Source organism: Phreatobacter sp. (assembly GCF_051860605.1).
Lineage (GTDB): Bacteria > Pseudomonadota > Alphaproteobacteria > Rhizobiales > Phreatobacteraceae > Phreatobacter.
Map to the genome: position 1 here is coordinate 384,547 of NZ_JBHYDR010000002.1, position 53,241 is coordinate 437,787.

General features: G+C 69.0%; 56 protein-coding genes and 1 tRNA gene (2 of these 57 cut by a window edge). 29 read left to right on the plus strand and 28 right to left on the minus strand.

The features are described 5' to 3' along the window. The 7 genes from atpA to ACTIFS_RS04690 form a co-directional block, all read left to right on the plus strand. A protein-coding gene (gene atpA / locus ACTIFS_RS04660; RefSeq protein ID WP_439572872.1) for a F0F1 ATP synthase subunit alpha crosses the window boundary here: on the plus strand, nt 1-204 show its final stretch. The gene continues 1,326 nt to the left of window position 1, outside the view; the window shows 204 of its 1,530 coding nt (coding positions 1,327-1,530); its start codon lies beyond the left edge, outside the window; the stop codon is at nt 202-204. 10 nt (nt 205-214) lie between these two features. Beyond that, nucleotides 215-667 (plus strand): PH domain-containing protein, encoded by a 453-nt coding sequence (locus tag ACTIFS_RS04665; RefSeq protein WP_439572873.1) that lies wholly within the window; start codon nt 215-217, stop codon nt 665-667. Beyond that, the gene (locus tag ACTIFS_RS04670; RefSeq protein WP_439572874.1) at nt 667-1,536 is read left to right on the plus strand and encodes a F0F1 ATP synthase subunit gamma; all 870 of its coding nucleotides are present in this window, start codon (nt 667-669) and stop codon (nt 1,534-1,536) included. The genes ACTIFS_RS04665 and ACTIFS_RS04670 overlap by 1 nt, the downstream gene beginning before the upstream one ends. 31 nt (nt 1,537-1,567) lie before the next feature. Next, entirely contained in the window at nt 1,568-3,025 is a 1,458-nt protein-coding gene (gene atpD / locus ACTIFS_RS04675; RefSeq protein WP_439572875.1) for a F0F1 ATP synthase subunit beta, read from the plus strand. A gap of 247 nt (nt 3,026-3,272) precedes the next feature. Continuing rightward, nucleotides 3,273-3,686: a F0F1 ATP synthase subunit epsilon gene (locus ACTIFS_RS04680; protein ID WP_439572876.1), complete on the plus strand. Its 414-nt coding sequence runs from the start codon at nt 3,273-3,275 to the stop codon at nt 3,684-3,686. 143 nt (nt 3,687-3,829) lie between these two features. Beyond that, nucleotides 3,830-5,122, plus strand: coding sequence for a glycerate kinase type-2 family protein (locus tag ACTIFS_RS04685; protein ID WP_439572877.1), 1,293 nt, complete (start codon nt 3,830-3,832; stop codon nt 5,120-5,122). An 83-nt stretch (nt 5,123-5,205) separates the two neighbouring features. Continuing rightward, entirely contained in the window at nt 5,206-6,246 is a 1,041-nt protein-coding gene (locus ACTIFS_RS04690; RefSeq protein WP_439572878.1) for a putative 2-aminoethylphosphonate ABC transporter substrate-binding protein, read from the plus strand. Nucleotides 6,247-6,259: 13 nt separating this feature from the next. Here the strand turns inward: ACTIFS_RS04690 and ACTIFS_RS04695 are convergent, their stop codons facing one another. Beyond that, entirely contained in the window at nt 6,260-6,460 is a 201-nt protein-coding gene (locus ACTIFS_RS04695) for a heavy-metal-associated domain-containing protein (RefSeq protein WP_439572879.1), read from the minus strand. Nucleotides 6,461-6,569: 109 nt separating this feature from the next. Continuing rightward, nucleotides 6,570-7,556 carry a tripartite tricarboxylate transporter substrate-binding protein gene (locus ACTIFS_RS04700; protein ID WP_439572880.1) on the minus strand — a complete coding sequence of 329 codons (987 nt, stop codon included), beginning with the start codon at nt 7,554-7,556 and terminating at the stop codon, nt 6,570-6,572. A 97-nt stretch (nt 7,557-7,653) separates the two neighbouring features. Here ACTIFS_RS04700 and ACTIFS_RS04705 point away from each other — a divergent pair, with 97 nt between their 5' ends. The 3 genes from ACTIFS_RS04705 to ACTIFS_RS04715 all read left to right on the plus strand — a co-directional run bounded on the left by ACTIFS_RS04705 (nt 7,654) and on the right by ACTIFS_RS04715 (nt 10,592). Then, the gene (locus ACTIFS_RS04705; RefSeq protein ID WP_439572881.1) at nt 7,654-8,583 is read left to right on the plus strand and encodes an alpha/beta fold hydrolase; all 930 of its coding nucleotides are present in this window, start codon (nt 7,654-7,656) and stop codon (nt 8,581-8,583) included. An 88-nt stretch (nt 8,584-8,671) separates the two neighbouring features. Continuing rightward, nucleotides 8,672-9,748, plus strand: coding sequence for a tartrate dehydrogenase (locus tag ACTIFS_RS04710; RefSeq protein WP_439572882.1), 1,077 nt, complete (start codon nt 8,672-8,674; stop codon nt 9,746-9,748). Between the two features lie 100 nt (nt 9,749-9,848). Further along, on the plus strand, nt 9,849-10,592 hold the full coding sequence (locus ACTIFS_RS04715; RefSeq protein WP_439572883.1) for a TerC family protein: 744 nt from the start codon (nt 9,849-9,851) through the stop codon (nt 10,590-10,592). Nucleotides 10,593-10,600: 8 nt separating this feature from the next. Here the strand turns inward: ACTIFS_RS04715 and recF are convergent, their stop codons facing one another. Then, nucleotides 10,601-11,782, minus strand: coding sequence for a DNA replication/repair protein RecF (gene recF / locus ACTIFS_RS04720; protein ID WP_439572884.1), 1,182 nt, complete (start codon nt 11,780-11,782; stop codon nt 10,601-10,603). A gap of 90 nt (nt 11,783-11,872) precedes the next feature. On the opposite strand from recF, the gene ACTIFS_RS04725 reads away from it, so the two are divergent. Further along, nucleotides 11,873-12,379 (plus strand): DUF1993 domain-containing protein, encoded by a 507-nt coding sequence (locus tag ACTIFS_RS04725; RefSeq protein ID WP_439572885.1) that lies wholly within the window; start codon nt 11,873-11,875, stop codon nt 12,377-12,379. A 25-nt stretch (nt 12,380-12,404) separates the two neighbouring features. Here the strand turns inward: ACTIFS_RS04725 and ACTIFS_RS04730 are convergent, their stop codons facing one another. The 4 genes from ACTIFS_RS04730 to ACTIFS_RS04745 form a co-directional block, all read right to left on the minus strand. Beyond that, a complete protein-coding gene (locus ACTIFS_RS04730) occupies nt 12,405-12,938 on the minus strand; it encodes an L-2-amino-thiazoline-4-carboxylic acid hydrolase (protein ID WP_439572886.1) in 534 nt (177 codons plus the stop codon). A 94-nt stretch (nt 12,939-13,032) separates the two neighbouring features. Then, nucleotides 13,033-13,557: a response regulator gene (locus tag ACTIFS_RS04735; RefSeq protein WP_439572887.1), complete on the minus strand. Its 525-nt coding sequence runs from the start codon at nt 13,555-13,557 to the stop codon at nt 13,033-13,035. A gap of 81 nt (nt 13,558-13,638) precedes the next feature. Further along, nucleotides 13,639-14,214 carry a nicotinate-nucleotide adenylyltransferase gene (locus tag ACTIFS_RS04740; RefSeq protein WP_439573047.1) on the minus strand — a complete coding sequence of 192 codons (576 nt, stop codon included), beginning with the start codon at nt 14,212-14,214 and terminating at the stop codon, nt 13,639-13,641. Between the two features lie 77 nt (nt 14,215-14,291). Continuing rightward, nucleotides 14,292-15,545 carry a glutamate-5-semialdehyde dehydrogenase gene (locus tag ACTIFS_RS04745; protein ID WP_439573048.1) on the minus strand — a complete coding sequence of 418 codons (1,254 nt, stop codon included), beginning with the start codon at nt 15,543-15,545 and terminating at the stop codon, nt 14,292-14,294. A gap of 215 nt (nt 15,546-15,760) precedes the next feature. On the opposite strand from ACTIFS_RS04745, the gene ACTIFS_RS04750 reads away from it, so the two are divergent. Together ACTIFS_RS04750 and ACTIFS_RS04755 are read left to right on the plus strand one after the other, a co-directional pair. Further along, nucleotides 15,761-16,927: a divergent polysaccharide deacetylase family protein gene (locus ACTIFS_RS04750; protein ID WP_439572888.1), complete on the plus strand. Its 1,167-nt coding sequence runs from the start codon at nt 15,761-15,763 to the stop codon at nt 16,925-16,927. A 24-nt stretch (nt 16,928-16,951) separates the two neighbouring features. Next, nucleotides 16,952-17,464, plus strand: coding sequence for an RNA pyrophosphohydrolase (locus ACTIFS_RS04755; RefSeq protein ID WP_439572889.1), 513 nt, complete (start codon nt 16,952-16,954; stop codon nt 17,462-17,464). Between the two features lie 360 nt (nt 17,465-17,824). Here ACTIFS_RS04755 and ACTIFS_RS04760 read toward each other — a convergent pair whose 3' ends face one another. Then, on the minus strand, nt 17,825-18,559 hold the full coding sequence (locus ACTIFS_RS04760) for an EAL domain-containing protein (protein ID WP_439572890.1): 735 nt from the start codon (nt 18,557-18,559) through the stop codon (nt 17,825-17,827). Nucleotides 18,560-18,705: 146 nt separating this feature from the next. On the opposite strand from ACTIFS_RS04760, the gene ACTIFS_RS04765 reads away from it, so the two are divergent. Together ACTIFS_RS04765 and ACTIFS_RS04770 are read left to right on the plus strand one after the other, a co-directional pair. After that, nucleotides 18,706-19,857, plus strand: coding sequence for an acyl-CoA dehydrogenase family protein (locus tag ACTIFS_RS04765; RefSeq protein ID WP_439572891.1), 1,152 nt, complete (start codon nt 18,706-18,708; stop codon nt 19,855-19,857). Nucleotides 19,858-19,866: 9 nt separating this feature from the next. Beyond that, nucleotides 19,867-20,481 (plus strand): glutathione S-transferase family protein, encoded by a 615-nt coding sequence (locus ACTIFS_RS04770; protein ID WP_439572892.1) that lies wholly within the window; start codon nt 19,867-19,869, stop codon nt 20,479-20,481. 29 nt (nt 20,482-20,510) lie between these two features. On the opposite strand, the gene ACTIFS_RS04775 is transcribed toward ACTIFS_RS04770, so the two are convergent. After that, nucleotides 20,511-21,464, minus strand: coding sequence for an MBL fold metallo-hydrolase (locus tag ACTIFS_RS04775; protein WP_439572893.1), 954 nt, complete (start codon nt 21,462-21,464; stop codon nt 20,511-20,513). A gap of 66 nt (nt 21,465-21,530) precedes the next feature. After that, on the minus strand, nt 21,531-22,544 hold the full coding sequence (locus ACTIFS_RS04780) for a fumarylacetoacetate hydrolase family protein (RefSeq protein WP_439572894.1): 1,014 nt from the start codon (nt 22,542-22,544) through the stop codon (nt 21,531-21,533). 201 nt (nt 22,545-22,745) lie between these two features. Between ACTIFS_RS04780 and ACTIFS_RS04785 the strand changes: the two genes are divergently transcribed. Further along, nucleotides 22,746-23,249, plus strand: a complete 504-nt coding sequence (locus ACTIFS_RS04785) for a MarR family winged helix-turn-helix transcriptional regulator (RefSeq protein ID WP_439572895.1) — start codon at nt 22,746-22,748, stop codon at nt 23,247-23,249. Between the two features lie 55 nt (nt 23,250-23,304). Further along, on the plus strand, nt 23,305-23,964 hold the full coding sequence (gene maiA, locus ACTIFS_RS04790) for a maleylacetoacetate isomerase (protein ID WP_439572896.1): 660 nt from the start codon (nt 23,305-23,307) through the stop codon (nt 23,962-23,964). A gap of 16 nt (nt 23,965-23,980) precedes the next feature. Here the strand turns inward: maiA and ACTIFS_RS04795 are convergent, their stop codons facing one another. Beyond that, entirely contained in the window at nt 23,981-24,352 is a 372-nt protein-coding gene (locus tag ACTIFS_RS04795) for a hypothetical protein (RefSeq protein ID WP_439572897.1), read from the minus strand. A gap of 173 nt (nt 24,353-24,525) precedes the next feature. On the opposite strand from ACTIFS_RS04795, the gene ACTIFS_RS04800 reads away from it, so the two are divergent. Further along, nucleotides 24,526-25,032, plus strand: a complete 507-nt coding sequence (locus ACTIFS_RS04800) for a winged helix-turn-helix transcriptional regulator (RefSeq protein WP_439572898.1) — start codon at nt 24,526-24,528, stop codon at nt 25,030-25,032. Here ACTIFS_RS04800 and ACTIFS_RS04805 read toward each other — a convergent pair. Next, nucleotides 25,025-27,232, minus strand: a complete 2,208-nt coding sequence (locus ACTIFS_RS04805; protein ID WP_439572899.1) for a transglycosylase domain-containing protein — start codon at nt 27,230-27,232, stop codon at nt 25,025-25,027. The two genes, ACTIFS_RS04800 and ACTIFS_RS04805, sit on opposite strands and share 8 nt — an antisense overlap. 186 nt (nt 27,233-27,418) lie before the next feature. Here ACTIFS_RS04805 and ACTIFS_RS04810 point away from each other — a divergent pair, with 186 nt between their 5' ends. After that, nucleotides 27,419-27,697: a hypothetical protein gene (locus ACTIFS_RS04810; protein WP_439572900.1), complete on the plus strand. Its 279-nt coding sequence runs from the start codon at nt 27,419-27,421 to the stop codon at nt 27,695-27,697. Between the two features lie 12 nt (nt 27,698-27,709). Here the strand turns inward: ACTIFS_RS04810 and ACTIFS_RS04815 are convergent, their stop codons facing one another. Further along, complete coding sequence (locus ACTIFS_RS04815) at nt 27,710-30,520, minus strand: [protein-PII] uridylyltransferase (RefSeq protein ID WP_439572901.1); 2,811 nt, start codon at nt 30,518-30,520, stop codon at nt 27,710-27,712. A 170-nt stretch (nt 30,521-30,690) separates the two neighbouring features. Here ACTIFS_RS04815 and ACTIFS_RS04820 point away from each other — a divergent pair, with 170 nt between their 5' ends. Further along, complete coding sequence (locus ACTIFS_RS04820; protein ID WP_439572902.1) at nt 30,691-32,001, plus strand: adenylate/guanylate cyclase domain-containing protein; 1,311 nt, start codon at nt 30,691-30,693, stop codon at nt 31,999-32,001. Here ACTIFS_RS04820 and ACTIFS_RS04825 read toward each other — a convergent pair. The 13 genes from ACTIFS_RS04825 to hisB form a co-directional block, all read right to left on the minus strand. Beyond that, complete coding sequence (locus tag ACTIFS_RS04825) at nt 31,976-32,662, minus strand: Crp/Fnr family transcriptional regulator (RefSeq protein WP_439572903.1); 687 nt, start codon at nt 32,660-32,662, stop codon at nt 31,976-31,978. The genes ACTIFS_RS04820 and ACTIFS_RS04825 overlap by 26 nt on opposite strands. 267 nt (nt 32,663-32,929) lie before the next feature. Further along, a complete protein-coding gene (locus ACTIFS_RS04830; RefSeq protein WP_439572904.1) occupies nt 32,930-33,310 on the minus strand; it encodes a hypothetical protein in 381 nt (126 codons plus the stop codon). Nucleotides 33,311-33,495: 185 nt separating this feature from the next. Beyond that, nucleotides 33,496-33,876, minus strand: a complete 381-nt coding sequence (locus ACTIFS_RS04835) for a hypothetical protein (protein WP_439572905.1) — start codon at nt 33,874-33,876, stop codon at nt 33,496-33,498. 127 nt (nt 33,877-34,003) lie between these two features. Then, a complete protein-coding gene (locus ACTIFS_RS04840; RefSeq protein ID WP_439572906.1) occupies nt 34,004-34,921 on the minus strand; it encodes an ABC transporter permease in 918 nt (305 codons plus the stop codon). Then, the gene (locus tag ACTIFS_RS04845) at nt 34,921-35,997 is read right to left on the minus strand and encodes an ABC transporter permease (RefSeq protein WP_439572907.1); all 1,077 of its coding nucleotides are present in this window, start codon (nt 35,995-35,997) and stop codon (nt 34,921-34,923) included. Before ACTIFS_RS04845 ends, ACTIFS_RS04840 begins: the two co-directional genes overlap by 1 nt. A 229-nt stretch (nt 35,998-36,226) precedes the next feature. Continuing rightward, on the minus strand, nt 36,227-37,744 hold the full coding sequence (locus ACTIFS_RS04850) for an ABC transporter ATP-binding protein (RefSeq protein WP_439572908.1): 1,518 nt from the start codon (nt 37,742-37,744) through the stop codon (nt 36,227-36,229). Further along, the gene (locus tag ACTIFS_RS04855; protein ID WP_439572909.1) at nt 37,744-38,223 is read right to left on the minus strand and encodes a nucleoside deaminase; all 480 of its coding nucleotides are present in this window, start codon (nt 38,221-38,223) and stop codon (nt 37,744-37,746) included. Before ACTIFS_RS04855 ends, ACTIFS_RS04850 begins: the two co-directional genes overlap by 1 nt. A gap of 69 nt (nt 38,224-38,292) precedes the next feature. Beyond that, complete coding sequence (hisF, locus tag ACTIFS_RS04860) at nt 38,293-39,096, minus strand: imidazole glycerol phosphate synthase subunit HisF (RefSeq protein WP_439572910.1); 804 nt, start codon at nt 39,094-39,096, stop codon at nt 38,293-38,295. Then, on the minus strand, nt 39,093-39,701 hold the full coding sequence (locus tag ACTIFS_RS04865) for a Uma2 family endonuclease (RefSeq protein WP_439572911.1): 609 nt from the start codon (nt 39,699-39,701) through the stop codon (nt 39,093-39,095). The genes hisF and ACTIFS_RS04865 overlap by 4 nt, the downstream gene beginning before the upstream one ends. Before the next feature lie 32 nt (nt 39,702-39,733). Beyond that, nucleotides 39,734-40,471 carry a 1-(5-phosphoribosyl)-5-[(5-phosphoribosylamino)methylideneamino]imidazole-4-carboxamide isomerase gene (gene hisA / locus ACTIFS_RS04870; RefSeq protein WP_439572912.1) on the minus strand — a complete coding sequence of 246 codons (738 nt, stop codon included), beginning with the start codon at nt 40,469-40,471 and terminating at the stop codon, nt 39,734-39,736. Between the two features lie 217 nt (nt 40,472-40,688). Further along, the gene (hisH, locus tag ACTIFS_RS04875; protein WP_439572913.1) at nt 40,689-41,339 is read right to left on the minus strand and encodes an imidazole glycerol phosphate synthase subunit HisH; all 651 of its coding nucleotides are present in this window, start codon (nt 41,337-41,339) and stop codon (nt 40,689-40,691) included. Continuing rightward, complete coding sequence (locus ACTIFS_RS04880; RefSeq protein ID WP_439572914.1) at nt 41,336-41,869, minus strand: DUF2628 domain-containing protein; 534 nt, start codon at nt 41,867-41,869, stop codon at nt 41,336-41,338. Before ACTIFS_RS04880 ends, hisH begins: the two co-directional genes overlap by 4 nt. Further along, nucleotides 41,870-42,457, minus strand: a complete 588-nt coding sequence (hisB, locus tag ACTIFS_RS04885) for an imidazoleglycerol-phosphate dehydratase HisB (protein WP_439572915.1) — start codon at nt 42,455-42,457, stop codon at nt 41,870-41,872. Between the two features lie 148 nt (nt 42,458-42,605). On the opposite strand from hisB, the gene ACTIFS_RS04890 reads away from it, so the two are divergent. Next, the gene (locus tag ACTIFS_RS04890) at nt 42,606-42,938 is read left to right on the plus strand and encodes an MmcQ/YjbR family DNA-binding protein (protein WP_439572916.1); all 333 of its coding nucleotides are present in this window, start codon (nt 42,606-42,608) and stop codon (nt 42,936-42,938) included. Between the two features lie 4 nt (nt 42,939-42,942). Here ACTIFS_RS04890 and ACTIFS_RS04895 read toward each other — a convergent pair whose 3' ends face one another. Next, nucleotides 42,943-43,443: a hypothetical protein gene (locus ACTIFS_RS04895; protein ID WP_439572917.1), complete on the minus strand. Its 501-nt coding sequence runs from the start codon at nt 43,441-43,443 to the stop codon at nt 42,943-42,945. Between the two features lie 128 nt (nt 43,444-43,571). On the opposite strand from ACTIFS_RS04895, the gene hslV reads away from it, so the two are divergent. The 3 genes from hslV to hslU all read left to right on the plus strand — a co-directional run bounded on the left by hslV (nt 43,572) and on the right by hslU (nt 46,237). Further along, nucleotides 43,572-44,129, plus strand: a complete 558-nt coding sequence (gene hslV, locus ACTIFS_RS04900) for an ATP-dependent protease subunit HslV (RefSeq protein WP_439572918.1) — start codon at nt 43,572-43,574, stop codon at nt 44,127-44,129. Nucleotides 44,130-44,331: 202 nt separating this feature from the next. Then, complete coding sequence (locus tag ACTIFS_RS04905) at nt 44,332-44,868, plus strand: GNAT family N-acetyltransferase (RefSeq protein ID WP_439572919.1); 537 nt, start codon at nt 44,332-44,334, stop codon at nt 44,866-44,868. Between the two features lie 58 nt (nt 44,869-44,926). Further along, nucleotides 44,927-46,237 (plus strand): ATP-dependent protease ATPase subunit HslU, encoded by a 1,311-nt coding sequence (gene hslU, locus ACTIFS_RS04910; RefSeq protein WP_439572920.1) that lies wholly within the window; start codon nt 44,927-44,929, stop codon nt 46,235-46,237. Between the two features lie 67 nt (nt 46,238-46,304). Here hslU and ACTIFS_RS04915 read toward each other — a convergent pair whose 3' ends face one another. Continuing rightward, nucleotides 46,305-46,628: a hypothetical protein gene (locus ACTIFS_RS04915; protein WP_439572921.1), complete on the minus strand. Its 324-nt coding sequence runs from the start codon at nt 46,626-46,628 to the stop codon at nt 46,305-46,307. A 460-nt stretch (nt 46,629-47,088) separates the two neighbouring features. Here ACTIFS_RS04915 and ACTIFS_RS04920 point away from each other — a divergent pair. The 5 genes from ACTIFS_RS04920 to ACTIFS_RS04940 all read left to right on the plus strand — a co-directional run. Continuing rightward, nucleotides 47,089-47,165 (plus strand) — tRNA-Arg (locus tag ACTIFS_RS04920). A gap of 516 nt (nt 47,166-47,681) precedes the next feature. Continuing rightward, entirely contained in the window at nt 47,682-48,482 is an 801-nt protein-coding gene (locus ACTIFS_RS04925) for an ion transporter (RefSeq protein WP_439572922.1), read from the plus strand. A gap of 240 nt (nt 48,483-48,722) precedes the next feature. Then, nucleotides 48,723-51,080 (plus strand): Orn/Lys/Arg decarboxylase N-terminal domain-containing protein, encoded by a 2,358-nt coding sequence (locus ACTIFS_RS04930; protein ID WP_439572923.1) that lies wholly within the window; start codon nt 48,723-48,725, stop codon nt 51,078-51,080. A gap of 7 nt (nt 51,081-51,087) precedes the next feature. Then, nucleotides 51,088-51,648: a GNAT family N-acetyltransferase gene (locus tag ACTIFS_RS04935; RefSeq protein WP_439572924.1), complete on the plus strand. Its 561-nt coding sequence runs from the start codon at nt 51,088-51,090 to the stop codon at nt 51,646-51,648. A gap of 196 nt (nt 51,649-51,844) precedes the next feature. Continuing rightward, on the plus strand, nt 51,845-53,241 hold the 5' portion of the coding sequence (locus tag ACTIFS_RS04940) for an AMP-binding protein (RefSeq protein WP_439572925.1). Its footprint extends 340 nt past the window's final position; only the first 1,397 of its 1,737 coding nucleotides appear in the window; its start codon is at nt 51,845-51,847; the stop codon falls past the right edge of the window.

Genomic DNA, 53,241 nt, shown 5'->3' on the forward strand with positions numbered 1-53,241 from the left:
GTGGCGGTGATCTGGGCCGGCACCAACGGCTATCTCGACGCCCTGCCGCTCAACCGCGTGAAGGCTTTCGAGGAGGGTCTGCTCGCGCGGCTGCGCGCCGAGGGTTCGATCCTCGAATCGATCCGGACGTCGAAGGACCTCGCCGACGACGTCGCGGCGAAGCTGAAGACGACCGTGCAGGACTTCGCGGCCTCGTTCAGCTGAGCGGGATCGCATGAGCTACGTCAGCGACAGCCTGGGGCCGGGCGAGACCATCGTCCACGAGGCGACCATCCACTGGGTCGTCTATGTCTGGCCCCTTGTTGCGGTGATCGTGGCTCTGCCGGTCGCCTGGGGCTTCTGGCCCTGGGGCGGTCTGGCCCTGGCGGCCGCGGTGCTCTGGCTCGCGGTGGCCTGGTTCCTGAGCCGGACGACGGAGCTGGCAGTCACCTCGCGCAAGGTGGTGGCCAAATGGGGCTTCATCGCCCGCTCCACCATCGAGCAGCGGCTCGAAAAGGTCGACTCGGTTGCGGTCGACCAGACTTTTCTGGGTCGCGTTCTCGACTTCGGGAATGTGACCGTGCATGGGACGGGCATCAACGCCACGCCCATCAAGATGATCGCGGATCCTTTGGCCTTCCGCCGCAAGGTTGAACAGGCCATCGAAGCCAGAAGGGACGTCGGCTGATGCCGAGCTTGAAGGACCTCCGGAACCGCATCGCCTCGGTCAAGGCGACGCAGAAGATCACCAAGGCCATGCAGATGGTGGCCGCGGCGAAGCTGAAGCGTGCGCAGACCGCTGCCGAGGCGGCCCGTCCCTATGCCCTGAAGATGGAGGCGGTGCTCTCCAACCTCGCCGGCTCCGTGTCCGGTTCCGACGCGCCGCGCCTTCTCGCCGGCACGGGCCGGAACGAGGTCCATCTGCTGGTCGTCGCAACCGCCGAGCGCGGCCTGTGCGGCGCCTTCAACACCTCCATCGTGCGCCTCGCGCGCGAGCGCGCCCTGGCCCTGCAGGCCGAGGGCAAGACCGTCAAGTTCCTCTGCGTCGGTCGCAAGGGCTACGATCTGATCCGCCGCCAGTTCGACAGGCAGATCGTCGGCTTCATCGAGTTCCGTGCGATCAAGCAGCTGTCCTATGCCCAGGCCGAGCAGGTCGGCGCCAAGGTGCTCGAACTGTTCGAGGCCGGCGAGTTCGACATCGCCACCCTGTTCTTCTCGCGGTTCCGGTCGGTGATCTCGCAGATCCCGACCGCCCAGCAGATCGTCCCGGCCCAGGTCACGGGCGGGGAGGGCGGCACCACCACCCCTTACGAGTTCGAGCCCGGCGAGGGCGAGATTCTCGCCGACCTGCTGCCCCGCAACGTCACCGTGCAGATCTTCAAGGCCATCCTTGAGAACGCGGCCTCCGAGCAGGGTGCGCGCATGTCCTCCATGGACAACGCCACGCGCAATGCCGGCGAGATGATCAAGAAGCAGACGCTCAAGTACAACCGCGCGCGTCAGGCGATGATCACCAAGGAACTCATCGAAATCATCTCGGGCGCCGAGGCGCTCTGAGCTTCCAAAGATCAAGTCGAGGACCCTCACAATGGCTAAGAAAGCGACGAGCGCGAAGGCGGCCCCGGCAGGCGGCAAGGCTGGCCGGATCACCCAGGTCATCGGCGCCGTGGTCGACGTGCAGTTCGACGAGCACCTGCCGCAGATCCTGAACGCGCTGGAGACCAGCAACAACGGCGCGCGCATGGTCCTCGAGGTTGCCCAGCACCTCGGCGAGAACACCGTGCGCTGCATCGCCATGGACACGTCCGAGGGTCTCGTCCGCGGCCAGCCGGTCACCGATACCGGCCAGCCGATCGCCGTGCCCGTCGGCCCGGAGACGCTTGGCCGCATCCTCAACGTCATCGGTGAGCCGATCGACGAGGCAGGTCCCGTCAAGACCGATCGCAGCCGCGCCATCCACCAGCCGGCTCCCTCGTTCTCCGAGCAGTCGACCGAAGCGGAAATCCTCGTCACCGGCATCAAGGTCGTCGACCTGCTCGCACCCTACGCCAAGGGCGGCAAGATCGGCCTGTTCGGCGGCGCCGGCGTCGGCAAGACCGTGCTGATCCAGGAGCTCATCAACAACGTCGCCAAGGCCCATGGCGGCTATTCGGTGTTCGCCGGCGTCGGCGAGCGCACCCGCGAGGGCAACGACCTCTATCACGAGTTCATCGAATCGGGCGTCAACAAGAAGGGCGGCGGCGAAGGCTCCAAATGCGCCCTGGTGTTCGGCCAGATGAACGAGCCGCCCGGTGCGCGCGCGCGCGTCGCCCTGTCGGGCCTCACCATCGCGGAAGACTTCCGCGACCAGGGCCAGGACGTGCTGTTCTTCGTCGACAACATCTTCCGCTTCACCCAGGCGGGTTCGGAAGTGTCGGCGCTCCTCGGCCGCATCCCCTCGGCGGTGGGCTACCAGCCGACCCTTGCCACCGACATGGGCGCGCTGCAGGAGCGCATCACCACCACCCAGAAGGGCTCGATCACCTCGGTCCAGGCCATCTACGTTCCGGCCGACGACCTCACCGACCCGGCGCCGGCCACCTCCTTCGCCCACCTCGACGCGACGACCGTGCTCAACCGCTCGATCGCCGAGAAGGGCATCTACCCGGCGGTGGACCCGCTCGACTCGACCTCGCGCATGCTCGACCCCCGCGTCATCGGCGACGAGCACTATGCGGTTGCCCGCAAGGTCCAGCAGACCCTCCAGCGCTACAAGTCGCTGCAGGACATCATCGCCATTCTCGGCATGGACGAGCTGTCGGAAGAGGACAAGCTGACGGTGGCCCGCGCCCGCAAGGTCGAGCGCTTCCTGTCCCAGCCCTTCTTCGTCGCCGAAGTTTTCACCGGCGCGCCGGGCAAGTTCGTCGACATCAAGGACACCATCAAGGGGTTCTCCGATCTCGTCGACGGCAAGTATGACCACCTCCCCGAGGCCGCCTTCTACATGGTCGGCACCATCGAGGAAGCCGTCGAGAAGGGCCGCAGGCTCGCCGCCGAGGCGGCGTAAGCGTGACGGACGGACCGGATTTCGCCCCGGGCGAGAAGGTCCGTCTGCTGAGATTGGATACCGCGTTCTTCTCAGGTCTCGACGAGAGGGACGCAATGCGGCTCAAGGGTCTTGTCGGTCGGGTTTGGACCGTCGAGACCCGAACCCCGCACGGCTTGATCGAGTTGGTGTTCCAGCATTCCGCAGGCGAAGTAACGCCGCTGGAATGGGTCTGCGTTCCCTGCTCTTGGATTGAACGGGTGTAGTCATGGCCACCTTCCACTTCGAACTGGTTTCGCCCGAGCGGCAGCTCTTCTCGGGGGACGTCGAGCAGGTTGTCGTGCCGGGCTCAGAGGGCGATTTCGGCGTGCTCGCCGGTCACGCGCCCTTCGTCTCGACGCTGCGGCCGGGCATCCTGACCATCCACGGCGAGGGTCAGGCCAAGCGCCTCTACGTCCGCGGCGGCTTTGCCGAGGTCTCCGAGGCCGGCCTCACCGTGCTGGCCGAGCGGGCCACCCCGGTCGAGGACCTGCACGCCGACCAGATCGACCGCGAGATCAAGGATGCCGAGGACGATCTCGCCGACGCCAGGGACGACATTTCGAAATCGAAGGCCATGGAGAAGCTCGACCAGCTTCGCGGCGTGAAGTCCGTTCTGGCGACCGCCGGCTCGACGCACTGATCGCCGACCGCCGGCCATTCCGGTTTCAGCACAGGCCGCCTCCGGGCGGCCTTTTGCATTTTGGGTCTGACAGCCGTCAGCGCCTTGGACATGACCAAGCTTCCGGACATGACGAAGCCTTCGGCAGCGGCTAATCAGTCGTCATGACCGACCATGCCGATCCCCGCGCCTTTCTCCTCTCGCTCGGCCAGGCCGCGATCAAGGCGGCGCTGCCCGACCGAATCGCCGATCACCTCCCGCCCGTGCCCGAGGGTCGCACGGTCGTGGTGGGCGCCGGCAAGGCGGCGGCCAGCATGGCGGCGGCCTTCGAGAAGCTGTGGCCCGCGCCGCTGGAGGGCACGGTCGTCACCCGTTACGGCCATGCGGTGCCCTCAGCGCGCATCGAGGTTCTGGAGGCCTCCCATCCCGTGCCGGACGAGGCCGGTCTTTCGGCCACGCGGCGCATCCTCTCGCGGCTGGAGGGGCTGACCGGGGACGATCTCGTCGTCGCCCTCATCTCCGGCGGCGGCTCGGCCCTTCTCGCCCTGCCGGGCGGCGACCTGTCGCTGGAGGACCTGAAGGCGGTGAACGCGGCCCTGCTCGCCTCCGGTGCCGACATTACCGCCATGAACTGCGTGAGGAAGCACGTCTCGGCGATCGCCGGCGGGCGGCTGGCGGCGGCCGCCCATCCGGCCAAGGTCGTCACCCTCGCCATCTCCGACGTGCCGGGCGACGACCCCGCCGTCATCGCCTCGGGGCCGACCGTGCCGGACCCGACCACGCGGGAAGAGGCCCTCGCCATCGTCGCTCGCTACCGCATGGACCTGCCGGCCGCGGTCATGCGGCATCTTCAGAGCCCGGCCTCGGAAAGCCCCAAGCCCGGCCATCCGGCCTTCGCGGCCGGCAGCGATGTGCGGCTCATCGCGCGCCCCGTGGAAAGCCTGAGGGCTGCGGCGCGAATCGGCGAGGCGGCAGGTCTCAGGACGCTGGTGCTCGGCGACACGATCGAGGGCGAGGCCCGCGACGTGGCGCAGGTTCACGCAGCGCTTGCCCGCTCCGTGCTTGAGCACGGGCTGCCCTTTTCCGCGCCGCTGCTGATCCTGTCGGGCGGCGAGACCACCGTGACGCTGCCGAAAGACCGTCCCACGGGCCGCGGCGGCCGGAACTCGGAATTCGCACTGGCCTTTGCTGCCGCGATCCAGCCGCTGGCGCCGGCCCTGCGCGACCGCATCCATGCCATGGCGATCGACACGGACGGGATCGACGGCGTGGAGGCCAATGCCGGCGCCGTCGTGACCCCTGCGCTGATGGCGGCGGCCGAGGCAGGGGGGCTGTCGCTGCGTGCCTTTCTCGATCGCCACGACGGCTTCGGCTTCTTCGCAGCGGTGGACGGCCTCATCGTCACCGGACCGACACACACCAATGTCAACGATATCCGCGCCGTACTGATCGTGTGACCACCAGCCGGCACGTGTCCTGCATCGCAAAGTGCGCTAGGATGCGCATCGGTGTCGCAGACCTGACGGGCGGAGGGCCAGGCATGCGGTTGCGGCGAGTGTGGGTCGCGGTTCTGGCAGTGGCGGCAATGGCTGTCGGCATCGGCGCGCCGCTGGCGCAGGACCGCACGCGGGTGACGCTCTACACCTCCATCGAGACCGACCAGCTTTCCGTGTTCAAGCAGGCCATCGAGAAGGACCTGCCGGAGATCGACATCAACTGGGTGCGGGATTCCACCGGGGTCATCACCGCCAGGGTGCTCGCCGAGCGTGCCAGCCCCCGGGCCGACATGATCTTCGGGCTGGCCGCGACCAGCCTGATCCTGTTCGCCGGCGAGAACCTGCTGGAACCCTACAAGCCGAAGGGCGCGGACGAGTTGAAGCCCGCCTTCCGCGATGCCAACGATCCCTATCTGTGGACAGGCATGGATGCCTATGTCGGCGCCCTGTGCTTCAACACCGAGGAGGCGCGAAAGGTCGGCGCCCCGCCGCCGCGCGCCTGGCGCGACCTGCTGCGGCCCGAGTTCCGCAACCGCATCGTCATGCCGCACCCGGCCTCGTCCGGCACCGGCTTCCTGATGGTCGCCGGCTGGCTCCAGAGCATGGGCGAGGAGGCCGGCTGGCGGTTCATGGAGGACCTGCACCAGAACGTCGCGCTTTACACCCATTCGGGCAGCGCGCCCTGCGTGCAGGCGGCCCGCGGCGAACGGGTGGTGGGGCTTTCGTTCGACATGCGCGGTGCCCGCGAGAAGTCGCAAGGGGCGCCGCTGGAAGTCATCCTCCCGCAGGATGGCGTGGGCTGGGAGATGGAGGCCTTCGCCATCGTCCGCGACCGGCCGAGCGCTCAGGCCGCGGCGGTCCGGCGCATCGCCGACTGGGCCACCAGCCGGCGGGCCAACGAGATCTATGCGCAGTTCTATGCCGTCGTCGCGCGCGCGGGCGTCGGGTCTCCACCGGAGAACTATCCGGAAGGTGTCGAGGCGCGCATGGTGACCAACGACTTCTCCTGGATGGCGCAGAACCGCGACCGGATCCTGATGGAATGGTCGATCCGCTTCGACCGGCGGATGCCGGGCCGCAACTGAGCGGGACCGGTCTTCAGGCCGGCCGGGCCTCGTAGCCGGCAGCCGTCACGGCCTGCGCCAGCCTGTCCGCCTCGGCGCTCGTCGATCCGACCTCGACGCGTCCTGTTGCGAGATCGACCGCCACGCTGGCAGCGGGATCGATCCGCCTGATGACCCGTTCGACAGCGGCCGAACAGCCCGAGCAGGTCATGCCGTCAACCTGAAGCGTGATCATGGGAAATGGTCTCCGGAGCGGCGACCGGGGGTTTAGCCCGGCCGCGCGTCTCGTGTGGAAGAGGCCCCTGTCCGGCTGGACCGGAGCCAGGTTCATCGGCCCTGTCTGCTCAGTTGCCGGCGGTCACGCCGGCAGCGCGGATGACCGGGGTCCACTTGGCGATTTCTGCCTCCATAAACGCCCGAAGGCCGTCGGGGGTGGCAAGGTTCTCGGCCGGCAGGTCGGCGCCGAGATCAGCAAGACGGGTGCGGACATTGGCATCGGCCAGCGCGGCCCGCAGCGCCTCGTTCAGGCGCGCGACGATCGGGGCCGGCGTGCCCTTGGGCGCCAGCATCGCATTCCAGACGACGACCTGGTAGTTCGGCAGGCCGGCCTCCGTGGTGGTCGGGACGTCCGGCAGCGCGCCGTTGCGGTTGGCCTGGGCGACGGCGAAGGCCTTGATGGTGCCGGCTCGAACCTGCGGGGCGACGTTCACGACCTGGTCGCACATGTAGTCGACCTGGCCGCCGACGAGGTCGTTCATGGCCGGGCCCGTGCCGCGATAGGGCACGGACTGGGGCTTCACGCCGATGATCGCGTGCAGCAGCAGGCAGGTGGTGTGGCTGACCGAGCCGATGCCGGCATGGGCATTGTTGGCCGAGCGCTCGTTGGCCTTCAGCCAGGCGGCGAACTCGCTGAGATTGCTCGCCGGCAGGTCCTTCTTGGCGACCAGCAGGATGGCATTGGTGTTGACCAGGCCGATCGGCGCGAAATCGGTCAGCGGGTTGTAGCGCAGGTTCGGATAGAGCGCGACGGAGGCGGCATTCGTGCCGGTATGGCCGATCATGATCGTGTGGCCGTCGGGCTGGGCGCCGGTCAGCCGGGTCGAGCCGGTGGTGCCGCCGGCACCCGCCACGTTCTCGATCACGACGGTCTGGCCGAGATTTTTCGACATGGCCTCCGCGACGATGCGCCCGACGACGTCGGTCGGTCCACCCGCCGCGAAGGGGATGATCATGACGACGGGGCGGGCGGGAAAGGTCTGGGCGGTGGCCGGCGCGATCCCGGCGGCAAGCGCGGTGGCGGCAATGGCAGTGACAAGGTGGCGTCGGTTCATTGGCGTCCTCTATGGTGGCTTTGTCCGGGCATGAGACCCAACCGAGCGGGTTCCCGGTCCCCTTCAACACCTAGCACTCCCCCGACACGAGGCAAGGATGACAGGCCAGTCGCACGATCAGAACGACGCGATCACTCCGGTGGCGGTCACCGATGCCCTGTTCCCCGGCTTCCGGATGCTGGACGTGCCGGCAGCAGGCGCCACCATCCGGCTGAGGACCGGCGGGTCGGGGCCGCCGCTGCTCCTTCTCCACGGCTATCCCCAGACCCATGTCCTCTGGCACAGGGTTGCCCCGCGGCTCGCCGAACGGTTCACCGTGGTGGCGGCCGACCTGCGCGGCTATGGCGACAGTTCCAAGCCGCAAACCACCGCGGACCATGCGCCCTATTCCAAGCGCGCCATGGCTCAGGACATGGTCGAGGCCATGGCAGCCCTCGGCCATGCCCGCTACTCGATCGCAGCCCATGACCGCGGCGCGCGCGTCGCCCACCGTCTCGCGCTCGACCACCCGCAGCGCGTGGAGCGCCTCGCCGTGCTCGACATCGCGCCGACGCGGGAAATGTATCGCGACACCACTGATGCCTTCGCCCGTGCCTATTGGCACTGGTTCTTCCTGATCCAGCCGGCGCCCCTCCCCGAGCGCATGATCGGCGCCGACCCGGACGGTTACTGGCTGAAGAAATGCGGCTCGGGCCCGGGAGGGCTCTCGGTGTTCTCGGCCGAGGCGCTGGCCGAATATCTCCGGTGCTTCCGCGATCCGGCGGCGATCCATGCAAGCTGCGAGGACTATCGCGCTGCTGCGACGATCGACATCGCCCATGACGATGCCGATGGCGGGCGCAAGGTCGACTGCCCGCTTCTCGTGCTGTGGGGCCGCGACGGCGTCATCGAGCGCTGCTTCGATGCGCTGGCCCTGTGGCGCGAACGGGCAAGCGACGTGCGCGGCCATGCGCTGCCGGGCGGGCACTATCTGGCCGAGGAGCGTCCCGACGAGGTTGCTGCCGAACTCGAGGCCTTCTTCGGCTGACGGCGCCGGGCAGCCGCGCGGCCGGCCCCATTGCCGGGCCGGGGCGACCCGGCTAATGCCACTTCCGGCACGAGAACCGGAGGAACCCATGGCCCGCTCCAACACCTATACGCTCGCCGTCATTCCCGGCGATGGCATCGGCAAGGAGGTGATGCCGGAGGGCCTGCGCGTTCTGGAGGCTGCCGCGCGCAAGTATCGCTTCTCGGTCGATCTCCAGCACCACGACTTCTCGTCCTTCGACTATTACGAGCAGCACGGCCGCATGATGCCGGAGGACTGGAAGGCGCGGATCGGCGGATCGGACGCCATCTTCTTCGGCGCCGTCGGCATGCCGGACAAGATTCCGGACCACATCTCGCTGTGGGGCTCGCTGCTGATGATGCGCCGCGAGTTCGACCAGTACGTCAACCTGCGGCCGGTCAAGCTGATGCCGGGCGTGCCGGCGCCGCTGGCCAACCGCAAGCCGGGCGAGATCGATTTCTTCGTCGTGCGCGAGAACACCGAGGGGGAATATTCCTCCATCGGTGGGCGCATGTTCCACGGCACCGAGCGCGAGTTCGTCGTCCAGGAGACGGTGATGACGCGGATCGGCGTCGACCGCATCCTGAAATATGCCTTCGAACTGGCCATGAAGCGCCCGCGCCGCAAGCTGACCAGCGCGACCAAGTCCAACGGCATCTCGATCACCATGCCCTATTGGGACGAGCGCGTGGCCGAGATGAAGAAGGCCTATCCCGACGTGGCGGTGGACCAGTATCACATCGACATCCTGACCGCCCATTTCGTGCTGAACCCGGACCGTTTCGACGTGGTCGTGGCGTCCAACCTGTTCGGAGACATCCTCTCCGATCTTGGGCCGGCCTGCACGGGCACCATCGGCATCGCGCCGTCTGGCAACATCAATCCGGACCGCAAGTTCCCCTCGCTGTTCGAGCCGGTCCATGGCTCGGCGCCGGACATTGCCGGGCAGGGCATCGCCAATCCGGTCGGCCAGATCTGGTCGGCGGCGATGATGCTCGACCATCTCGGCGAGCCGGAGGCGGCCGCCGCCATCGTGCGCGCCATCGAGGAGGTGCTTGCCAGGCCCGATTACCGCACGCGCGACCTTGGTGGCGCTGCCGACACGGTGGCCTGCGGCAAGGCCATCGCCGATGCGGTCTCCTGACCGAATTCGCACTGGAAATTGGCGCAGGACACGCTAAGACCCTGCCGGTAACAGATCCGGCCGTGACCGGACGCAACGCGAGCTGCGGGAAGTAGGTTCAATGGACAGCCAGTTCTGGGTCGGTCTCATTCAGATCATCTGGATCGACATCCTCCTCTCGGGCGATAACGCGGTGGTCATCGCGCTCGCCTGCCGCGGGCTGCCCGAAAAACAGCGCAGGATCGGCATCATGCTGGGCGCGGGGGCCGCCGTCGGCCTGCGCATCCTGTTCGCGCTCGTCATCACCTATATGCTCGCGGTTCCCTTCCTGAAGGTGATTGGCGGCCTCCTGCTGTTCTGGATCGCGGTGAAGCTGATCGTCGGGGAGGAGGACCACGGCGGCGGGCATGGCAACATTGCCGAGACGGACAATCTTTGGCGCGCGGTCCGCACCATTGCCATCGCCGATGCCGTGATGAGCCTCGACAACGTCATCGCCATCGCGGCGGCGGCCCACGGCAATGTCTGGCTGTTCGTCTTCGGCCTTGCCCTGACCATTCCGCTGATCGTCTTCGGTTCGACCCTGATCCTCGGCATGATCGAGCGCTACCCGCTCATCGTCTGGGCGGGCGCGGCCCTGCTCGGCTGGATCGCCGGCGAGATGATCCTCTCCGATCCCGTGGTGCTGCGCCAGCTCGTGGCCTGGGGCACCGGCCTCGCGGTCCCGGTCGAGGTCACCCAGACCTATCCCATTGGACTGAAACCAGTCGCCATCGCCCATTACGGATCGGCGGTGGTGGGTGCGGCCATCGTGCTGGCCATCGGCTGGCAGCTGCGGCGGCGGCGGGACGAACGGGCGGCCTGACGGCCGCTTCAACTCCGCCCGGCCGGACCGATCCGGCCGGGCGTGACGGACAGGATGTCGGCGCGGCTCTTCAGGCTCTCGAAGGCGGCCGGATCGGCGCCGGTCATCCAGACCTGTGCCCCGAGGCCTTCGAGGGCGCCATAGAGGGCGGCGCGCCGCTCCGGGTCGAGATGGGCCGCCACCTCGTCGAGCAGCACGACGGGCGTGAAGCCGGCCATGTCGGCCACCAGCCGCGCGTGAGCCAGGACCAGTCCGATCAGCAACGCCTTCTGCTGGCCCGTCGAGCAGCGCTCGGCGGGGGCCGACGACGGGCCATGATGGGCGATGAGGTCGGTCAGGTGAGGGCCCTGCGTGGTCCGGCTGGCCGCGCGGTCGCGGGACCGGTGCGCGCGCAGCACATCCCGGTAGTCATTCTCCACATCCAGCGCCGGGCGGGTCAGAACGGCGGCCTCCACCGCTCCGTCGAGGGCAAGTGCCGCCCAGGGGAAGGGCGAGGCGGGGTCCCGGGTCGCCTCGATCAGCGAGGCGAGGCGCCGAACGGTCTCTGCGCGGGCGGCGGCCACCGCCACCGCAAGCTCGGCCGTCTCGTGCTCGACCGCCTCCAGCCAGGCCGGGTCGGGCGCCATCTCCTCCAGCAGGCGGTTGCGGGCGCGCAACGAGCGCTCCAGCGCATTGACCCGCGCGCCATGCTCGGCATCGACTGCCAGCACCAGTCGGTCGAGAAAGCGCCGGCGCTCGCCTGCCGAACCCATGAACAGGCCGTCCATGGCCGGTGTCAGCCAGACGACACGCACATGCTCGGCAAAGGCGGTGGCCGAGGAGACCGGCACGCGGTCGATCCGGCAAAGCCGCGAGCGGGTCTCGACCTCGCCGGCCTCGATGCCGGTGCCGAGGACCGTCTCGCCCCAGGGGCCCTCGACCGTGGCATTCACCGCCCAGCCGCCGTCACCTTGGTCGAAGGCGGCTTCGTCAAGGGTGGCGCGCCTGAGCCCCCGGCCGGGCGCGAGGAAGGACAGCGCCTCCAGCACATTGGTCTTGCCGGCACCGTTCGGCCCGACCAGCGCGACCAGCGGCGCCTCGGGCGCGAGCGAGGCGGCCGCATAGGTGCGGAAGCGCGACAGTCCGATCCGCGTCACCCGGCAGCGGGCGACCGGCGTCTCGGCGAGGGTTCGCGGAATCGCAATCGTCATGCCCCTTCTTGCCCCATGGCGAAGCCGCGGCGCGACAACTAAATGAGCCTCGCCCGCATCGGGCGACGCCCCCCAGAGGATTCCCTGCTCATGTCCGTCCAGCCCTTCTCCGTCCCCGTCTTCGTCCGGATGCTGACCAACCTGTCCGGCTGGCTCGACAAGGCCGCCGCCTTTGCCGAGGCGAAGAAGGTCGATCCGAAGGTGCTGCTGGACTCGCGGCTGGCCCCCGACATGTTCCCGCTGGTGCGGCAGGTGCAGCTTGCCACCGACTTCGCCAAGGCCGGTGCTGGCCGACTGGCCGGCGTGGAACTGCCGAAATATCCGGACGTGGAGACCACGATCGAGGAGCTGAAGCAGCGCATCCAGACGACGATCAGCTTCGTCACCAGCCAGGATGCGGCGGCACTCGATGCCGGCGCCGACCGCGACATCACCCTGACGATCGCCGGCGCGCCGCTGACGCTGAAGGGGCAGACCTATCTCGCCCACCTCGCCATGCCGAACTTCTATTTCCACGTGACGACCGCCTACGCCATCCTGCGCCACAACGGCGTGGACCTCGGCAAGCGCGATTTCGTCGGCAATCCGGCCGGCTGAGACCGGGATCCGGCAGGCCGGCGGGTCAGGCCGCCGGCTTGCCGTCCTCCTCGTAGCTGAAGCGGAAGTCGCAGTGGCTGGCGCCCTGCATGATGGTCTGCGTGCGCTCCAGCTTCAGCTTCGGGTCATAGCCCTCGCAGAAGGTGCCGTCGCGCTGGCAGGACAGCAGGTGGCCGATCTCGCCGAGGCCCATCGCCTTGTACATTTCCGAATACCGGCAGCGGACGACGTTGAACGCATAGGTGCTGTCGGACCGGCCGACCTCCTTGACCTCCAGCGCGCCGTCGGCGGTCCAGAGCGGCTGCATGGCGATGAAGCCCTGCAGCGAGGTGCCGTCTGGAGACTGTTCGGCGAAGCGGCGGGCCTGCTCGATGGCGGACCGGCGCACCGCCTCCGCCACGGTCTTCTGCGCGGCCTCGGTCCCGATATTGGCCTTCAGCGTGTCGTAGACATGCTTGAGGATCTCGGCCTCGATCCGGCGCTTCTCCAGCATCGACAGGCCGGCCGGATGGGCCGGCGGCTGGCTGGTGCTGGTGCCTGCGGTCGTGCTGGCGCTCATCGGTGCCTCCCTGGAACGATTTCAGGGTGGCAGGCAAGCGCCAATCGCCGGAGCGCGCAAGCCCCGCAGTTGCATGGCGCGAAAGCGTGAAGGGTCAGGCGGAGTTGGCGGCCTGCTCGACCACGCGCGTGCGCATGCGTGGCTCCAGCAGCAGCCTGCGCGGCTCCGGCCCGTAGTAGCCTTCCAGATGCACCATGGGCCGCGGCCGGGCGATGATCGAGACGATCCGCTCCAGCAGCACCTTGCCCGAGACCGGCTTGGCGACGAATTCGTTGACGCCGAGCCGGGTGGCCTCGACCACGCGCCAGCGCTCCAGGTGCGATGTCAGCATGATGATCGGCACATCCGGCACGGGAAAGTTTGCCGGATTGCGCACGATGCGGAGCATCTCGGCGCCGTTCAGCATCGGCATCTCCCAGTCGAGGATGACGATGTCGGGCGCATGCTGGCGGATATGCTCCAGCCCGGCGAGCCCGTCGGCTGCCTCGCGCACGCCCTTGATGCCGATATTGGTGAGAATGTTGCGGATCACCTTGCGCATGAACTGGTTGTCGTCGACGACCAGCACGTCGACGCTCGACAGCAGCTGCTCGACCTTCTTCGAGATCAGACCGTTCATTCCGACCGCCCCCTGCCGCCCCATCGGCTTGCCGGGGGCAACCTAGAGGCCGGCGCTTGAGCCGCCGCTAAGCGATTTGATTCAATTTGAGCGAATACCGTGCTTTTCGCGGATCGCGGTCGAGGACAGCGGCGATTTCAGGCCATGCAGGAACAGCCACGCCGGCGCGGGCGCGCGCGCGAGGCGCCGGGCATCGCCCTCCGCCATCCGCCAGCGGGCGAGCGCTGTGGCCGCAACGCCCGAGGCAGCCTTCAGCCCCTTGCCGGGACGGTCCACCACCGCGATCGGCAGGCTGCCGGCAATGCCGCGCCAGTTCTGCCACAGATGGAACTGGGCGAGGTTGTCGGCGCCCATGATCCAGACGAAGCGCACGCCCGGGCAGCGGGCCTTGAGGGCGGCCACCGTATCGGATGTGAACCGCGTGCCCAGCACCGCCTCGATGCCGGTGACGTGGATACGGGGATGACGTGCAAGCGTCCGGGCGGCGGAAATCCGCTGGTCGAGCGGTGCCAGCCCGCCCTGGGCCTTCAGCGGATTGCCGGGCGAGACCAGCCACCAGACGGCATCGAGCCCGAGGCGCTTCAGCGCCGCCAGGGCAACGAGGCGGTGGGCGTCGTGCGGCGGATTGAACGAGCCGCCGAACAGGCCGATCGCCATGCCCGGCGCATGCGGCGGCAGCACAAGACGCGCGTCGCTCTGCCGGCGGCGCGGCTTGATGCGCGAGCCCTGCGGCCTCACGGGCGGATCTGGCCGGTGCCGCGGATGCGGTACTTGAACGAGGTGAGCTGCTCGACCCCCACCGGACCGCGCGCATGCATTCGCCCCGTCGCGATGCCGATCTCCGCGCCGAAGCCGAACTCGCCGCCATCGGCGAACTGGGTGGAGGCATTGTGCAGCACGATGGCGCTGTCGACCTCGGCCATGAACCGGTCGGCGGCCGCCTGATCGTTGGTGACGATGGCATCGGTGTGGTGCGAGCCATGACGCTCGACATGGGCGATGGCATCGGTCAGCCCGTTGACCACCTTCACCGCGATGATCGCGTCGAGATATTCGGTGGCCCAGTCCTCTTCGCTCGCCGGCGTGACGCGCGGATCGACGATGCGGGTCAGGCTGTCGCCGCGCACCGCGCAGCCGGCATCGAGAAGGGCCGTGACGAGCGGCTTCAGATGGGTGCCGGCGCAGGCCTCGTCGACCAGCAGCGTCTCGGCCGCGCCGCAGATGCCGGTGCGGCGCAGCTTGGCATTCAGCACGATGGCGCGCGCCATGCCGAGATCGGCCGCGCCATGGACGTAGACATGGCAGTTGCCGTCGAGATGGGCGAAGACCGGCACCCGCGCCTCGTCCTGCACGCGGGCCACGAGGCTCTTGCCGCCGCGCGGCACGATCACGTCGACGGTGCCGCCGAGGCCCTGCAGCATGAGGCCGACCGCGGCGCGGTCGCGGGTCGGCACCAGCGACACCGCGGCCGGCGGCAGGCCCGCCTTCTCGAGGCCGGCCACGATGGCCTGATGGATCGCCTGGCTGGAGCGGAAACTGTCGGAACCGCCGCGCAGGATCACGGCATTGCCGGCCTTGAGGCAGAGCGCGGCCGCATCCGCCGTCACGTTCGGCCGGCTCTCGTAGATGACGCCGATGACGCCCAGCGGCACCCGCACCCGCTCGATATGCAGGCCGTTCGGCCGGTCCCATTCGGTGATCAGCGTGCCGACCGGGTCGGCAAGGTCGCGCACTACCTCCACGCCGGCGGCCATGGCCTCGATGCGCTCGGGCGTCAGCGTCAGGCGGTCGACGAAGGCTGCGGCCATTCCGTCGGCGCGGGCGGCGGCGACATCCTCGGCATTGGCCGCGAGGATCGTGTCGCGACGCTGCCGGATGGCGCTCGCGATCGCCTCCAGCGCCGCATCCTTGCGGTCGGTCGGGGCGAGCGCGAGGCGCCGGGCGGCGGCCCTGGCCAGCCGGCCGAGCTCGAGCATCTGCGCCGCCATCGTCCCGGCTTCGTCCGGGCTTTGCGGCAGGGTGGGGGCGGGCACGGACATTCCGGGTCTCCAGAGGGCCGGATGCCTAGCACATTGGCCTGTTTGCGTAAAATCTGCCGTTCCGGCAAGGCCGCATGGTGATTGGACCGGTTTGGTTAACCGGCGCTTAAGAGTTCCGGCCTGATCTAGAGGAGCGGCGACGACGCGCGCGCAGTCAAGGCGCCATGACCGACGATCTCGACACCCCGCTCGGGGTGGAGCCAAGGCCGGAACCGAAGAAGCGGTGGCTGCCGCCGCTGATGCCGGCTGCCGCCGGGCTCGTCGGCGCCCTGGTCCTCGCCTTTGTCGGCGCCGTCGTGGTGGTCGACAATCCGCTCGGCGGCGAACCGCTGGCCATTGCCGCCATCGCCACGGCCGAGGCGCGCACGGTCGAGCCGACCGGCCCGCAGCCCGTGCCGGCCGCCCCGGCGCCCGGCGAGACCACGGGCGAGGACGGCCGCACCATCAACATCATCGACGGCATGTCCGGCAATGCCCGGTCCGTGCGCGTTGCCGTGCCGCAGGGCGAGGAACGCGCCTCCGGGCTCGATCCGCGCATGGTCGAGCGCGGGCCGCATGGACCCCTGCCGCGCATCGCCCCCGACGGCCGCAAGCCCCACGAGGCCTATGCCCGCGCCTTCCGGCTGGCCGCGGCCGACCAGGCCGCCATGCCCCGCATCGCCATTCTGGTCGGCGGCCTCGGCATCAGCCAGCGGACCACCGCCGAGGCCCTGGCCAAGCTGCCGGGCGCGGTCTCGTTTGCCTTCGCGCCCTATGGCGCCGATCTTGAGCGGCTGGCCGCCCGCGCCCGCTCCGATGGCCACGAGGTGTTCCTCCAGGTGCCGATGGAGCCCTTCGACTTTCCCGAGAACGACCCCGGTCCGCAGACGCTGCTGACCACCCTGACCTCCGACCGCAACATCGAGCGGCTGCACTGGTCGATGGGGCGCTTCCAGGGCTATGCCGGCATCGTCAACTACATGGGCGCCAAATTCACCGCGACCGAGAACGCCCTCCTGCCGGTTCTGCGCGAGGCGCATCGGCGCGGGCTGATGGTGGTGGATGACGGCTCCAGCGCCCGCAGCCTCGTCTCCCAGCTCGCCGCCACGCTGCAGCAGCCGGTCGTGCGCGGCGATATCCTGCTCGACCGGGTGCCGACACCGGCCGATGTCGATGCCCAGCTGGCCCGCCTCGAGGAGCGGGCCCGCGAGACCGGCTTTGCCCTCGGCATCGGCTCGGCACTGCCCGTGACCATCGACCGGCTGGCCCGCTGGGCGCGGACGCTGGAGAACCGCGGCATCATCCTCGTTCCGGTGACGGCCGGCGTGGCGCGCCGGCCGCAATCGGGCTAGCAACGGGCGAACCACCGGACCCCCATGCCCCGCTTCGAAGACCTGCCTTACCGCCCCTGCGTCGGCATCGCGCTGTTCAACCGCGAGGGCCTTGTCTTCGTCGGCCGCCGCAAGGGCCCTGCGCCCGAGCATGTCGATGCCGGCCATGCCTGGCAGATGCCGCAGGGTGGCATCGATCCCGGCGAGGACCCGCTGGTGGCGGCACGGCGCGAGCTACACGAGGAGACCAACGTCACCTCGGCCAGCCTGATCGCCGAGGCGCCGGAATGGTTCGCCTACGACCTGCCGCCCGAGGTCGCCGGACAGGCCTGGAAGGGCCGGTATCGCGGCCAGACGCAGAAGTGGTTCGCCTTCCGCTTCACCGGCCCGGACAGCGAGATCGACATCGCCCATCCCGCCGGCGGCCATCACAAGGCCGAGTTCGAGGCCTGGCGCTGGGAGCGGCTGGCCGACACGCCGGGGCTGATCATCCCGTTCAAGCGCGGGGTCTACGAGCGGGTGGCGGAAGCTTTTGCGCCCTTTGCCCATCCGGTGTGAGGGCCGGGTCGGGGTCGCCGGTTCGGGGCGATGGGTTCAGAGGATCAAAATCCTTTTTATGATAGTTATCCTTGACGAGTGCGGCGGCTCCTGCTAGAGTTCCGGCTCTGTCGAGGAGCCGCGACCATGATCCTGACCATGACCTCGCCGACCGCCGTCCGGATGGATCTGCCGCCGCTTGTCGGCCTGCCGGCCGGTTCATCCTGTGCCGCGACGGGCCCGCGGGCACGGGGCGTGCGGCGGCCGCCGCGGGCTGCGGCCCGGCCGGGGGGAGCGCTGAAAAGGGGAGCTTCTGAAAAGGGGAGCGGTCGCCGGAAGGGCCGGGATCAGGCCTTGCCGGACGGCATCCGTCGCCTGGCGTCAGGCTGCGAGCAGGGCGGTCTCGAACTGCTCGAAGGCCGGGCGGGCGAACACATAGCCCTGGATCAGGTCGACGCCGAGATCGCGCAGCGCCGACAGCTCGTCGGTCGTCTCGACGCCCTCGCAGATGGCGGTGATGCCGAAATCGGCGAGCATGGCCAGCGTATGGCGCACCACGATGCGCCTGGCGCGGTCGCTGTCGATGCCGCGGATCAGGTCCATGTCGAGCTTGACGATGTCGGGCTGGAACCGTGCGAGGAGGTTGAGGCCGGCATGGCCGGCGCCGAAATCATCGATGGCCGTGGCGAAGCCGATCGTCCGGTAGGTCTGCAGGATCCTGAGCAGGTGGTCGGTATCGACCACCTCGCTCTCGGTGAATTCGAAGATGATGCGATCGATCGGAAAGCCAATGCGCTCGGCCGTCGCCAGGGTCAGCCGGATGCAGGCCCGCGGTTCATAGACCGCGTTGGGCATGAAATTGATGGACAGACGGGCGTTCTGCGGCGCCCGCCGGGCTGCCAGTTCGATGGCCTTGACCCGGCACTGCTGGTCGAAGGCATAGCGGTTGTCCTCGGTCACGCGCGCGAGAACGCTGGCGGCGCCCTCTCCGCCCGGACCGCGGACCAGCGCCTCATAGGCGAAGACCTCGCCGGTGCTGGTGCGCACGATCGGCTGAAAGGCCATCGAGAAGTCGAACGGCAGGCTCTGGGCGTTCCGGCAGGCTGAACAGGTCATCAGGGCTCCGGCGGGCAGGTTTCCGGAAAAACTAGGACCATGGCCGTTAACAGTCCGTAGTTGCCGCAAGGACAGCCTGTCGCACGGACTGATTGCCGCCAGCGCCAGCCTCTTCTAAGACCTCGGAACCCCTGCCGGAGGCCGCCATGCTGTTTGAACTCACCGAGGAAGAACTGCTGATCCGCGACACGGCGCGAAAGATGGCCGCCGGCATCATCGCCCCGCTCGCGCCGGTGCTTGATCGGGGCGAGGGGCGCACTGCCTTCCTCGCCAACCTGAAGGCGCTTGCCGAGGCCGGCTTCATGGCGGTCAACGTGCGCGCCGAGCATGGCGGCACCGAAGCCGGCACGGTCGCCTTCGCCCTCACCATCGAGGAACTCGGCTATGCCTGCGCCTCCCACGGCGTCACGGCCTCCGTCACCAACATGGTCGCCGAGGTCATCCAGGCGGTGGGCTCGGACGCGCAGCGCCGCAGCTACCTGCCGCGCATCGCCGACGGCACCTATCCGGCCGCCGGCTTCTGCCTGACCGAGGCGGGCGCGGGGTCCGACCCCTCCGCCATGACCACCCGCGCCCGGCGCGACGGCGACCATTTCGTGCTCGACGGCGAGAAGGTCTATATCACGTCGGCCGAATATGCCGGCCTGTTCGTCGTCTGGGCGGTGACCAGCCCGGACGCGCCGAAGGGCAAGGGTATTTCCTGCTTCCTGGTCGAGGCCGGCACGCCGGGCCTCGTCATCGGCAAGGCGGAGAAGAAGCTCGGCCAGCACGGCTCGGCCACCAACACCGTGCATTTCGACGGCTGCCGCGTGCCGGATTCCGCCCTGATGGGCCGGCTCGACGACGGCTTCCGCATCGCGGTGGGCGAGCTTGCCGGCGGGCGCATCGGCATTGCCGCGCTCTCCCTCGGCATTGCCCGCGCGGCCATGGACGCGGCCAAGGCCTATGTGCGGGAGCGCCGCCAGTTCGGCCAGGCGATCGCCGACTTCCAGGGCATCCAGTGGATGGTCGCCGACCGCGAGACCGAACTGGAGGCCGCGCGCCTGCTGATCCTCTCGGCCGCGGCGAGGAAGGACCGCGGCGAGCCCTTCGGCCGCGAGGCCTCCATGGCCAAGCTGTTCGCCTCCGAGGCTGCCGGCCGCGCGACCGACACCGCCCTCCAGCTCCATGGCGGCGCCGGCTATTGCGCCGATTTCCCCGTCGAGCGGCATGTGAGGGATGCGCGCATCACACGCATCTACGAGGGGACGAGCGAGGTGCAGCGGCTTATCATCGCGCGCGATACCTTCCGCCAATAGGATACCGGCATGACCATCACCCTCTACGGCATCGCAAAATCGCGTGCGATCCGCAATCTCTGGGCCGCCGAGGAGCTCGGCCTCGCCTACAGGCATGTGCCGGTGGTCTATGGCGCTGACGGCTCGCGCAAGGCCGACTTCCTCGCCCTCAACCCGAACGGGCGCGTGCCGGCCGCCGAGATCGACGGCGTGGTGATGTGGGAATCGCTCGCCATCAACCTGCACCTCGCCAAGAAGGCCGGCGGTCCGCTGGCGCCCGAATCGGTGAACGAGGACGGGCTGATGACCATGTGGTCGTTCTGGGCCGTGACCGAGATGGAAGCCCCGGCGCTTGCCCTGCTGATGCAGCAGGCAAAGCCCGAGGCCGAGCGCGATCAGGCCGTGGTCGCGGCCAGCACCGCGGCGCTGCAGGCCCCGCTCGCCGTGCTCGAGGGCCATCTGGCGAGCCATGGCGGCCATCTGGTCGGCAACCGCTTCACCATCGCCGACCTGAACGTCGCCTCCTGCGCCTTCTACCTGCGCCTGTCGAACCTGATGGACGACCGGCCGGCCATGCGCGACTGGTATCAGGCGGCGCTCGCCCGTCCGGGCGCCAGGCGGGCCTTCGCCCTGCGCGGCGACTGACGCTGCGGGCCGGATCGCTGCGGGGCGCCTCAGCCCTGCAGCTTCGCCCACATCTCGCGGTCGCGGACATCGGTCCAGATCACCGGCCAGTCGATGCCGCTCGCCTCGTCATAGGCGCGCGAGACGTTGAACGGCAGGCAATGCTCGTAGATGGCGAAGGATCCGAACTTCGGGTCCATCGCCACGCGGCAGGCATCGAAGGCCTCCTTCAGGCTGCGGCCCCGGGCCACGCTGTCGGCCACCGAGCCATAGAGCGTCGACAGGAAATCGCGCGTCAGGCGGATGCCGTCGGCGACCATGGCGGGCGTCGACAGCGCGTCGCCCCGGCCAGGCACCACCGCCTGCGGCTCAAGGGCCGCGATGGCGTCCAGCGTCTTCGGCCAGTCCCTGAAATGTGCATCGCCGCAATAGCAGGCGGAGTGATACTCGACGAGGTCGCCGGTAAAGGCGGTCCTGGCATCCGGCACCCAGGCGATGGTGTCGCCGGCCGTGTGGCCGCGGCCGGGATGGATGATCCTCACCTCGCGCCGGCCGAGCCAGACGGTGATCTCCTTCTGGAAGGTCACATGCGGCCAGGTCAGCCCGTCCGGGATGGATTCGGCGCCCGGAAACAGCCGCGGGAAGCGGCCGATCTCGCTCGCCTTGTCCTGTTCGCCGCGCTCGACGATCAGGCCGCGCGTGGCATCGGAGGCCAGCACGGTGGCGCCCTCATAGGCCGAGGCGCCGAGCACCCGGACGGCATGGTAATGCGACAGGAGGACGTAGCGGATCGGCTTGTCGGTCACCTGCCGCACGCGCGCGATCACGTCGGCGGCCATGGCGGGCGTCGCCTGGGCATCCACCACCATGCAGCCGTCGTCGCCGACGATGATGCCCGAATTGGGGTCGCCCTCGGCCGTATAGGCATAGAGGCCGGGTCCGATCTCGCCGAAGGAAATGGTCTTCGGGCCGAGGTCGGAGGTGGAGGCGAAGGCTTTCGACATGGTCAGTCACTCCGGAAGGGCAGGCGGCGCCGGCCGCCGCAAGGGCGGCGCGCCGGGCACCGGACATCAGGCGTGGTGCCGGCGCACGATCTGGTCGATGGCGCCGAAGATCGAATGGCCCCTGGCGTCCCGCATCTCCAGCCGCACGGCATCGCCGAAGCGCATGAAGGGGGTCGATGCCTTGCCGGCCCGGATGGTCTCCACCGTGCGCTGCTCGGCGATGCAGACATAGCCGAGCCCGCCCTCCGACACCGGCAGGCCGGGGCCGCCGTCGCTGTCGCGGTTCGACACCGTCCCCGAGCCGATGATCGTGCCGGCGACCAGCGGCCGGGTCCGCGCGGCATGGGCGATCAGCGTTCCGAAGTCGAAGGTCATGTCGATGCCGGCATTGGGCTTGCCGAAGGGCTCGCCGTTGAACCAGGCGGTGAGCGGCAGGCTGAGCCGGCCCTCGGTCCAGGCCGGGCCGAGTTCGTCCGGCGTCACCGCCACCGGCGAGAAGGCGGAGGCGGGCTTGGACTGGAAGAAGCCGAAGCCCTTGGCCAGTTCCGCCGGAATGAGGTTCCGGAGCGAGACATCGTTGCACAGCATGACCAGGCGGATGAGGCCGCGCGCCTCCTCCGGCGTCACCCCCATCGGCACGTCGTCGGTGATCACCGCCACCTCGCCCTCGAAGTCGATGCCGTGGGCCTCGTCGGGCAGCACGATCGGATCGCGCGGACCGAGGAACGAATCCGAGCCGCCCTGGTACATCAGCGGATCGGTCCAGAACGAGGGCGGCATCTCGACGCCGCGCGCCTGCCGGACCAGCGCGACGTGGTTCACATAGGCCGAGCCATCGGCCCACTGATAGGCGCGGGGCAGAGGGCTCATGCAGTCGTGCTCGTGGAACCGGAAGGAGGGTACCGAGCCATGGTCCAGCTGCTCTGCCAGATCGGCGAGGCGCGGGCCCGCGCGCGACCAGTCGTCGAGCGCCTGCTGCAGCGTGGCAACCACCGGGAAGGCGTCGGTCGCCCGCGTCAGGTCGCGCGACACGACCACCAGGCGGCCGTCGCGGCCGTGCTTGAGGGATGCTAGCTTCATGATCGGCGGGCCTCGGCAGCTGCGTGTCGGTCTGTTCCCGGCTCTGGCGGCCGGGTCACCATCAAAGCCATTCGCGGTGCGATTGGCCAGAGACAGTTGAGAGTGCGACCATAGCGTGCATATTTTCGCGGATCGCGTTGAAACGGGACGGGACAGGTCCTAGCCTCGCGGAGGGCGACAGGCATGCAGCAGGGGCGGAACATGGACGGTCGAAGTGTGGACGACCGCGGGGAGGGCGTCCGCAAGCTGGAACTGGAGGGCTTCCTGCCCTATCGGCTGAACGTGCTGGCCTCCACCGTCAGCCAGGCCCTGTCCGGCCTCTATGCCCGGCGCTACGGCTTCGGCATTCCCGAATGGCGAATCATCGCGACGCTCGGCCAGTTCGGCACCATGACGGCCAAGGACATCGGCGGGCACAGCCACATGCACAAGACCAAGGTCTCGCGTGCCGTCGCCTCCCTGACGCGGCGCAAGCTGGTGACGCGGCGCGCCAACCGGCAGGACCTGCGCGAATCCTTCCTCGCGCTGAGCCCGGACGGCCGGGCGGTCTATGACGACCTCGTGCCCGTGGCGCTGGATTTCGAGCAGAGCCTGCTCCGCGGCATCGCAACCGGCGACCGGGGGGACATCGACGCGCTCATCGGCCGGCTGATCGCCCGTGCCGAGGCCCTTTTGGCGGAAACCGGCGGCGGCGAACCGGAATAGCCTTTCCAGCCGCGCCACACCGCACGAGACTGGCCGTGCCAGCCAGGGGATGCACATGCCGATCGAGACCGTCCGGCTCTACACCTATTTCCGCTCGTCGGCCGCCTTTCGCGTCCGCATCGCCCTGAATCTCAAGGGCATCGTCTATGACAGCGTGCCGATCCATCTGGTGCGCGACGGCGGCGAGCAGAAGAAGCCGAGCTACCGGGCGGTGAACCCGCAGGGGCGGGTGCCCTCGCTGGAGATCGTCTCCGGCGGCGAGACGGTGGTTCTCACCCAGTCGCTCGCCATCATCGACTGGCTCGACGAGACCGTGCCCGAACCGCCGCTTCTGCCGGCCGACCCGCTGATGCGGGCGCGGGTGCGGGCGGCGGCGCAGGTGATCGCCTGCGACATCCATCCGGTCAACAACAGCGGCACGCTGGCCTGGCTGAAGTCCGAGATCGGCGTGCCGCAGGAGGGGATCGACCGCTGGTATGCCCATTTCGTCCGCGACGGACTGGCGGCGCTCGAGCGGATGATCGCGCCCGGCCCCTACGCCTTCGGGGCGCAGGTCACGCTCGCCGACCTCTGCATCGTGCCGCAGATGTTCAACGCCTGGCGGTTCAAGGTGGCGGTCGACGATTTTCCGCGGCTGGCGGCCGTCACCGAGGCCTGCCTGAAGCTCGATGCCTTCGCCCGCGCCCGCCCGGAGGCCCAGCCCGACGCCGAATGACCGGAGCCGGACGGGCTCAGCGCCGCGCGCTGCCGCCGGCGGGCGGCCCGCCGGGCCCCGGAAAGGTCGAGGGATAGGATGCGCCCTGGCCGCGCGGGCGCACATTGAGGCGCGGATCGCGCCGTCCCGCGATGCGGCTCACCAGCAGGGCGGTTCCGAGCATCAGGGCGACGCCGACCAGCCAACCGCCGAGGATGGCAAGCCCGCCGAGCGTCTGCACCTTGCCGGCGAACCAGGCGAAGGTCATGGGCTCGGGCGTGAATCCCGGCGCTGTGCCGCTGGCCGCCACCTCGCCCAGCAGGAAGGAGACGATGGCCCAGCCGACCAGCGCCACCAGCGACCAGACGGCGGTGCCGGTGATGGCGGCAATCCAGACAAACTTGCGCATCGGCCCTTCTTCCCGTGTGAGCCAACTCCGGCCCGTGTCGGCCCAACGCATATGGGCGGCCGCCGTTGCATCGCAAGGTCGTGATTGCCGCGTCGCGCGGCCTCGTCGGGCCCGGCGCACCGACGCCCCCTCGCTGCATTGCATTCAATCAGAATACCGACAAGGATGATGCCATGGACCGAATCAGTTTCGCTGACATGCGATGCACGCTCGGCCGCAGCCTCGAGGTCATCGGGGACTGGTGGACGCCGCTGATCCTGCGCGACCTGTTCATCGGGGTCAGCCGGTTCGACGACCTGGTCACGGATCTCGGAATTTCCCGCAACCTGCTCGCCCGCCGCCTCAAATGGCTGGTCGACAGCGGCGTGGTCGACAAGCGCGCCTACAGCCAGAGGCCGCTGCGCCACGATTACGTGCTGACCCGCGCGGGCGAGGAACTGGTGCCGGTGCTGCTGGCGCTCTCGGCCTGGGGTGATCGCTGGGTGCGGCCGCGCGAGGGCGTGCCGATGCGCTTCGTCCACAGGACCTGCGGCGGCGATCTCCATGCGCGGGTGACCTGCGGCCATTGCGGCGGCGCGGTCGAGGCGGCCGATGTCCTGGCCCTGCCGGGACCGGGCAATGCCGAGTTGCCGGGAACGGCGGTCGTCGCCCGCCGCCTGAAGGCCAACGCCGCTACCTGAACAGACGGTCGAACAGGCCCGCGCCGGGCTGCGGCCGCACCACGGCGCTGCGGTCCTCGGGCTCGGCCGGCCGGCGGGCCGCGCGGCGCGCATCGGTCGGCGTCATCGCCATGGGCTGGTCGAGGGTCTCTCCGGGCAGGATCCGGTCGGACCCGCCATAGGAGCGCCAGTTGCCGGGCAGGTCGGTCATCGGCTGGCCGCGATGGGCTTCCGCCATGACCCGGTTCCACACATCGACGGGCAGCCCGCCGCCAGTCAGCCGGCGCGTCGGCGTGCCGTCGTCATTGCCGAACCAGACCCCGCCGACGAAGCGGCCCGTATAGCCGACGAACCACGCGTCACGGAAATCCTGGCTGGTGCCGGTCTTGCCGGCGACGATCCAGCCGGGCAGGCGCACGGTGCGGCCGGTGCCCGAGACGGTCGTCTGGTTCATCATGGCGTTCATCATGGCCGCGTGGCGCGGCTCCACCACCTGCCCGAGGCTGAGGCGCGGGCGCTGGAATAGCACCCGCCCCGAGGCCGTGCGGATGCGCGTGATGACATGCGGCACGACGCCGGTCCCGCCATTGGCGAAGGGCGCGTAGGCACCCGTCAGCTCAAGCAGGTTCACCTCCGACGTGCCGAGCGCGATCGACGGATTGGCATTGAGCGCCGAACCGATGCCCAGCCGCTGGGCGGTGCGCACGACGGCCCGCGGGCCGGCCTCCTGGCCAAGCCGGACGGCCACCGTGTTCAGCGAGGCGGCGAGCGCCTGCGACAGCGTCACGTCGCCGCGATAGTCGCGGGTATAGTTCTCCGGCCGCCAGCCCTGCACCTGCACCGGCGCGTCCGGGCGCACCGTGTCGGGGGTCAGGCCGCGTTCGAGGGCGGCGAGATAGACGAAGGCCTTGAAGGCCGAGCCCGGCTGGCGGCGCGCCGCCACCGCCCGGTTGAACTGGCTCTGCGCATAGTCGCGCCCGCCGACGAGGGCGCGCACCGCGCCGGCCGTGTCGATCACCACCACTGCGCCCTGCTCGACCCCGTGGCGCTGGCCGCCGCGCGCCAGCGCCTCGCGCAGCGCCGCCTCGGCCGCCTGCTGGACGGGCGCCATGATCGTGGTCTCCACCACGATGTCGGTCTCCACCTTGCCGACATAGTCGTCGATCAGGTCCATGACCCAGTCGGCGACATAGTTGATCGAGCCGGACTGGGCCGCCCGGTTGGTACGGGCCGGGTCCGCATTCGCCACGCGCAGCTGCTGGTCGGTGATCAGGCCCTGCTCGGCCATGGCGGTCAGCACCAGCTGCGCCCGCGCCTGTGCCGCTTCCGGGTTGCGCGTCGGCGCCAGCCGCGAGGGGGCCTTGACCAGGCCGGCGATGACGGCCGCCTCCTGAAGCGTGAGGGCGGTGGCGGGCTTGTCGTAATAGCGGCGCGCGGCGGCCTCGATGCCATAGGCGCCGGCGCCGAAATAGACGCGGTTCAGGTAGAGTTCGAGGATCTGGTCCTTGGAATAATTGCTCTCCAGCCAGAGCGCCAGAACCGCCTCCTGGATCTTGCGTCCCATGGTCCGGTCGGGCGTCAGGAACAGGTTCTTGGCAAGCTGCTGGGTCAGGGTCGAGCCGCCCTGATGGACCCCGCGATTGGTGAAATTGGTCACGGCTGCGCGCATGAGGCCGATCGGATCGATGCCGAAATGGGAGCGGAACCGCCGGTCCTCGATGGCGATCAGAGCATCCGGCACATGGCGCGGCAGGCTGCGAACCGGCACGGCGGCCCCGCCCGTATCGCCCCGGTTGGCCAGTTCCGCCCCGTCGGCCGCGACGATGGCGACATTGGGCGGGCGCGGCGGCACTTCCAGCGCATGGGTCGGCGGCAGGTGGGCCGCGTACCAGGCGATCACGCCCGCCGCCAGGATCACCAGCCAGACCGAGGCGGTCAGGCCCCAGACCATCAGCGTGCCGAAAAGGCCGCGCCGCTTGCGGCGCTTGCGCGAACGGTCCTCGGGCGCCCGGTTGTCGGTCTCGCGCCCGGCCGGACGCTTGCGCTCGGGCTTCGCCGGCTTCCGTTCGGGCTCGCCGCGCACCTTCGGGCTCGGCCGTTCGGGGGCAGCAACCGCCACCCAGGGACGGTCCTCGGAATGGGCGCGCAGGTCCATGCCGCCGCGCGCGGTGCCGAAGCGCGGTTCGATCCGCTCGTCCCTGCCCTTGCGGCTGCGTCCCATCGCTCCCGTCGCCGTTCGGCCTGCCTGTTCCGGACCCCTCCCTGCGAGCTAAAGCGGGCGCAATGAAGGGGCGGTTAAGGCGGGCGCGTGACCGGGCTTCAGCCTTCATCAAGGTAAACGGACTGTCAGGGCGCTTCCGCCCGGCCGTTTCCCTTCCGTAAAGGCATTTCTGCTAGCCGTGGTGGCATGACGCAGTCCTATGCCTCGCCCATCGCCGAGACACTGTCGCCGGAAACCCTGCCAGAGGGTGAAGCCCTGGGGCTGGTGGCCGATGCCCTCGTCGCCGCCCTGCTGGCGCGGGTCAGGACCATGCGTATCCTGCTGGAAGCGGAAACATCGGACCCTGATCCGGACAGCCCCGAGGGCCGCCTCCATGCCCGTCTCACCGATACCGAGCAGCGCCTGCGCGACCGGCTCTCCGCCATGGATGCCCGCACCGGCGGCGAACGCGTCTTCCTTGACTGACCGGACGCCGCCTCAGCGGTCGGCATCCTCCTCGAGCACCGAAGTCAGCACCTTGCGGATCGCCGCCTGACGCTGGGCCGACTGGATCTTCGCGCCCATCAGGTCGGTGACATAGAACACGTCCACCGCCTTCTCGCCGAAGGTGGCGACATAGGCCGAGGCGATGTTGAGGCTGTGCCGCGACAGGGCGGAGGTCAGGTCGTGCAGCAGGCCCGGCCGGTCGAGGCCGGCCACCTCGATGACCGTGTAGCGTGTCGACCATGTGTTGTTGATCGACACCTCCGGCGCGATCCTGAACGTGCGCGAGCGGTTCCGGCTGGGCGATTTCCTGGCCGCCGCCGCCACCGCCTCGCCGAGCCTGATCTCGCCGCGCAGGGCCTTCTCGATACCCTCCGCGATGCGCCGCGCCCGCCGCTCCTCGTCCTCGTCGCGGTCGAACCCGCGGGTGATCGAGATCGTGTCCAGGGCCAGCCCGTCGGTGGTCGTGTAAATCTGCGCGCCGATGATGTTGGCACCCGCCGCCGCGCAGGCACCCGCGATGATCGAGAGCAGCCGGGGATGGTCTGGCGCCAGCACGGTCAGGTGCGTGACGCCCTGGCCGGGAACCAGATCGACGCGGCTCGCCAGGGTCTTGCGCGTCGCCTCGGCGTCCAGCAGGAAGCGGGCGTGCTCGATCTTGGTGGCAAGGTCCACCTTCAGCCAGTAGGCCATGTAGTGGCGGCCGATATAGGTCTCCAGCGCAGGCCCCGAGAGGGTGGGCAGGCGCTCGGGGACGGCGCGGCGGAACTCCTCCTGCGCCATCTCCACCCGGCGCGAGCGGTTGACCTCCGAGAAGCCGCCCGTGACCACCGGCTCGGTCTCGTAATAGAGCGTCTTGAGAAGCTGGCTCTTCCAGCCGTTCCACACGCCCGGCCCCACCGCCATGATGTCGGCGGTGGTCAGGATGAGCAGCATCTTCATGCGCTCCAGCGACTGCACGATGCCGGCGAAGGTCTCGATGGTCTTGCGCTCGCCGAGATCGCGCGACTGGGCGATGGTCGACATGTCGAGGTGGTGCTCGACCAGCCAGGACACCGTCTCGGTTTCCGCCTTGGTCAGGCCGAAGCGCGGGCACAGCCGGCGCGCCACCCGCGCCCCCGCGACCGAATGGTCCTCGGGCCGCCCCTTGGCGATGTCGTGGAGGAACAGCGCCACGTAGAGCAGGTCGCGGTTGCGCGGCTGGATCGACCGGACGAGGTCGGCGGCCAGCCCGTCCTCGGGCTTCGGGTCGCGCTCGATCCGGTGGAGCATGCCGATGCAGCGCAGGAGATGCTCGTCCACCGTGTAGTGGTGATACATGTTGAACTGCATCATCGCGACCACCCGGCCGAAATCAGGCACGAAGCGGCCGAGCAGCCCGGCCTCGTTCATGCGCCGCAGCACGATCTCCGGCGTGTTGGCCGAGGTCAGGATCGACAGGAACAGCTGATTGGCCGTCGCATCGGTCCTCAGCGTCTCGTCGGCGAGTTTGAGCGAGCGGGTGAGCAGCCGCATGGCATCGGGATGGAGCGCCAGATTATAGCGGTCGGCCAGCCAGAACATGCGGATCATGTTGGCCGGCTCGCGGGTGAACGCCTCCTCGTCGGACACGGTGATCCGGTCATGGTCGATCTGGAAGTCGGGGCTTTCCTTGAACCCGCGCCGGGTGCGCGGCTTCAGCCGGGCGAGGAACCGGTCGAGCACCGGCGCCGGCTTCTCGTGGCGCTCCTCCAGCTCCGCGCAGAGGATGGCGGTGAGATCCCCGACATCCTTGGCGACCAGGAAATAGTGCTTCATGAAGCGCTCGACATCGACCAGGCCGGCATGGCCGCGATAGCCGAGCCGCGGGGCAAGCTCGCGCTGAAGGTCGAAGGACAGGCGCTCCTCCGGCCGGCCGGTAAGGAAGTGCAGGTGGCAGCGCACGGTCCACAGGAAGCGCTCGCATCGGCGGAACATCTGTGCCTCGCGGCGGGTGAACACACCCTTCTTCGCCAGTTCCTCGTCGGTCTTCACCCGGTAGGCATAGCGAGCGATCCAGAACAGCGTGTGCAGGTCGCGCAGGCCGCCCTTGCCGTCCTTGACATTGGGCTCGACCAGATAGCGCGAGGCGCCGGACTTGCGGTGCCGTTCGTCGCGCTCGGCAAGCTTGGCGGCGACGAAATCGGCAACCGTGCCCTTGACCACCTCGGCGTCGAACCGCCGCTCCAGTTCGTCGAACAGCGCCCGGTCGCCGAGCAGAAACCGCGCCTCCAGGAGGGTCGTGCGGATCGTGTGGTCGGCGCGGGCCTGGCGCACGCATTCGTCCACCGAGCGGGTGGCATGGCCGACCTTCAGGCCCATGTCCCACAGGCAGTAGAGCATGGCCTCGGCGACGCTCTCGCCCCAGGCGGTCTGCTTGTAGGGCAGCAGGAACAGGAGGTCGATGTCCGAACCGGGCGCCAGCATGCCGCGGCCATAGCCGCCGGTGGCCACCACGGTCATGCGTTCGCCCGAGGAGGGGTTGTCGGAAGGGTAGAGCTCGGCGCGCACCCAGTCGAACACGGCGCGGATCGCCTCGTCCTGGAAATGCGACAGCGCCTCGGCGCAGGCGCGGCCGTCGGCATCCTCGATCAGGCGCTGCTCGGCCGCCGCACGCGCCTCCCCGAGCCGCCGCTTGAGCACCTGCACCACCTCGGCACGGGCCTCGGCCGAATTGCCGGCCCGGACATGGATGCGGTCGAGTTCGCGCTTCATCTCGGCCGGATCGGCCAGAGGGCCGCGGACGGGACGGCGACGGGCGGGCATGACGGCGGGAGGCGAATCCATGAAGCGGCTTGGTCCGTGCGGCTGGCTCAGCGCAGAAGCGCGGACCATACGCCCATCGGATCGCAGAGGCGAGATGCGGGCGGGACGGCCGGCCCCCTTGCCCAAGCCCCCCTTGCCCAAGCCCCCGATCTCCCCATTGATGGGGCGATCCCCGGATGGACCGATCGGGCATGAGCCACCAGGACCCTCTCTTCGAGCCGCGCGCCGGACGCGGCATCGCCGTGCCGGCCTGGCTCGACCGGCTCCTGTCGCTCGGCGTGGTCACCGAGGACCGCGAGGTTGCGCGCCGCCAGCGGCTGACCAATGTCGCGGTCTATTCGGCCATGGCCAATGCCGGCTCGCATCTGGTCACCAATGCCCTGCATGACTTCCACGGCATGATGATCATTCACGTCTACAATGCGCTGATGGTCGTGCTGCTGGCCTTCATTCCGCGCCTGCACCGGATCGGGCCGCATGCCAGCGCGGTCGCCCTGCTCGCGCTGATCACCGCCGGCAATGCCTTCGTCTCGCTGATGCTCGGCCGCGACAGCAGCCTGCACGTCTATTTCACGCTGATGCCCGCCGGCATCATGCTGCTGGTCGGCGTGGAGAACTGGCGCGCCTGGCTGCCCTTCCTGGTCGCGGCCGGCCTGGCGCTGGCGGGGGCCATGTGGCTGTTCCCGGCGCGCGGCTTCATCGTGCCGGACGATACCGCCATTCGCGAGACGCTGGGCAACCACGCCATGATCAACGCCATCCTGGTCAATGGCGTGATGATCTTCTACGCGCTGACCCTGCTGCGCCGCTCGCAGCAGGAGGTGGAGACCGCGCTCGCCCGCTCCGATTCGCTGCTGACCGTGCTGCTGCCGCGCCCCATCGCCGACCGCCTGAAGGCCAATCCCGCCCGCCCCATCGCCGACCGGCTCGACCAGGCGACCGTGCTGTTCGCCGATCTCGTCGGCTTCACCACCGCCGCCCACGGCCTGCCGCCGGAGGAGGTGGTGGCCTGGCTCGACCGGGTGGTGCGCGACTGGGACGACCTGTGCGCCGCGCACGGCATCCAGAAGATCAAGACCATCGGCGACAGCTACATGGCCGCGGCCGGCATTTCCGGCGACGACGCCGACGGGGCCGTTCGCATGGGCCGCTTCGCGCTCGCCATGCAGGCCGCCCAGCACCGCTATCCGCCGCTCGGCGGGAGCCGGCTCGCCCTGCGCATCGGCATCCATTGCGGGCCGGCGACCGCCGGCATCATCGGCCGCTCGCGCATGGGCTACGACCTGTGGGGCGATGCGGTGAACATGGCCTCGCGCATGGAATCGACCGGCATGCCGGGTCGGATCCAGGTCTGCGATGCCTATCGCGAGGCGACCGGCGGGGCGTTCCTGTTCGAGCCGCGCGGCGAGGTGGAGGTCAAGGGCATCGGCCCGGTGCCGACCTGTTTCCTGATCGGCGAGGCCGGGCAGGCGCCGGTCAGGACTGTTCCGCCGCCCGGCTGATCGCCTCGTCCCGCTCGATGCAGTAATAGCCGGCGAGGCGCGAGACATCGCCGCGCCGCAGCCAGTCGTTGAGGATGCGGCTCGCCGTCTCGCGCGAGACGCCGGCCATGGCGGCGATGTCGCCCTGGCTGAGCTTGACCTTGATCAGCGTGCGGCCCGGCCCGACGGTCTGGCCGAAGCCCTCGGCCAGCGCGACCAGCGCCACGGCCACGCGGTCCTTGACCGGCATGAAATTGGAACTGGCCAGCGCCTGGTTGGTGTCGCGCAGCCGGGTGGCCAGCATGGCCGCCACCACCTTCAGCGTGGCAAGGTCGCCGGCCACCAGGTCGTCGAACACGGCGCGCGAGACGAAGCGCAGCTTCGAGGCGCGCAGCGCCGAGACCGAGGCCGAGCGCGGCCGCCCGTCGATGAGCGACAGCTCGCCGACCACCGCGCCGGGCCTGAGCAGCGCGAGGATGCGGTTGACGCCCGCCTCGGACGCGAGCTCCACCTTCAGAAGGCCCTCGTCGATGATGTAGCAGCCGTCGCCCGGATCGCCGGCGATGAACAGGGTCTGGTTGGCGCCGACCTTCACCGGATGGGCCCGTTCCAGCAGCCGGGACGTCACCTCCGGCGGCAGGGCGGCGAAGAACTCCGTCCGGTGAGGCTGATCCTGGGCCATGGGCCAAGGCTACACGGATGGAGGCACCAGACAAGCGGCGAACGGGGGCGGCGCGTGCCGCCCCCGCCGCAGGCCGGGGATGAGGAGGGCCGGCCGGACCACGAGGCCCGCGTCCCAGGTGCCATGGGCGCACAGGCGCCGGCCGGGGCCTGACATCCGCCGGCTCTGGACGGGCCGGGCGGCCCTCTGGCCGGCCGGCAAGCCATCGGTCAGGCGAAGGGCGGGAGCGGCTCTGCCGGTCCCGCCCCGGTCACGGACAGGCCGGGATCAGTCGCAGATCTGGACCCGGCGATAGACGCCATAGACCGGATCGAAGCGGCGCACCCACCCGCAATCGGCAATCGCGCCGCCGATCGCGATGGCGCCGAAGCGGTAGCGCCAGTGCGGGTAACGGTGCCAGTGGTGGCCGCGGTGGAAATGGCCGTGGCGGTGGAAGCCGCGATGGCCATGGAAACCGCGATGACCATGGAAGCCGCCACGGAAGCCGCCCATGCCGCCGCGGAAGCCGCCGCCCCCGCCGCCGCCGGCGTGCATGCCGCCACCGCCGCCGCGTCCGCCACGGGCTTCCGCCTCGGTGGAAACGAAGCTGATGGTGCCGGCGATGGCGAGTGCCGCGGCGGCCAGGAGGGTCTTGGTCTTGAGGTTCATCGGAATGGTCCTTTCGTTTGGGCCGAAGCCTCATTGCGTTCGGTGATCGGACCGTGCCCGAGGCCTGCCAGTCCCGCTGTGACCGCCGTCACGGATTTGGCGAATGCCGGCGGCCGGGACGCCGCGCCAAACGAAAGCGGGGGCGGCCCGAGCCGCCCCCGCCGGAGACCGTCGAGAGGATCGCGTCAGTTGCAGACCTGGACGCGCCGATAGACGCCGACCGCGGGATCGAAGCGGCGGACCAGGTAGCAGGCACCCGTGGCGTAGAAGCCCATATGCCGGTGGCGCCAGTGCCAGTGACCATGGCGGTTGTGGTGCCAGGGGCGGTGGAAGTGACCGCGATGGCCGTGGAAGCCACGATGGCCGTGGAATCCGCGATGGCCATGGAAGCCGCCGCGGAACCCGCCCCCGCCGCCGCGGAAGCCGCCGCCCCCGCCGCCGCCGGCATGCATGCCGCCGCCTCCGCCGCGCCCGCCACGGGCCTCGGCATCGGCCATCGCGAAGCCGACCGTTCCGGCGATGGCGAGGGCGGCAGCGGCGAGAAGCTTGGTGGTCTTGCTGGTCATGATACTCTCCCTGAGAGATTGACCGAAGCCCGATTGCTTTCGGTGATCCCACTGTCTCAGGGTCGGGTCATGGCCGATGTGAGCGCCGTCACGGATCGGCACTTTGCCACCCGGACCGATGAACCCTTCAGCGATCCGGAACGAAGGGGGTGCCGAGCGAGGCAGGCGCCCGGCCGTCGCCGCGCCGACCGAGGCTGATGGCGACCAGCACGGCGATGGTGGCGAGATAGGGCAGGGCCGACAGGGCCTGGCTGGGAATGCCCCAGCCGCGCGCCTGGGCATGGAGCTGCAGCACCGTGACGCCTCCGAACAGATAGGCCCCGATCACCGCGCGCAGCGGCAGCCACGAGGCGAAGACCACGATGGCGAGCGCGATCCAGCCCCGGCCGGCGGTCATGCCCGGCGCCCAGAACGGCGTATAGGCGAGCGACAGATAGGCGCCCGCAAGGCCCGCGCAGCCGCCGCCGAACAGCACGGCGAGGAAGCGGATCTTCAGCACGGAATAGCCGAGCGCATGGGCCGAGCCGTGGCTCTCGCCGACCGCGCGCAGGACGAGGCCGGCGCGGGTCTTCCACAGGAACCACCAGACCCCCGCGGCCAGCGCCGCCGAGGCATAGACCAGCGGGTCCTGGGCGAACAGGATCTTGCCGACCACGGGAATGTCGGAAAGCCAGGGCACGACGATCTTGGCCATCGGGTCGCGGCGGGCGCCGACGAAGTCGCGGCCGATCAGCCCGGCAAGGCCGAGGCCGAGAATGGTCAGGGCAAGGCCGGTCGCCACCTGGTTGGCGGCAAGGCCGAGCGCCAGGGCCGCGAACACCGCCGCCAGCAGCATGCCGGCCAGGATGCCGGCGATGACCCCGACCAGCGTCGAGCCGGTCAGGACGGCTGCGGCGAAGCCGGTGGCCGCGCCGATGATCATCATGCCCTCGACGCCGAGATTGAGCACGCCGGAGCGCTCGACCACCAGTTCGCCCAGCGCGGCGATCAGCAGCGGCGTGGCGGCGGTCATGACGGTGAGCAGGATGGCCTCGGTCATGCCCATCAGGCGGCCCTCGCGCCGGTGAGGAGCCTCACGCGGTAGAGCAGGAACGTGTCGCAGCCGAGCACGAAGAACAGCAGCAGGCCCTGGAACACGCGCGTCACGTCGAGCGGGATGCGCATGGCGATCTGCGCGTTCTCCCCGCCGATGAAGGTGAGCGCCAGGAACAGCGCGGCGACGAGCGCGCCGAGCGGGTTCAGGCGGCCGAGGAAGGCGACGATGATGGCGGTGAAGCCGTAGCCCGGCGAAATCGAGGGCTGGAGCTGGCCGACCGGCCCCGCCACCTCGATGATGCCGGCAAGGCCGGCGAGCGCGCCGGACACGGCGAACACGAACAGGGTCGTGCGCCTGTCGTCGAAGCCGGCGAAGCGGGCGGCGCGCGGGGCCTCGCCGACGAGCCGGATCTCGAAACCCTTGAGCGTGCGCGAGACCACCAGCGCGGCGATCAGCGCCACGGCGACCGCAATGACGAAGCCGACATGCATCCGCCCGCCGCCGAACAGCAGCGGCATGGTCGCCTCCGGCTCGAAGTTCACCGATTGCGGGAAGTTGAAGCCGCGCGGATTGCGCCAGGGTCCGCGCACGAGATAGTCGAGGATCAGTTCGGCGACATAGACCAGCATCAGGCTGGTCAGGATCTCGTTGACGCCGAGGCGGGCCTTGAGGATGGCGGGAATGAGCGCCCAGGCCATGCCGCCGATCATGCCGAGCAGCAGCATGGCCGGCAGTACCCAGGGGCCGTTGGCAACGTCGTGCGTCGCCAGCGCCAGCCAGGAGCCGAACAGGGCGCCCATCACGAGTTGGCCCTCGGCGCCGATGTTCCAGTTGTTCGAGCGGTAGCAGAGCGTCAGGCCGACCGCGATCAGGATCAGCGGCGTCGCCTTGACCGCTAGCTCCTGCAGCGCCCAGCCATCGCTCAGGGGATCGAGGAAGAACACTTTCAGGGCGGCGAGGGGAGGGCGGCCCATCAGCGCGAACAGGATGGCGCCGGCGATCAGGGTCAGCACCACCGCGATCAGCGGCGAGGCCAGCGACAGCCAGGCGGGACGGTCGTCGCGGCGTTCGAGGATCAGGCGCATGGCACAGCCGGTGCGAGAACGGATCCAGATGCCCCACCCGCACCCTCCCCTTGTTCGCTCCGCTCCAGGGAGAGGGGGACTTCGGCGTCGCGTCTCGGTTTCGGCCTTTCGTGCCTGGCCCAACGGCTTCGGCCAGGGCGGGAGGTCGTAGTCTCCCTCTCCTCGCGCAGCGAGGGGAGGGTGCGGGTGGGGCATATCTTCCCGAAGAGCGTCGCGGCGTCGGGTCCCCTCATGCCGCGACCCCATGAAGGCCGCCCATCATCAGGCCGACCGCCTCGCGGGTGAGCGTGGCGGTCGGCACGGCGGCGGTCAGCCGGCCCTCCGAGATGACGGCGATGCGATCGGCAAGGCCGAACAGTTCATCGAGGTCCTGGCTGATCACCAGCACCGCCGCGCCGCGCCCGGCAAGATCGACCAGCGCCTGGCGGATGGTCGCGGCCGCCGCCGCATCCACGCCCCAGGTCGGCTGCGCGACGATCAGCAGCCCCGGTTCGCGCAGGATTTCGCGGCCGACGACGAATTTCTGCAGGTTGCCGCCGGACAGCGCGCGCGCCTCGGGGTCGGTGCCGCCCATGCGCACGTCGAAGGCCTGGACCACCCTGGCGACGAAACCCGCAAGGCGGCTCCGGTCGATCAGTCCCCCGCGCAGGAAGCCCTCCGTGGCGTGGCCGGAGACGAGCGCGTTCTCGGTCAGCGTCAGGCGCGGGGCGGCGCCATGGCCGAGCCGTTCCTCCGGCACGAAGGCCGCGCCGAGACGCCGGCGCGCGGTGATGCCCTTCGCCCCCACCGGCCGCCCGTCGATGGAGACGGCGGCCGCGGCGCTCGCCTGTTCGCCGGAGAGCGCGGCAAACAGTTCGTCCTGGCCGTTTCCGGCAATGCCGGCAATGCCGACGATCTCGCCTGCGCGCACCTCCAGCGCGATGTCCTTCAGCGGCGTCCCATGGCTGTCGGTTGCGGCCAGCGACAGCCCGGCAACGGCCAGCCGGACGGCGCCTGTCTGGTGCCGGGCGGCCTTCACCTCCCGGACCTCGGTTCCGACCATCATGCGGGCAAGGCTGGCGGCCGTCTCGGCGCGCGGGTCGCAGGTGCCGACCACCCTGCCGAGCCGCAGGATGGTCGCGCGGTCGCAGAGCCGGCGGACCTCCTCCAGCTTGTGCGAGATGTAGAGCACGCTGCGCCCCTCGGTCTTCAGCGTGTCCAGGGTTGAGAACAGCTGGTCGGCTTCCTGCGGGGTCAGCACCGAGGTCGGCTCGTCGAGGATCAGCAGCTTCGGGTTCTGCAGCAGGGCGCGGACGATCTCCACGCGCTGGCGCTCGCCGACGGAGAGCCGCCAGACCTCGCGCCTGGGCTCGAGCGGCAGGCCATAGGCCCGCGACAGCCGCGCCACCTCCGCCTCGATGGTCGCCATCGCCGTGCCGGGCGGCAGGGACAGCGCCACGTTCTCGGCCACCGTCATCGCCTCGAACAGCGAGAAGTGCTGGAACACCATGCCGATGCCGAGCCGGCGTGCCTCGGCCGGGCTGGCGATGGCCAGGGGCCGGTCCTGCCACAGGATCTGCCCCTCGCCGGGCTGCACGAGGCCGTAGAGGATTTTCACCAGCGTCGACTTGCCGGCACCGTTCTCGCCGAGCAGGGCGTGAATCTCCGCCCCTGCCACCGTCAGGTCGACATGGTCGTTGGCCACCAGCGCGCCGTAGCGCTTGACGATCCCGCGGGCTTCGAGAAGGGGCGGGGCCGCGCCTGTCATCAATAGGCGACCTTGTCGGGCTTGGCCGCCCATGCGCGGAACACGCCGCGCGCCTCGGGCGAGGGCCTGTGCTCCATGCGGGTCATAGTCGTTGCGGGCGCGCTGCGCACCTCCTCGTAGAAGGGCGCGTCGTCGAAGCCGATGGCGGCGGCATCGTCGCGCGTATTGGCATAGACGATGCGGTCCATGCGCGCCCACAGCGCCGAGGCAAGGCACATGGGGCAGGGCTCGCAGCTCGTGTAGAGCGTGGCGCCCTTCAGGTCGAAGCGGCCGAGCGTCGCGCAGGCCCGGCGGATCGCCACCACCTCGGCATGGGCCGTGGGATCGTTGGTGGAGGTGACCTGGTTCCAGCCCTCGGCCACCGCCGCGCCGTCCACCACCACCACGGCGCCGAACGGCCCGCCATGGCCGGCGTCCATGTGCGCGCGCGAGAGCGCCACAGCGCGGGCAAGGAAGAGGCTGTCGAGATCGTCGCTCATGGTCCGATCACAGGCGGGACCGGGATGGAAGTCAATTCGCAACTGCGATGGCTGGTCCGCCGGATCGCCTCAGGCCGCGCCGGCAGGTTCCGCAATGCCGTCCATGCGCACCGGCAGGCCGGCGGCCTTCATGTGGCGCTTCACCTCGGGGATGGTGAAGGTGCCGAAATGGAAGACGGACGCGGCCAGCACGCCGGTCGCGCCGCCCTTCGCCACGCCCTCGACGAAATGGTCGAGCGCGCCGACCCCGCCGGAGGCGATGACCGGCACCGGCACGGCGTCGGCAATGGCGCGGGTCAGCTTCAGGTCGAAGCCCGACTTGGTGCCGTCGCGATCCATCGATGTCAGCAGGATCTCGCCGGCGCCCAGCGCCACCACCTCGCGGGCATAGGCCACGGCGTCGATGCCGGTCGGCTTGCGCCCGCCATGGGTGAAGATCTCCCAGCGGTCGGTCTCGCCCTCGCCCGACACCCGCTTGGCGTCGATGGCGACGACGATGCACTGGTTGCCAAACTTGTCGGCGGCCCGGCCGACGAAGGCGCGGTCGGTCACCGCCGCCGTGTTGATCGAGACCTTGTCGGCACCCGAGACGAGCAGCGCGCGGATGTCCTCGACCGTGCGCACGCCGCCGCCCACGGTGAGCGGCATGAAGCAGGCTTCCGCCGTGCGGGTCACCACGTCGAACATGGTGCGCCGGTCGTCGGACGAGGCGGTGATGTCGAGGAAGGTCAGTTCGTCGGCGCCGGCCGCGTCATAGGCCTTGGCGGCCTCGACGGGGTCGCCGGCATCGACCAGGTCGACGAACTGCACGCCCTTGACGACGCGTCCGTCCTTGACGTCGAGGCAGGGAATGATGCGGACTTTGAAGGTCATGGCAGCGTCGGTGCGTCCGGAATGCCGGCGAAGATGTCCGCCATCGGCAGGCTGAGGGCGAGAGCGGGAACCTCGACGGTCGCCTCGCGACCCTCGATCATGGTCGGATGCGGATGGAACACGCCGTCGTCGCGCCGGAACAGCCAGGCGCGCGGCTCATCCTGCGAGCAGACGAGATAGGCCTGAAGGGTTGGAATGCGGAGGTATTCGTCGCGCTTCTCGACCATGTCGATGGCGACGGAGGACGGCGACAGGACTTCGGCGACCATCAGGGGCGCCGTCGTCGCGAGGTCGCGCGGTTCTCCCGGGCGGGCCACAAGGATGTCCGGATATCGAATGCCAACTGGTGTGCGAACGCCAAAGTCGGCTGTGGTCACCAGCCATGGTCCTTCACCCAGCTTGCTGCGGATCGCAAACGACAGATTGCTGCAGACAAGTGCATGGGCCTGCGACACGCGGACCATCATCATGGTCACCTCCCCCCTCGCCAGCTCGACATGAAAGCCTTCCAGCGCGGACGTGTTCGCCGCCCAGGCGAGGAAGCCCTCGGGGTCGCGGGGCGCGCCTTCGGCAAGGCGCAGGGCGCGGGGTGGCGGGAGGTTCATGGGCCGATGATAGCCCAAACCGGCGGGCGTCGTCACGCCGCGCGGCCGGCACGGATCAGCGCGATGGCCTCGGCCGGATCGAGCCGGCCGTCATAGAGCGCCTTGCCGGTGATGGCGCCGTCCAGTTTGGCCGCGCGCGGCGTCATCAGCTCGCGCACGTCGTCGAGCGAGGCAAGACCCCCCGAGGCGATGACGGGGATGGCGACCGCGTCGGCCAGCGCGATGGTGCCGTCCCAGTCGATGCCGGTCAGCATGCCGTCGCGGGCAATGTTGGTATAGACGATGGCGGCAACGCCTGCATCCTCGAACCGGCGGGCGAGATCGTCGGCGGCAAGCGTCGAGGTCTCGGCCCAGCCCTCCACGGCGACCCACCCGTCGCGGGCGTCGATGCCGACCGCGACCTGGCCGGGGAAGGTGCGGGCCGCCTCCTTCACGAAGTCCGGCTGGCGCACCGCCGCTGTGCCGATGATGACGCGGGTGACGCCCTTGGCCAGCCAGCCCTCGACGGTCGCCATGTCGCGGATGCCGCCGCCGAGCTGGACGGGGAAGGCGGTCGCGGCGCGGATGGCCTCGACGGCCGCGGCATTCACCGGCTTGCCGGCAAAGGCGCCGTCGAGATCGACGACGTGGAGATAGTCGAAACCCTGGTCCTCGAAGGCCTTCGCCTGCGCGGCCGGGTCGTCGGCATAGACGGTGGCCTGCGCCATGTCGCCCTGGCGCAGGCGCACGCAGCGGCCGTCCTTGAGGTCGATGGCGGGGAAGAGCCTCATGACGCGGTCCCGGTGGCGTGGTGGAGCACCGGGCAAGGCCCGGCCTGACAGGAAGGGCGTTTCACCTCTCCCCGGCGGGGAGAGGTCGACCGGCGCGTCAGCGGCGGGGGGGGGTGGGGGATGGCCCTGGCCCCGGCCCCCTCACCCGGCGCTGCGCGCCGACCTCTCCCCGCCGGGGAGAGGTGAAGGGCAGGTCGCGCCTGCCGGGCGGACGGGCTCACGGCCGCCATTCCAGGAAATTTCCGATCAGGGCCAGGCCGAGGCGCTGGCTCTTCTCGGGGTGGAACTGGGTGCCGACCATGGTGTCGCGGGCGATCATGGCGGTGACCTTGGTGCCGTAGTCGGCATCGGCAAGCACCACGTCGTCGGCCGTCGCCGTCAGGTGGTAGGAATGGACGAAATAGGCGTGCAGCCCGTCCGGCCCGGTGGCAATGCCGGCGAGGACGGGGTGTGCGCGCGTCGTGTTCAGCGTGTTCCAGCCCATATGCGGGATCTTGAGGCGCGCATCCGCCGGCCGGATCAGGTCGATGTCGCCGGGCACCCAGCCGAGACCGGCGGTCTCGGTCTTCTCGAGGCCGCGGCCGGCCATCAACTGCATGCCGACGCAGATGCCGAGAAACGGCCGCCCGCGTCCGCGCACGGCCTCGGTCATCGCCTCGACCATGCCGGGCACGCCGGCAAGGCCGGCCTTGCAGTCGGCGAATGCGCCGACGCCCGGCAGCACGATGCGGTCGGCCTTCCTGACGCGGTCGGGATCGGCGGTGACATGCACCGGCGCATTGAGGCCGCGCTCACGCGCCATCCGCTCGAAGGCCTTCTGCGCGGAATGCAGGTTGCCCGAGCCGTAATCGACGATGGCGACGCTCACCGCCCGCCCCGTGCCGCCGGGTCGGCGTCGGGGAACAGGCCGATGATGCCGGACCCCGAAGCCGATGCCGGAGCGGATGCAGATGCCATGGGCGCGGCGGGCGTGAAGGCGGCCGGCCGGTCCGGCGGCGAGGCGGGAGCCCGTCCTGCTGCCTGTTCGGTGAACCAGCGCCGCTCGGCCTCCTCGCGGTTGCGGGCGACGACGACGCCGGCCTCCTCATAGCCGAGCCAGCGCAGCTTGCGGCGGCGGATATTGGTGGCCTCGAGCCCGACCAGCAGGTTGAAGGCGGCGGCCACCGCCACGCCGGCATTGGGCGTCACGCCGAGCGTGATCGCGGCAGCCATAATCGCCGCCATCAGCACCAGATAGCCGAGCGTGGCAAGCCACATGCGGTGCCACAGGAACCAGAGCCAGGGCATCAGGAACGCCACCCACGAAAAGGCGTCGGCGACGAACTGCGTCGCCACGTCCTCGTCGCGGCCGGCCTTGGGTGGCGGCACGTGAACCGTATAGCTGGTCAGCCGGGCCATCTAGAGAACGCCCTTGGTGGAGGGGATTTCATCCGCCCGCCGGGGGTCGATGGCGACGGCCGCACGCAGCGCCCGGGCGAGGCCCTTGAAACAGCTTTCCGCGACGTGGTGGGCATTGTCGTCGTAGAGCGTCTCCACATGCAGCGTGATGCCGGCATTCATGGCGAAGGCCTGAAAGAACTCGCGCACCAGCTCGGTGTCGAACGTGCCGATCTTGGCGCAGGCAAAGGTGGTCCGGAACACCAGGAACGGCCGGCCGGAGACGTCGACCGCAACGCGCGTCAGCGTCCCGTCCATGGGCAGGTGGACGTCGGCATAGCGGGTGATGCCCTTCATGTCACCCAGCGCCTGGCGCACCGCCTGGCCCAGCGCGATGCCGACATCTTCCACCGTGTGGTGGTCGTCGATATGCAGGTCGCCCTTCGCCTCGACGGTCAGGTCGATCATGGCGTGCCGCGCGATCTGGTCGAGCATGTGGTCGAAGAAGCCGACACCGGTGCCGATTTCGGCCCGGCCCTTGCCGTCGAGATCGACGGAAACGGAAATATCCGTCTCCCGGGTGGTGCGGGTGATCTGACCCTTGCGCATGGCCTTCTCCGGTGATGCCGGGTCTTCTACCAGTGCCACCGCCCCTTTGGAAGCTGAAGCCGGCAGGCTGGTTGACGGGCGCGCCGCTCCTGCCATGCCGCCGCCCGGCCCGTGCCAGGCTGGCACGCCCGATCGACAGGAGACTGCCATGACGCGCGACGAGGCCCTCTCCCTCGCGCTCGGCCTGCCCGAGGCCGCCTCCCACCCCCATTTCGACCGCACGGCGGTCAAGGCCGGCAAGGGGCGCATCTTCGCGACCTTCGGGACCGGCGGCGACATGAACGTCAAGCTCGGCCCCGACGAGCAGGCGCTGTTCGTCGAGAGCGGCGGCGGAGCGGTTCGGCCGGTTGCCGGCGGCTGGGGCCGTCAGGGCTGGACGCGGGTCGAGCTTTCCGCCGCCGACAGGGCGCTCGTCCTGTCCATCCTCAACGCCGCCTGGCGGGGCGCGGCGCCACCGAAGCTGCTGGCCGCCCGTCGCTGACGCGCTACATGGAGCGGTCGTCCGGATCGTATTTGCGGACGAAGCGCACGCCGTTGAACGTGTGGGTGCAGCACGAGCAGACCGGCTTCATGGCTTCGACCGTCAGGCCGGGATCGACCTTGGCCAGCCGGTTGTCGCCATCGATATAGAGGCCGCTGTAGTAGGTGCTCTCGCCGATTCGCACGAAGGCTCGCTTCTCGTCCTCGGTGCGCGCCACCATCCAGAAGATCGGATCGGGCTTGTCGAGCCTCGCGATCGCCTCGCCCTGCACGTCGTCCCAGTCTTGCCCGACGCGGGACAGCAGGAAGCGGAACAGCGGCGTATAGTCCAGCCCGCGCTGCCTGCCCTGCGACATGGCCCCCCGCGCGATGCGGTCGTCCTTGCCGCGCGACCAGCGATATTCGCCGCCGCGATCGTGGTGGACGCCCCGGGCGGTCGTGTTGACGCGCCGGTAGAGCGGCTCCTTGCTGGACGGGCCCTGGCGATGGTGGTCTTTGCCGGTCATGGGCGTGGGTAGCGCGGGTCGCGTCCGGAGTTCATGCGCCGTAGCTTGCATCCGCGCCCGCCCGGCGCAAGTGCGGCCGCTTGCGTCGGCTCCGGAACGGCCTACATGACGCTCTTTCCGGAGGTTCCATGACTTCGAGCAGCGACAGTTCCTTTCCCGGCTGGCACGCCACGACCATCTGCACGGTGCGCAAGAACGGCAAGGCCGTGATCGGCGGCGACGGCCAGGTCTCCCTTGGCCAGACCGTCATCAAGGCCAATGCGCGCAAGGTTCGCCGCCTCGCCAAGGGCGACGTGATCGGCGGCTTTGCCGGCGCCACCGCCGACGCCTTCACGCTGTTCGAGCGGCTGGAAGCCAAGCTCGAGCAGTTTCCCGGCCAGCTGACCCGCGCGGCGGTGGAACTCGCCAAGGACTGGCGAACCGACCGCTATCTGCGCCGGCTGGAGGCCATGATGATCGTGGCCGACAAGGACGTCTCGCTGATCCTGACCGGCACCGGCGACGTGCTGGAGCCGGAGAATGGCATCGCGGCTATCGGTTCGGGCGGCAACTACGCACTGGCGGCCGCCCGCGCGCTGGCCGACAGCGAGCACGATGCCGAGGAGATCGTGCGCCGCGCCATGGGCATCGCCGCCGACATCTGCGTCTATACCAACAGCAATCTCGTCATCGAGAGCATCGGCTGAGGGGCGGGGCGGGCGCAATGGATGGCCCCACCCTCACCCTCCCCGCTGCGCGGAGAGGGGGACTTTGACGCCCCGCCCTTTCCTTCAACCGATGGGCCTTGCGCGACCCTTTTGGTGTCGGGACGCGCGGTCGAAGTCCCCTCTCCGGCGAGCGTCAGCGAGACGGGGAGGGTGCGGATGCGGCATTCACAGGAGCCAGACCGTGGAAACCGGAATCGGACCGACCTACGCCTTCACGCCGCTGACCCGTGCCGACCTGCCCCTCGTCCGCTCCTGGCTCCAGCGGCCGCATGTCGCCCGCTGGTGGGGCGAGATCGAGCACGAGATGGCCGAGATCGAGACCATCCTGGCCGATCCCCATGTCGAGGCGTTCCTGATGCTGCTCGATGGCCGGCCCGTCGGCTATTTCCAGCACTACGATCCCAATGCCGAGGACGACCACCCGTTCCGCGGCGAGCCGACGGGCACGCTCGGGCTCGACCTGTCCATCGGCGAGGTGGACCTGACAGGCAGGGGCCATGGTTCCGCCTTCCTGAAATCCTTTGCCGGCGAGGCCTTCGCCCGCGGCGTGCCGCGGCTGATCACCGATCCGCATCCCGACAATGCCGCGTCGATCCGCGCCTTCGAGAAGGCCGGCTTCGTGCGCCGCGATATCCGCGACGTGCCCGGCTTCGGCCCTGCGCAATACATGACCTGCGATCCGCCCGTCCCAGCCATGCCCCAGGCCCCCGCGTCTTGATCCCCGCCGCCGGATCGCCATCTCCATCCTTTCCGCCTTCCCCGCTTCCCGGACCCCGATGACCGATTTTTCCCCCCGCGAGATCGTCTCCGAACTCGACCGCCACATCATTGGCCAGAAGGACGCCAAGCGCGCCGTGGCCATCGCGCTGCGCAACCGCTGGCGCCGCCTGCAGCTGGAGGAAAGTCTCCGCGAGGAGGTGGTGCCGAAGAACATCCTGATGATCGGCCCGACAGGGGTCGGCAAGACCGAGATCTCGCGGCGATTGGCGCGGCTGGCCAATGCGCCGTTCCTCAAGGTGGAAGCCACCAAGTTCACCGAGGTCGGCTATGTCGGCCGCGACGTGGAACAGATCGTGCGCGACCTCGTCGAGGTCGGCATCGGCCTCATCCGCGACACCAAGCGCAAGGAGGTGCAGGCCAAGGCGCATCTGGCGGCCGAGGAGCGCGTGCTCGATGCCCTGGTTGGCAAGACCGCTTCGCCCGCCACCCGCGAGAGCTTCCGCAAGAAGCTGCGCGACGGCGACATGGACGCCAAGGAGATCGACATCGAGGTCTCGGCCGGCGCGCCCTCCGGCCTGCCGATGATGGACATTCCCGGCATGCCGGGCGGGCAGATCGGCATCGCCAACCTGAACGACATGCTCGGCAAGATGATGGGCGGGCGCACCAGGCAGCGCCGCACGACGGTGAAGGAGGCCTACGACCCGCTGGTGCAGGAGGAGGCCGACAAGCTGGTCGACCAGGACAATCTCGCGCAGGAGGCGATCCGCAGCGTCGAGAACAACGGCATCGTCTTCCTCGACGAGATCGACAAGATCTGCGCACGCGAGGGCTTGCGCGGCGGCGAAGTGTCAAGGGAGGGCGTGCAGCGCGACCTGCTGCCGCTGATCGAGGGCACGACGGTTGCGACCAAATACGGGCCGGTGAAGTCCGACCATATCCTGTTCATCGCCTCCGGCGCCTTCCACGTCGCCAAGCCTTCGGACCTCTTGCCGGAATTGCAGGGCCGCCTGCCGATCCGCGTGGAGCTGAAGCCGCTGACCCGCGAGGACCTGCGCTCGATCCTGACCGAGACCGAGGCGAGCCTGATCCGCCAGTCGGTGGCCATGATGAAGACCGAAGGGGTCGACCTCGTCTTCACCGACGATGCCATCGACGCCATCGCCGATCTTGCCGTGGAGGTGAATGCCTCCGTGGAGAACATCGGCGCCCGGCGGCTGCAGACCATCATCGAGCGGGTGCTGGACGAGATTTCCTTCACCGCCCCGGACCGCTCCGGCGACACCGTGACGGTGGACGGCGCCTATGTGCAGAAGACCGTCGGCGATCTGGCGAAGAACGCCGATCTGAGCCGCTTCATCCTCTGAGGGCGCGCTCTCCCGGGGCTCCGGCGCGCCGGCCGAAAAACCGGCGCGCGGGTCGCTTTCTCCGGCCTCAGCGCCGGCCGATGACGCCGATCCGGGGCTCGCGCTTTCGGCCGAGGGCCATGAGCAGCGCGCCGAAGACGAGCGCCAGCGCCGCCATGGGCAGGGCCAGCATGACCAGCATGACCGGATCCCACAGCCAGTCGAGGCCGCGCCCGGCAAGCGTCTGCTCCAGGTCGACGAGGCTCCGCGGATGGACCGCGCGCCAGCTCTCGGACAAAGACGTGAAAAGCAGCGTCTGGCCGGCGATGGAGCGCGTGCCGTCGATGACCGCCAGCACGAACCCGAAGGCGACGATCAGGAAGCCGGTGAAGCGGAGGCTGAATCGGATCATGATCCTGTCGGGTCCGGTGCGACGTGTCGCCAGATAACCATGGGGAAGGGCAGCTTCAAGGCAGCGGGCCGATCAGCGGGACGGCGTCGTGCCCTGTGGGATGCCGTCCTGTGGCGGGATGAGGTTCTGTCCGCGGGATGTCGTCCTGTCCATGGCCCGCCATCCTGTTCGGGGGACGCTTTCCGGCCTGCGGGATGCCGTTCATGTCCGTGGGGCGCCGTCATGTCGTTGGGATGCCGCCGTGACCTCGGGAGGGGAAACGATCGTCTCGTGGAGCAACCGGGACGGGCAGGGTCCCGGCAAGCACGGCTCGCCGCGCGACAGGCGGCAGCGATGTCCGCAATGGCAGGACGGGCCGCGGCGCTGTCCGGCGACGATCGGCTCGGCGCGCCGTCGGAGCGGATTGCAGCGCACGGACCAATCCGCTAAAGACGGATCACCGTGGCTCGCGCAACGGTCCGCACCCGTAGCTCAGCTGGATAGAGCGTTGCCCTCCGAAGGCAAAGGTCGCACGTTCGAATCGTGCCGGGTGCGCCAGACTTTTCATTAGGTTAGCGCGATATGCCATTGATCCTTGGCGCATCGGGGTATTGCCAGCGCAACATGCGCGCCCGATCCGATGCCATCCCCGCAGCCGAGACCGGCAAGTTCGCTCACGATTTCGTCCGCATCGTCCGATGTGTGAGACGGCGTAGCGATCTTTCGCGCAGCGATATCCAGGGCCGCGCTTCGCGCTGGCCGCGTCCATCCTTTCACCGCCCGGGTTGGCAACTGGCATCCCCGAAGCTCCCGCATGATGCGCCTCCAGTTCACCGAAACGTCGCGCGGGAAAAAGCCCTTCACCTTGCGGCGGGAGGGCAAGGAAGCAGCGGGACCAACGTCTGACCTCGGGCTACCAACAAGCCAGGCCCTTCTTGCAGCGCGCTCCCCACCAGGACACATCCCCAATGGGGCATCTCGTGTTGCACGGACGGTGATCTTCGGCGATGCAAAACCCGGTGCAAGGCGCTATATCGCGGCTCCCGTCCTCACCTCACACGACCAGACCCGCACATGAACGCGCTCAAGGCTCTCATCGAATCCGCCCGGTTTGAACGGGCCGTCATGGTGTTGATCATCATCAACGCCATCACGCTCGGTCTTGAAACATCCGATGCGGTCATGGCCCGTTTCGGCTGGCTGCTGATGGCCGTGGACAGGGTCATCCTCGCCGTCTTCGTCGCCGAACTCGTGGCCAAGCTGATTGTCTACCGTCTCGAGTTCTTCCGCAGCCCATGGCGGATCTTCGACCTCGTGGTCGTCGGCATTGCGCTGGTCCCGACAACGGGCGCGTTCTCGGTGTTGCGTGCGCTTCGGGTGCTGCGCGTGCTGCGGCTGGTCAGCGGCGTCCCCTCGCTGCGCAAGGTCGTCGGCGGGCTGCTTGGCGCATTGCCGGGCATGGGATCCATCCTCGTGCTGCTCCTGCTGGTCTTCTACGTCTTCTCCGTGATGGCGACCAAGCTGTTCGGCGACCGGTTTCCCGAATGGTTCGGCAGCATCGGCGCGTCGGCCTACACGCTGTTCCAGATCATGACGCTGGAAAGCTGGTCGATGGGCATCGTGCGCCCCGTCATGGAAGCCTATCCGTGGGCCTGGGCGTTCTTCATTCCGTTCATCGCCTGCACCACCTTCACGGTCCTCAACCTGTTCATTGGCGTCGTCGTCTCGGCCATGCAGGCGGAGCACGACGAAATTGCCGCCACCGAGCGCGACAAGGTGCAGAACGAGCAAGCGTTGATCGTCGACGAGATGGTCAGGCTGCGTGCCGAGATGCAGGCCTTGCGTGAAAGCCTGCCGGGCGCGAGCAAGGGCTGAGCCGACGTCGTCGGTCGCTCAGGTCGTCCGGGCGGATCAATCCAGGCGCTGGAGCGTCCGCAAGGCTGGATGGAAGCGGGGGGTCACTGTCGCGGGGCACGCCGACAGGCCCGCCCGACCTTCGCGCAAAAGGACCCTCGGACAAAGGCACTTCATCGGTGATCTGGCAGCCTCGCCGTCGGCGTCACCCTCTCGTCACAAAAGGCGTCGACACATCCCGCGGGCCGGAGCATCAGCGACATGGACTACTTCAAGCGTTTCAACTTCCTGTTCGCGACACCCGCCTTTGACGAAGGCGATCTGGAGGGCCAGCGCTTCCACCAGATCGTCGACGAGATCGAGCGTTCCGGCTTCGAGGTGGTCAAGGCGCCCAAGCTGGAAGACGCGGAAATCGCCGTTCAGACGGACGCCGCCATCGGCTGCATGGTGGTCGACTGGGGCAAGAAGGGCCTGGAGGGCCGGACCTCGGGGCTCATCAACCTGATGCGCCGGCGCGGCCTCGACTTCCCGATCATCCTGCTGATCCGCCGCAAGCGCTTCGAGGACCTGCCTGTCGAGGTGCTCGACTTCATCGACGGCTATGTCTTTCTCTCGGAGGAGACGCCGGCCTTCATTGCGAAGAACCTGATCAGCCGGCTGAAGCAATATGCCGAGACGCTCAAGACGCCGTTCTTCGGCCAGCTCGTCGACTATGCCGAGGAGGGCAACCAGCTCTGGACCTGCCCGGGCCACAATGGCGGCGTGTTCTACAGCCGCAGCCCGATCGGCCGCGTGTTCATGGAGCACCTCGGCGAAGCCATATTCCGGGACGATCTCGACAATTCCGTGCTCGACCTCGGCGATCTGTTGACCCATGAGGGTCCCGCGCTGCATGCGCAGAAGGAAGCGGCCAAGATCTTCGGCGCTGAGAAGACCTATTTCGTGCTGAACGGCACGTCCTCCTCCAACAAGATCGCGCTCGGCGCCCTCGTCACGGATGGCGACCTCGTCCTGTTCGACCGCAACAATCACAAGGCCGCCCATCATGGCGCGCTGATGATGGCGGGCGGCATTCCCGTCTACCTCCCGACAGCCCGCAACGCCTGGGGGTTGATCGGCCCCATGTGCCACAAGGCCTTCGACGAGGACGCCCTGCGGGAGCGCATCCGCACCCATCCGCTGGTCAAGGACCCGGAGGCCTGGAGGAAGCCGCGGCCGTTCCGCGTGGCGGTCGTCGAGCAATGCACCTATGACGGCACGATCCACAACGCCGAGATGATCCTCAGGCGTATCGGACACCTTTGCGACTACATCCTGTTCGACGAGGCCTGGGCGGGCTTCATGAAGTTCCACCCGCTCTATGCCGGCCGCTTCGCCATGGGGCTCGGCGAGCTCGGGCCGGATGCGCCAGGCATCATCGCAACGCAGTCGACGCACAAGCAGCTTGCCAGCTTCTCCCAGGCCTCGCAGATCCACATCAAGGACAGGCACATCAAGGGCCAGAAGCGGCGCGTCGAGCATCGCCGGTTCAACGAGAGCTTCATGCAGCACGCCTCGACCTCGCCCTTCTATCCCTTGTTCGCCTCGCTCGACGTGGGCGCGCAGATGATGAAGGGCCGCTCCGGCGTGGTCCTGTGGGACGACACGATCCGCCTGGGCATCGAGCTGCGCAAGAAGATCCGGGCGATCAGGCGTGAGTTCGAGGAGAAGGAGCAGCGGCCTGAGCGGCGCTGGTTCTTCGAGCCCTTCGTGCCGGACCGGGTCGCCATCCCGGATGCGGCCCGCCAGGGCGCGTTCCACGACGTCCCATGGGAATCGATCAGCACAGACCAGCTTGTCGCCGACCCCTCGTACTGGGAGCTGGCGCCGGACGCGAACTGGCATGGCTTTCCCGACATGGCGAAGGGTTTCGCCATCACCGATCCCAACAAGCTGACGCTGCTGACGCCCGGCTTCGACCGCGCGACGGGTGCCTATGCCGACCATGGAATTCCCGCGCCGGTCGTCGCGCAGTTCCTGCGCGAGAACCGCATCGTCCCCGAGAAGAACGACCTCAACTCGCTGCTGTTCCTGCTGACGCCCGGCGTCGAGGCCAGCAAGGCCGGCACCCTCGTCAGCGGGCTCGTCGCCTTCAAGCGGCTGCACGACGACAACGTCACCATCGAGGAGGCGATTCCCGAATTCTTCCGGCGGCGGCCGCATCGCTATGCCGGCGTGCGCCTGCGCGACCTGTGCGCGGACATGCACCGCTTCTTCCGCGAAGCCGACGTGAGCAGCCTGCAGGCCCGGCAGTTCTCGCTCGAGCACCTGCCCGACATGGCGATGTCGCCCCACGATGCCGCCCGCTGTCTGGTGCGCAACGATGTCGACTACCTGCCGATCGACGCGATAGCCGGGCGCATCGCGACGACGCCCTTCGTCGTCTATCCGCCCGGGATCGCGACCGTGGTGCCGGGCGAGCGCCTGACCCGGAAGGCGCAGCCGATGATCGACTATCTCAAGATGTTCGAGACCGCGTTCAACACATTCCCTGGCTTCGAGGTCGAGATCCAGGGCGTCTATCGCGAGATCGACGAGACCGGGCGCATCCGCCTCCACACCTATGTCGCGGTGGAGTAAGCCCGTCATGGCCGAGCCCGCTCGCATCGCCGTCAGGCCGTCGCGCGACAGCGATGTCGAGGACATGCTGGCGATCTACCGCCATCACATCCGGCGCGGGGTGGAGGAGGGGGTCGACGATGCGGAGACCCTGGAGCCGGATGATCTGCGGGACAGGCGAAAGAACCTGCGCAACCGGCGCTATCCGCACCTTGCCGCAACCATCGACGATCGCGTCGTCGGCTATGCCTATGTCGTGCTGTTCCGCAAACGGCCGGCCTATCGCCACACCGTCAAGCATTCGATCTATGTGCATCACGATCATCTCGGCCAGGGCATCGGCAAGGCGCTGCTGAAGGCATTGATCGATGCCTGCGCGGCCGCCGGCTTCCGGCAGATGATTGGCTATGTCGATGCCGACAATGCCGCTTCGCTCGGCCTGCACGAGTCCTTCAGCTTCCGGCGCGTCGCCCATCTGCCCGGCGTCGCCTATCGCTACGGGCGCTGGGCAGACAGCGTCATGGTGCAGCGGTCGCTCGGGCCGGGTACCTCGACCCCTCCGCCGCCTCCTCCCCTGTCGCGCCGCTAGCTGTTCAGTCCCTGAATGGCGTGGAACCGGTCAGGCAGGGTCTGCCGTGACCGTCCGCGGCGCATCTCTCCGCGCGGCGCGGCCCGTGACCGCGAAATCAGGGCGGGACTGTTCAGGAAGACGATTTTACACGCGTGCGACATCGCGTAGGTTCAGTCGAACAGCAAGCGTCGGCACAGACGCAGCCGGAGGGAACATGACCGATCCAGCGAGCCCGCCACGCCCGTGGCTGGCATCCTATGGCAGCAGCATTCCGCACGAATTGCCGCCGGCCCGATACCGCAGTCTGGCGGATCTGGTGCATCAGGCGACCGAAGCGCATGGCACGCGCAAAGCCTTCACCTGCGTCGTGCCGAACGGCATGAACGGCACCCTGACCTATGCCCAGATCGGCCGGATGTCGGACGCCTTTGCCGCCTTCCTGCACCACGATTGCGGCCTGCGTGCCGGCGACCGCGTGGCGGTGCAACTGCCCAATGGTCTGCCCTATCCCGTCGTGGCCTTCGGCGTGTTCAAGGCCGGCTGCGTGCTGGTCAACACCAACCCGCTCTACACCCCCTCCGAGATGATCCACCAGTTCAACGATTCCGGTGCCAAGGCGCTGGTGATCGTGGACATGTTCGCCGACAAGCTGGCCGAGGTGGTGCCGCAGACCGGCATCCAGACGGTGGTCCTGGCCGGGGTGTCGGAGTTCTTTCCCTTGCTGCCCGGGATCATCGTGCGCGGGGTGCAGAAGGTGTGGAGCCGCGTGCTGCCGCCGGTTCCAGCCCTTCCGGTGGCGACGCTCCGCCTGCGCGAGGCACTCGCCAGGGGCGAGGCGCGTTCCGGCGATGTCGGCGCGCTTTGGCAGGGCACGAAGCCTGACGATCTGGCGCTGCTGCAATATACGGGCGGCACCACCGGCGTCGCCAAGGGCGCGATGCTCTCGCACGGCAATATCCTCGCCAATCTGACGCAGGTTCAGGCGATGTCGGGGGGAATGATGGCGCGCGACGACTGCGTGCTGACGGCGCTCCCCCTCTATCACATCTTCGCATTCACGGCGAACCTGATGGCCTTCTTCGAGGCGGGCGCCCGCAACATCCTGATCCCGTCACCGCGCCCGGTGCAGTCCCTCCAGCGCGCGATCGAGAACTATCCGGTCACCTGGATCACGGGGGTCAACACCCTGTTCAACGGGCTGATGAACGAGGAGTGGTTCACCACCTATCCGCCCAGGCAATTGCGTGCCGCCATTGCCGGCGGCACCGCCCTGCACGAGGCCGTGGCGACGCGCTGGCGCGTGATCACCGGTACGCAGATCGCTGAAGGCTACGGGCTGACGGAAAGCTCGCCGCTGGTCAGCTTCAACCCGCTTGACGACCGCGCGAAGAGCGGCTCCATCGGGGTGCCGGTTCCCGGCTGCGACGTGCTGCTCGTGGACGACGATGGCAAGCCGGTCGCTCCCGGCCAGCCGGGCGAACTGATCGTGCGCGGACCGCAGGTGATGCTGGGCTACTGGCAGCGACCGGAGGAAACCGGCCAGACGCTGCGGAACGGCTGGCTCTATACCGGCGACGTGGCGGTGATGGATGCCGACGGCTTCCTGAAGAT

What these genes read in the sequence shown, in the direction of transcription:
- ACTIFS_RS04665 (WP_439572873.1), top strand. Translation starts at nt 215, where the DNA reads ATGAGCTACGTCAGCGACAGCCTGGGGCCGGGCGAGACCATCGTCCAC.
- ACTIFS_RS04670 (WP_439572874.1), top strand. Translation starts at nt 667, where the DNA reads ATGCCGAGCTTGAAGGACCTCCGGAACCGCATCGCCTCGGTCAAGGCG.
- atpD (WP_439572875.1), top strand. Translation starts at nt 1,568, where the DNA reads ATGGCTAAGAAAGCGACGAGCGCGAAGGCGGCCCCGGCAGGCGGCAAG.
- ACTIFS_RS04680 (WP_439572876.1), top strand. Translation starts at nt 3,273, where the DNA reads ATGGCCACCTTCCACTTCGAACTGGTTTCGCCCGAGCGGCAGCTCTTC.
- ACTIFS_RS04685 (WP_439572877.1), top strand. Translation starts at nt 3,830, where the DNA reads ATGACCGACCATGCCGATCCCCGCGCCTTTCTCCTCTCGCTCGGCCAG.
- ACTIFS_RS04690 (WP_439572878.1), top strand. Translation starts at nt 5,206, where the DNA reads ATGCGGTTGCGGCGAGTGTGGGTCGCGGTTCTGGCAGTGGCGGCAATG.
- ACTIFS_RS04695 (WP_439572879.1), bottom strand. Translation starts at nt 6,460, where the DNA reads ATGATCACGCTTCAGGTTGACGGCATGACCTGCTCGGGCTGTTCGGCC.
- ACTIFS_RS04700 (WP_439572880.1), bottom strand. Translation starts at nt 7,556, where the DNA reads ATGAACCGACGCCACCTTGTCACTGCCATTGCCGCCACCGCGCTTGCC.
- ACTIFS_RS04705 (WP_439572881.1), top strand. Translation starts at nt 7,654, where the DNA reads ATGACAGGCCAGTCGCACGATCAGAACGACGCGATCACTCCGGTGGCG.
- ACTIFS_RS04710 (WP_439572882.1), top strand. Translation starts at nt 8,672, where the DNA reads ATGGCCCGCTCCAACACCTATACGCTCGCCGTCATTCCCGGCGATGGC.
- ACTIFS_RS04715 (WP_439572883.1), top strand. Translation starts at nt 9,849, where the DNA reads ATGGACAGCCAGTTCTGGGTCGGTCTCATTCAGATCATCTGGATCGAC.
- recF (WP_439572884.1), bottom strand. Translation starts at nt 11,782, where the DNA reads ATGACGATTGCGATTCCGCGAACCCTCGCCGAGACGCCGGTCGCCCGC.
- ACTIFS_RS04725 (WP_439572885.1), top strand. Translation starts at nt 11,873, where the DNA reads ATGTCCGTCCAGCCCTTCTCCGTCCCCGTCTTCGTCCGGATGCTGACC.
- ACTIFS_RS04730 (WP_439572886.1), bottom strand. Translation starts at nt 12,938, where the DNA reads ATGAGCGCCAGCACGACCGCAGGCACCAGCACCAGCCAGCCGCCGGCC.
- ACTIFS_RS04735 (WP_439572887.1), bottom strand. Translation starts at nt 13,557, where the DNA reads ATGAACGGTCTGATCTCGAAGAAGGTCGAGCAGCTGCTGTCGAGCGTC.
- ACTIFS_RS04740 (WP_439573047.1), bottom strand. Translation starts at nt 14,214, where the DNA reads ATGGCGATCGGCCTGTTCGGCGGCTCGTTCAATCCGCCGCACGACGCC.
- ACTIFS_RS04745 (WP_439573048.1), bottom strand. Translation starts at nt 15,545, where the DNA reads ATGGCGGCGCAGATGCTCGAGCTCGGCCGGCTGGCCAGGGCCGCCGCC.
- ACTIFS_RS04750 (WP_439572888.1), top strand. Translation starts at nt 15,761, where the DNA reads ATGACCGACGATCTCGACACCCCGCTCGGGGTGGAGCCAAGGCCGGAA.
- ACTIFS_RS04755 (WP_439572889.1), top strand. Translation starts at nt 16,952, where the DNA reads ATGCCCCGCTTCGAAGACCTGCCTTACCGCCCCTGCGTCGGCATCGCG.
- ACTIFS_RS04760 (WP_439572890.1), bottom strand. Translation starts at nt 18,559, where the DNA reads ATGACCTGTTCAGCCTGCCGGAACGCCCAGAGCCTGCCGTTCGACTTC.
- ACTIFS_RS04765 (WP_439572891.1), top strand. Translation starts at nt 18,706, where the DNA reads ATGCTGTTTGAACTCACCGAGGAAGAACTGCTGATCCGCGACACGGCG.
- ACTIFS_RS04770 (WP_439572892.1), top strand. Translation starts at nt 19,867, where the DNA reads ATGACCATCACCCTCTACGGCATCGCAAAATCGCGTGCGATCCGCAAT.
- ACTIFS_RS04775 (WP_439572893.1), bottom strand. Translation starts at nt 21,464, where the DNA reads ATGTCGAAAGCCTTCGCCTCCACCTCCGACCTCGGCCCGAAGACCATT.
- ACTIFS_RS04780 (WP_439572894.1), bottom strand. Translation starts at nt 22,544, where the DNA reads ATGAAGCTAGCATCCCTCAAGCACGGCCGCGACGGCCGCCTGGTGGTC.
- ACTIFS_RS04785 (WP_439572895.1), top strand. Translation starts at nt 22,746, where the DNA reads ATGGACGGTCGAAGTGTGGACGACCGCGGGGAGGGCGTCCGCAAGCTG.
- maiA (WP_439572896.1), top strand. Translation starts at nt 23,305, where the DNA reads ATGCCGATCGAGACCGTCCGGCTCTACACCTATTTCCGCTCGTCGGCC.
- ACTIFS_RS04795 (WP_439572897.1), bottom strand. Translation starts at nt 24,352, where the DNA reads ATGCGCAAGTTTGTCTGGATTGCCGCCATCACCGGCACCGCCGTCTGG.
- ACTIFS_RS04800 (WP_439572898.1), top strand. Translation starts at nt 24,526, where the DNA reads ATGGACCGAATCAGTTTCGCTGACATGCGATGCACGCTCGGCCGCAGC.
- ACTIFS_RS04805 (WP_439572899.1), bottom strand. Translation starts at nt 27,232, where the DNA reads ATGGGACGCAGCCGCAAGGGCAGGGACGAGCGGATCGAACCGCGCTTC.
- ACTIFS_RS04810 (WP_439572900.1), top strand. Translation starts at nt 27,419, where the DNA reads ATGACGCAGTCCTATGCCTCGCCCATCGCCGAGACACTGTCGCCGGAA.
- ACTIFS_RS04815 (WP_439572901.1), bottom strand. Translation starts at nt 30,520, where the DNA reads ATGGATTCGCCTCCCGCCGTCATGCCCGCCCGTCGCCGTCCCGTCCGC.
- ACTIFS_RS04820 (WP_439572902.1), top strand. Translation starts at nt 30,691, where the DNA reads ATGAGCCACCAGGACCCTCTCTTCGAGCCGCGCGCCGGACGCGGCATC.
- ACTIFS_RS04825 (WP_439572903.1), bottom strand. Translation starts at nt 32,662, where the DNA reads ATGGCCCAGGATCAGCCTCACCGGACGGAGTTCTTCGCCGCCCTGCCG.
- ACTIFS_RS04830 (WP_439572904.1), bottom strand. Translation starts at nt 33,310, where the DNA reads ATGAACCTCAAGACCAAGACCCTCCTGGCCGCCGCGGCACTCGCCATC.
- ACTIFS_RS04835 (WP_439572905.1), bottom strand. Translation starts at nt 33,876, where the DNA reads ATGACCAGCAAGACCACCAAGCTTCTCGCCGCTGCCGCCCTCGCCATC.
- ACTIFS_RS04840 (WP_439572906.1), bottom strand. Translation starts at nt 34,921, where the DNA reads ATGGGCATGACCGAGGCCATCCTGCTCACCGTCATGACCGCCGCCACG.
- ACTIFS_RS04845 (WP_439572907.1), bottom strand. Translation starts at nt 35,997, where the DNA reads ATGCGCCTGATCCTCGAACGCCGCGACGACCGTCCCGCCTGGCTGTCG.
- ACTIFS_RS04850 (WP_439572908.1), bottom strand. Translation starts at nt 37,744, where the DNA reads ATGACAGGCGCGGCCCCGCCCCTTCTCGAAGCCCGCGGGATCGTCAAG.
- ACTIFS_RS04855 (WP_439572909.1), bottom strand. Translation starts at nt 38,223, where the DNA reads ATGAGCGACGATCTCGACAGCCTCTTCCTTGCCCGCGCTGTGGCGCTC.
- hisF (WP_439572910.1), bottom strand. Translation starts at nt 39,096, where the DNA reads ATGACCTTCAAAGTCCGCATCATTCCCTGCCTCGACGTCAAGGACGGA.
- ACTIFS_RS04865 (WP_439572911.1), bottom strand. Translation starts at nt 39,701, where the DNA reads ATGAACCTCCCGCCACCCCGCGCCCTGCGCCTTGCCGAAGGCGCGCCC.
- hisA (WP_439572912.1), bottom strand. Translation starts at nt 40,471, where the DNA reads ATGAGGCTCTTCCCCGCCATCGACCTCAAGGACGGCCGCTGCGTGCGC.
- ACTIFS_RS04880 (WP_439572914.1), bottom strand. Translation starts at nt 41,869, where the DNA reads ATGGCCCGGCTGACCAGCTATACGGTTCACGTGCCGCCACCCAAGGCC.
- hisB (WP_439572915.1), bottom strand. Translation starts at nt 42,457, where the DNA reads ATGCGCAAGGGTCAGATCACCCGCACCACCCGGGAGACGGATATTTCC.
- ACTIFS_RS04890 (WP_439572916.1), top strand. Translation starts at nt 42,606, where the DNA reads ATGACGCGCGACGAGGCCCTCTCCCTCGCGCTCGGCCTGCCCGAGGCC.
- ACTIFS_RS04895 (WP_439572917.1), bottom strand. Translation starts at nt 43,443, where the DNA reads ATGACCGGCAAAGACCACCATCGCCAGGGCCCGTCCAGCAAGGAGCCG.
- hslV (WP_439572918.1), top strand. Translation starts at nt 43,572, where the DNA reads ATGACTTCGAGCAGCGACAGTTCCTTTCCCGGCTGGCACGCCACGACC.
- hslU (WP_439572920.1), top strand. Translation starts at nt 44,927, where the DNA reads ATGACCGATTTTTCCCCCCGCGAGATCGTCTCCGAACTCGACCGCCAC.
- ACTIFS_RS04915 (WP_439572921.1), bottom strand. Translation starts at nt 46,628, where the DNA reads ATGATCCGATTCAGCCTCCGCTTCACCGGCTTCCTGATCGTCGCCTTC.
- ACTIFS_RS04925 (WP_439572922.1), top strand. Translation starts at nt 47,682, where the DNA reads ATGAACGCGCTCAAGGCTCTCATCGAATCCGCCCGGTTTGAACGGGCC.
- ACTIFS_RS04930 (WP_439572923.1), top strand. Translation starts at nt 48,723, where the DNA reads ATGGACTACTTCAAGCGTTTCAACTTCCTGTTCGCGACACCCGCCTTT.
- ACTIFS_RS04935 (WP_439572924.1), top strand. Translation starts at nt 51,088, where the DNA reads ATGGCCGAGCCCGCTCGCATCGCCGTCAGGCCGTCGCGCGACAGCGAT.